Here is a 57,671-nt window from a genome sequence, read left to right as displayed (position 1 = left end):
CGCAACTTCTGAAGCAGGAAAACCGATATTTCCTGAAAGAAGCCCAGATTTACCACCGTTATTAAGTGTTTCAGCAATCATGGTTGTTGTCGTTGTTTTACCATTTGAACCAGTAATCCCAATGATTGGGGCAGCTGAAATCATGTAAGCTAGCTCAACTTCTGTGATAACTGGAATATTTTTTTCGATAGCACGTGCTACCATTGGATTATCGTATCGAATACCTGGGTTTTTAACCATTAATTCAAAATTTTCATCCAAAAGTTCCAACGGGTGGCTACCACAGATAACTTTGATTCCTTCTTCAAGCAGTGACTGTGCAGCAGGATTTTCATCAAATGTTTTACCATCATTGACAGTAACGATAGCGCCCAATTTTTCAAGAAGTCGTGCTGCGGCTTCACCAGATTTTGCCAAACCAAGTACCAAAACTTTTTTATTTTCAAATGTTTTAATTGTTTTCATCATACATCCATTCTAACATTGCAAGTATAATAATATTCTACATTTATTTAAGGTGTTTTTCAATATTTTACGACATTTCCCACCACAAAGCTGACCAAGATACGAAAAAAGCTGAGTACCCTCAGCTTTTCTTGCTATAATGCTTTTTTTCATCTTTCTTAGACGGTAAGCGATAGACATCTCTTATGGCGAAGAATCCTAATGCAACCATAGCAAGTCCAAGAAAGATTTCTGGTGGTGATTGCATAATTTTGACAAAACTCATAGCTGCCAAAACGAGCAATAAAGCTACTGCTCCCACCATACCAATCATATTTAAAGTGCTGCGAATTGTTTTTGGAGCCATGAAAAAATAATACGAAACAATCAAAATAGCAACGATTAAATAAAACATTCATAACTCCTTTCCTTTACAACTCAATTTATCAGTTTTAAGCTGTTTTTACCAGTCGCTTTGTTCTCTCATTTTTAAGCGAAACTTTGATTTAACCTAACAGCTTCCTCGCCTTTTTTATTTTTAGGATCAGACCTAAAACAGTCCTCTGAACTTCTTCGCTCACTTATTTTTAGGCGAAGACTTGATTTAATCTAACAGATTTCCTCGCTTTTTTATTTTTAGGCTCAGACCTAAAACAGTCCTCTGGACTGTTTTACTCCTCTGCAGATTTTTTCTTCTTAGCTGCTTTAGCGCGCAAGTTTTTATCAAGGATTTGTTTACGCAAGCGGATTGATTCTGGTGTTACTTCCATGTATTCGTCATCATTCAAGAATTCAAGTGATTCTTCAAGCGTCAAGATACGTGGTGTTTTGATAACAGCAGTTTGGTCTTTCGTAGCTGAACGGACGTTAGTCATTTGTTTAGCTTTAGTGATATTAACTGTCAAGTCGTTTTCACGTGAGTTTTCACCGATAATCATTCCTTCGTAAACTTCAGTACCTGGGTTAACGAAGATTGTACCGCGTTCTTCAACAGACATGATTGAGTATGTTGTTGCTTTACCAGTATCAATAGATACAAGAGCACCACGACGACGTCCACCAATTTCTGCATTGATAACTGGCAAGTATTGGTCGAATGTGTGGTTCATGATACCGTAACCGTGAGTCATTGAAAGGAATTCAGTTGGGTATCCGATAAGTCCACGTGCTGGTGCCAAAAATACAAGACGTGTTTGACCATTACCAGTTGATTGCATATCAAGCATTTCACCTTTACGTTCTGATAATGATTGGATAACTGAACCTTGATATTCTTCTGGTGTATCGATTTGAACACGTTCGAATGGTTCGCATTTCACGCCGTCAATCTCTTTGATAATAACTTCTGGACGTGATACTTGAAGTTCATATCCTTCACGACGCATTGTTTCGATAAGGATAGACAAGTGCAATTCACCACGACCTGATACAGTCCATTTATCTGGTGAATCAGTTGCTTCAACACGAAGTGACACGTCAGTTTGTAATTCAGCAAGCAAGCGTTCTTCAACTTTACGAGATGTAACGAATTTACCTTCACGACCTGCAAATGGTGAGTTATTTGCCAAGAATGTCATTTGAAGTGTTGGTTCGTCAATGTGAAGAATTGGAAGTGGTTCAACGCAATCTGTTGGAGTAATTGTTTCACCAACAAAGATGTCTTCCATACCAGAGATAGCAATCAAATCACCAGCTTTTGCTTCTTGGATTTCACGACGTTCAAGTCCGAAGAAACCAAACAGTTTAGTAACACGGAAGTTTTTAGTTGTACCGTCAAGTTTTGAAAGAGTAACTTGGTCACCAACTTTAACAATACCGCGGAAAATACGTCCGATACCGATACGTCCAACGAAATCATTGTAATCAAGAAGTGACACTTGAAATTGAAGTGGTTCTTCTGAGTTATCAACTGGCGCTGGAATGTGGTCAATGATAGTGTCAAAGACTGGAGCCATTGTGTGTTCTTGGTCAGCTGGGTCATCTGAAAGTGATGATGTACCGTTGATAGCTGATGCATAAACAACTGGGAATTCTAATTGGTCATCGTCAGCACCAAGTTCGATGAAGAGTTCAAGAACTTCATCAACAACTTCTGCTGGGCGAGCTGATGGTTTATCAATTTTGTTAACAACAACGATTGGTGTTAAGTTTTGTTCAAGAGCTTTTTTCAACACGAAACGTGTTTGAGGCATAGTTCCTTCGTAAGCATCGACAACAAGCACAACACCGTCAACCATTTTCATGATACGTTCAACTTCTCCACCGAAGTCCGCGTGTCCTGGTGTGTCCATGATATTGATACGAACACCGTTGTAAGCAACTGCAGTATTTTTAGCAAGGATTGTAATACCACGTTCTTTTTCAAGATCGTTTGAGTCCATTGCACGTTCTTGCAATTCTTTACGTTCGTCAAGTGTGTGTGATTGTTTCAATAATTCATCAACAAGGGTTGTTTTCCCGTGGTCAACGTGGGCGATAATCGCCACGTTACGAATATCTTCTCTTAATTTAGTCATGATTCCTCGATTTTTTAAATTTATTCTAACTTTTGAATTATACCACAAATCCTATGAAAAAACAGCGATAAAACAAGTGTAAATGTTTTCAGACACGGATTTAGCTTCTATAGTATATAAAAAGATGGGAACTATGTCCCATCTTTTTATATACTATAGATATTTTAGCCTCATCTTATTCGACATAAGCAGTACTGACAACGCTCCAATTGGTCGATTCAAGTGTTCCTTGTTCAAGATAGCCGTCTGCATTAACACGATATAAGGCTAAACGTATTTTTGAATCGCTGTTTGTTCGGACACTAGCATAAACCAAATTGTCATCATATGCTTTGACATTTACAAAATAATCATCTTTATCTTCATCAGATAATTGATTTTGCGAAGCATAAATGGCAAGAACCCAAGACTCCACTTGCTCAGTTGTTAAATTTTTAGTATCAATGGTATCAGTAACAGCTGCTTGGTCGGTTGGTACTAATTTGAGATTAGTGTTTAGCGAATAAGTGAATTTGCTAGAGGTTGTTGTCCAGAATTGTGGATAAATATAGCCATTTTTAGCATAAATTCCCGAAGCAAATTTTGGTGTTGTTTGGTAACTACCACCGATACCACCAAAAATAAGTGCCCCGATGGCTTCACTATCACTTCCATCAGCAGGATAAAAACGATAAACACCTTGCGCCACTTCTTCATAACCAGAAACACGCTCTGTAACGATATAATTAGACTGATTTTTAGTCATTGTGCCATCTTCACTGATTGTCAGAATAACTCCGTCAAAATCAGCTGTTTTCCAATTTCCAACAAGCTCCGCAGGGACACCTTGTTTTATCGTTGAAGAGGTCTTGGTCTCGCTCGTGCTTGATGAACTTGAAGAACTAGATGTACTTGTTGACGTAGCCGTTGTAGATGGCGACCATTCCGCCTTATTATTGGCGGTTGTTTCTCGATTGAAAGCTGTGACGAGATACAAAATAATCAGAGTCAAGAAAACCAATGGACTGATTAAAAGGATCCTGATTAAACGACGTTTCTTGTTTTCTTGCAATTTTTCGATGTAAACATTGCGTAACGCTTCAAGTCTCTTTTTCTCATCTTCGTCTGTTACTTGACTTAATTCCAAATCCAATTGAAAAATCTGATTTTTGAGGTATTTCGATTTCAGGGCATCCTTACTCTCATCGTTTTTTCTCTTTAAATTTTCTTTTTCAAATTCCATATATTGGTAAATGATTAACTTTCTTTAACTTTTCCTGTCCAGTAGTCAAAGCCGTCTTTAAGAACATAAAGGTTAGTGTAGCCTGCTTTTTTAAGTGTTCTAATAACACGTGGAAGTGCTGAACTTCTACTACTATCGTATAAAAGAACAGGTTTATCTTTACGAATAGCAGACATTGAGAGTTGAATTTGACTAGCTGGAAGATTACGAGCTCCCATGATATGTTTTGTTTTGAAAGCACCAGCCTCACGCACATCAATCAATTGACTTGTGTGAATCATGCTTTCAAACTCAGCATTATCAATAAATTTTGCTGCACGGCGGAGACTAAAATAAGTCCAAGCCATCCAAGCAACGATAGCAACTAAAATAACTAAAACGATAATCCAGTTCATTTTGCGCCCCTTAATCTACAAATTGACTTGCAAGACTTGCTGCACCAATGATACCAGCATCATTTCCAAGTTCGGCAATTTTGATTTTTGTTGTTTTGCGCACTTGTGGGAAAGCGTAGCTGACAAAATATTTTTCAACGCGACTACGCAAGAATTCGCCTGCAGCTGAAACACCACCACCGATAACAACTGAATCTGGGTTTAAGATGTTTGCGATATTTGCTGTTGCTTGACCAAGATAGAAACCAACTTTTTCAACAACTGAATCGGCAAAATGGTCACCCGCTTCAGCAGCGACAAAGATGTCTTTACTTGTCACCGCATCACCATTATCAATGGCAGCTTTGATGCTTGAATCACCTTCATATTCTTCAGCCAAATGACGAGCCACACGCACAACACCTGTCGCTGAAGCAACTGTTTCTAGGCAACCCTTGTTACCACAAGTACATTCAAATCCATCAATTGGCTCAACATTCATGTGACCAATTTCTCCACCAGCACCAGCGACACCGTGGATAAGGTTACCGTCAGCGATAACACCGCCACCAACACCAGTTCCAAGTGTTACAAAAACAACATCTGGATTGTTTGCGCCAGCACCTGTCCAACGTTCACCAAGTGCAGCTACATTTGCATCGTTATCAATAGCAAATGGAATGCCAAGTTCACGTTCGATAACTGAACCGACTTCTTCAGTGTGTGCCCAGTTCAAGTTGAAAGCACCTGTAACTGTTTTTTTAGCGCGGTCAACAGCACCTGGAGACCCCATACCGATACCTACAAAATCATCTTTTGTCAAACCGTAAAGATTCAAACGGTGTTTGATTGATCCAACAATATCAGGGACAATGTGTTTACCATCTTCAAGGATATTAGTGTCAATTGCCCATTTTTCTTGTACTTCTCCCTCAAGTGTTAGGATACCGAATTTAATCGTTGTCCCACCAAGGTCAATCCCCAAAAGTTTTTTAGTCATTATTTTCTTTCTCCATTTCTAAACGGTGCTCACGTCGCAAAATCAATTCAGCCGTCAGGTAATCTGTCTTGTCAATCAACCCATTTTCATACAATTTTTCTAATTCTAGTTTCATGACTTCAATATCATAGAGACGCTTACCAATATAGACATAAATACCAAATCGTTTCAACAATTGTTGCACATCATATAATGTTTTCATATGAAGCATTTTATCAAAAAAAGCAAGCATTTTCAATAAGAATATGCAATCGGTTTCTCTGTTTCTCATATACTTTCAACATAAACTAAAAGCAGGTCATGCGACCTGCTTTCTTGTTTCTAGGCGAGTGAAAAAACGTCCACTGGACGTTTTTTTATCTATTTTGAAAATTATTTGATTCCTGGTGCTTGTCCGCGTTCGGCTTGAAGCATCCAGATTGTCTTTTCAGCGTCTGCTTGGGCAGCTGTGAAAATATCGTTAGAAGGTGCGTCACCTTCTTCGTCAGTAACATCAAGCCCAACTTGGTAAAGTGCTGACAAATAAGTATAAACGTCAACCAAACGTGCCAAATGTTCGTCCATTGTTTTGTCAAATGAACCAGTTGTTTCATCTAACTTAGAATTTTCATCAAATTCTTTCAATGTTGAATATGGAGCACCACCGATTGTAATCAAACGTTCGCTCATTTCGTCTAATGAAGCGTTAAGACCATCCATCAATTCGTCCATTTTTGGATGCAAATAATAGAAGCCTGCTCCACGCATGTACCAATGAACTTGGTGAACAATTGAGGCAGCTTTTGACAAATCAGCAACCGCTTGGTTAAGAACGGCTTTTGTTTTGGCATTTTTAGCAGTTGATTTTTGTGAAATATTATGTGTTACAGATGCGTAAATGTTTTCAGTGATTGTTTGAGTCATAGTAAACCTCCTCGTCAAATGACATTTTAGGATTTCTTATCCTTTACGTTACAATCCTATTTTAGAATAATTCTAAATAAAGAGCAAATAATATGCTCACTTTTTTAATTATTTTTCGAATAAACTAGTATGGACATTTTATTATTCTTTTTTCTAGGGGCTTCTATTGCTTCTTTTCTCAGTTTAATCGTTGATCGATTTCCTGAAAAATCAATCATTTTTCCTGCCAGTCACTGTGATTCTTGTGGAAAACAACTTGCCATTCGTGATTTGATTCCTATTTTTTCTCAACTGATAAATCATTCACGTTGTCGTTTTTGCCACACCAAAATTCCTTTCTGGTATGGACTGTTAGAACTTTATTTTGGGGTCATTGTCGTACTTTACTATTGCGCACTTCTCTCACTCGACCAAGTTTTTATCTTGTTTTTTAGCACAACGCTTAGTCTTTATGACTTGAAACGTCAAGAGTTTCCATTGTTGGTTTGGCTCCTTCCAAGTATTTTTTTGCTTTTTGTCACGCCGATTAATGCGCTAGCTATTATTCTTTTGGCTTTTGGGATAATGGCAGAGCTGATTGATTTGAAAATCGGTAGCGGTGATTTTTTCTACCTTGCCAGTTTGAGTCTGCTTCTTGACGTTCAAACCATTTTATGGATTATCGAACTTGGCTCTCTTTCAGGTATTATTTACTACTTTTTCCAGACAAATAAACGAATTCCCTTTGTGCCATTTTTGTTTTTAGGATACCTGATTTCATTCATTTTTAACCATGATTAATTTTTTAATTAAACATGATTTATTTTTTAAAATTTTCTGCTATAATAGGCATTAATAAGAGATTTAGAAAAGAGGTAGTGCCTTGGAAACTTCTACACATTACCAAAAATCACTCAGTGAAGTTAATCAAAGTATTGCTGTCCCAAAAAATGCCTCATTTTGGCGTACCCTTAGAGCTTTTATTGGACCAGGAGCTCTGGTGGCCGTTGGCTATATGGACCCTGGTAACTGGATTACCAGCGTTGTCGGCGGAGCAACTTATAAATACCTGCTTTTGTCTGTTATCCTTGTCTCATCTTTGATTGCGATGCAGTTACAGCAAATGGCCGGGAAATTAGGTATCGTGACCAGATTGGATTTGGCTCAGGCAACAGCTGCGCATTTGCCAAAGAAACTCCGTTACTTACTTTTTATTGTGATTGAATTAGCATTAATGGCGACAGATTTGGCTGAAGTCATTGGTTCTGGAATCGCTCTTCATTTACTTTTTGGTTGGTCTTTGTTATTCTCGATTTTCATCACGATTTTAGATGTCTTTATTCTCTTATCTTTGATGAAATTGGGATTCCGTAAAATTGAGGCTATCGTATCGACCTTGATTGCAACGATTTTGATTATTTTCCTTTACTTGGTCATCTTATCAAAGCCAAGTCTTTCAGGAATTTTGCATGGTTATCTCCCTAATGCGTCGATTTTAGATTTAAAACAAAGTGGCGTTAATAGTAAATTGACATTAGCTTTGGGGATTATTGGGGCGACGGTTATGCCACATAATCTTTATCTCCACTCTTCTATCTCACAAACTCGAAAAGTTAATTATAAGAGTCAAAATTCCATTAAACAAGCTGTGCGTTTCATGACTTGGGATTCCAATATTCAACTCTCGCTTGCTTTTGTGGTTAATTCCCTATTGCTCATTCTAGGAGCTTCGCTCTTTTATGGACATGCTAGTGAAATCGACGCATTTTCACAAATGTATGACGCTCTTCAAAATTCTGAAATTGCAGGTAGTGTTGCTAGTGCTGCTCTATCAACTTTATTTGCTATCGCTTTGCTTGCTAGTGGGCAAAATTCAACCATTACAGGCACACTAACTGGACAAATTGTCATGGAAGGCTTTTTGAAACTCCATTTACCACAATGGATTATCCGTTTGGTGACGCGTTTGGCTGCTCTTGCTCCCGTTATGATTGTGGCTGTGCTCTATGGTAGTCGCGAAAGCGTCCTTGACCAACTCATTGTTTACTCACAAGTTTTTCTATCGGTAGCTTTGCCATTTTCAATCTTTCCATTGGTTTATTTCACATCAAACCGCAAACTTATGGGAGAATTTGTCAATGCCAAATGGAACACTATTCTCGGCTATCTCGTCGCTATTGTATTAACACTGCTCAATTTAAAACTCATCATTGATTTGTTCTAAATAAAATTAAATAAAAAACGAACAATCTTAGAATTCTAAGATTGTTCGTTTTTTTACTCAAAACTTAAGTTACAATGTATAAAATATATGGATTACAGAATCTTAAAAAATTCTAAAAAACCAACTCCTAAGTTACAAGTTATCTCTAGTCTGACGTCTCTTAATAAAACTATAACTAAGAATTAATAAGCTTAGCCCATAAACAAAGTAAAGTGTATAGTAGGTCTGAATACCTAATAATTGTATTACTAGCAATACCAACACACTTGAAACATTAATAAGACTTGTTATTTTTAAGACCCATTTTTCATCATCTAAGCTTTGTAAAGTCATTTTTGATGACTCATACAACGGAGTTGCCCCCATTATCATCATTGTATATAAAGTCATAGGTATGATATTTTGATATGATTATCGTACAAAATCCAACCCTAGCGCCTATGATGGAAACATCAGACTATGAGCCCAAGGCAGTAGAAAATGACAGTCAGGTGGACGCTGATACAGTTAGCGACACTACCGCATTTTTAGAAACGTTCTTTAAGTTATATCCAACCGCAACAGAGAAAGAACTTGCCTATTATGTGGGAGAAAATGTGATGGAACCGGTGCAGCGAGAATATCAAAGTGAACGTATCCGTGAAATATTTAGACAACCTGACAAAAGCAGAACAGATTTCACAATATGAATTGATACTTCATAAGGATAGTAACTGGAAGATTGTAGGTTAATCAAACCATTCATTTATTGACTTATTTTCTTTTGCGCGGTATATTTTTATCGTAATGTTGGAAATATACCGCATTTTGAGGTGGACAATGATTAAGAACAGAATTAAAGAATTTAGGGCAAGATATGATATGAAACAAGACGACTTAGCAAAAGCAGTCGGTGTTCGACGAGAAACGATTGGTAATCTTGAAAAAGGACGATACAATCCCTCTCTCGTATTGGCTTGGAATATTGCAAAGACGTTTCATGTAACGATTGAAGAAGTTTTCACAGTAATAGACGATTGAATTTAGAAGTGATACCATGTTAGCACTAAAAAACGAGATATTAAAAAAGCCTTGAAAGCAGGTGCAAAGGCTGGCGGTGTTTCATTGGCTGATGTACGATCTGATATTGAAGCGATGATTGATGAAGCTATGAATAGTACCGACCCAGAAGTGTAGGCAAATTTCAAAAAGTATTTTGGAAATAAACGCCCTACACCAGAAAAATATATTTATAAAATTACAAAAAGGACAAAAGTTTAATGTTGAAAAACTTTAACGAAAATTAAGCTATGATAAAATCTATGCAGAGAGGAGTTATAACATGGGAAGTGTTTTGATTATAGACGATGATAAAGAATTATGTGCGTTAATGAAAAAATGTATAGAGCAAGAAGAAATGTCAGCTTTGGTGGCAAATGGTGGTACAGAGGGTTTACGTTTGATAGATGAAAATAAAAATTTATTTTCTCTTGTTATTTTAGATGTAATGATGCCTGATATAGACGGGTTTCAAGTTTTAGAAAAAATTAGGGAAACAAGTAATATTCCCGTTCTAATGCTCACAGCAAAAAGCGGTGAGGACGATAAGGTTTTTGGACTGCGTCTAGGAGCAGACGATTATTTGACAAAGCCTTTTAGTATTAAGGAACTTATGGCTCGTGTCAATTCACTTATTCGACGTTACACGACTTTAAATCCTACATTTGCAGAAGAAGATTGTATAACTTTAAAAGGCATGAAAATTGATAAAGTGAACCGTACTGTTTTAGTTAATAATATTTCTGTTGAACTTACAAGCAAGGAATTTGATTTACTTACATTTCTTGCTTCTAACAAGGGACGAATATTTACAAAAAAGCAGATTTATACACAAGTATGGAAAGACGACTATGCTTTTGATGATAACAATATAATGTCTTTCATCAGCAAATTAAGGAAAAAGATTGAAGCAGACCCAGAACACCCCTTTTATATTTTGACGATACGAGGGGTTGGCTACCGCTTTAACAAGGAGGCTTAATTATGAATACTTATCTGCTTATTGCCTTTGTTTTAGCACTTGTAATAATCGCTTGTCTTGTTTATAAACTTTATCATATTAACGAGCAAATTTCTTTTATCAAAGAAGTGCTTGTTGACATAAAATCTGGTAACCTTAACAGACGTATTCTAGTACAAGAAAACGATATGACTAAACAGATTTGTTATGATATAAATCAAATAGCAATCAATAATCAATCACAGCTCATTCATCAAAAGCAATCGGAACAAGCGTACAAACGACTAATGACAAGCCTTTCACATGATGTGAAAACTCCACTTGCTTCTTTAGTCGGTTATTTAGAAGCGGTTGAAAGTCAAATTGTAATCGGCAAAGAAAAAGACGAATATATTCATGTTGCGTCTGAAAAGGCACAACATCTTAAACATTTTGTAGAACACTTATTTGAATGGGTAAAATTAGACTCTGGGGAGCAGATTTTTCATTTTGAAATTTTAGATTTGAATGAATTGACTCGTAATATTATGACTGATTGGATTTTAATATTGGAAAATAGTCATTTTGAATATGAGGTTGAGATACCAGAAGAAGAATATCAAGTGCGAATTGATATAAACGCATACACTCGTATTATCAACAATCTTTTACAAAATATAATTGTTCATAGTGAGGGAAACAAAATGATGTTGCGAGTTCTGAAAGATCAGCAACGAATTAAAGTTATTATAACAGATAATGGAAAAGGAATTGCTTCTGATAAATTGCCACATATATTTGAAAGGTTGTATCAATGCGATAATTCTCGCTCTACCAAAGGAAATGGTCTAGGATTGGCAATTACAAAGGAACTTGTCAACGCACATAAAGGGACAATTACTGCAAATAGTATTCTAAATCATGGAACAGAATTTATCCTATCATTTCCAAAAGCTCTGTAAAAATGCAGAGCTTTCTTTTTGTGAAAGCAAGATAAAAACAAGGTTACGGCAAGGTTTTGGCAAGGTTCATATACTATAATTTAGGTGTAAGTGGTAATTCTAATAAATTGCCACTTAGATAGAACAGTAAATAGAAAGTGAGGAAATTTGTATGAGTGATACTGTGATAAAGACAAAGCAATTAACCAAAAAGTACGGAAAACAAACCGTAGTAAATAAGGTTAATCTTAATGTAAAGAAAGGTAGGATTTATGGCTTGCTGGGACGTAACGGAGCTGGGAAAACAACCATAATGAAAATGATATTAGGATTGACAACAACTACTTCTGGAAATGTAGAAGTTTTTGGAAAAAATATAGACGGAAATGAGAAAAGGATATATTCCCGAATTGGTGCAATTATAGAAACACCGGGGTTTTATCCCAATTTGACTGGAACAGAAAATTTAGAAATCTTTGCTAAGTTACGAGGAACAGCTTCGCCTAATGCTGTTAAACACGCATTAGAAGTTGTAGGTCTGCCCTATAAAGACAAAAAGACATTTGCAAAATACTCTCTTGGTATGAAACAACGTTTAGGTATTGCAAATGCGATATTACATGACCCTGAATTGTTAATTTTGGACGAGCCAACAAATGGGCTTGACCCTATTGGGATTGCAGAAGTACGTGATTTCATAAAGAAGCTCAGTGTAGAACACGGAAAAACAATTTTAATTTCTTCTCATATTCTTTCTGAAATAGCAGTACTTGCAGATGACATAGGAATTATTGATAAAGGTGTTCTCTTAGAAGAAAGCAGTATGAGTGAGTTAGAAAAGCGAAATAGGAAATATATTTCGTTGCAAGTTTCGGACATTCCAAAAACAATACTGATATTAGAACGTCAATTTCATGTGAAAGATTATTCAGTTCAAGATGAACAGACGGTGCAAATTTATGACACGACATTGAATATGGGAGAAGTTAATAAAGCTCTTGTTATGGAAGATATAACAGTTATCAGTTCTGGACTTTGTAATGATACCTTAGAAGATTATTTCAAAAAGATTACAGGGGGTGAGGGTATTGCTTAAGCTGGTTAAACTTGAATTTTGTAAATTGCGTCGTAAAGAACTTATTTGGTTGATGTTACTATCTGCTTTTGTCATGCCATTCTTTGCATTTTTATATTTTGGTTATTTGGGACAGACAAATATTGATCCTAGACTATTTTATAAGTGGTCTGCATTTGGATGTACATTATTCATTATACTGCCATTTATATTAGGCTTATTTAGCACAATGCTTATGCATGATGAAAATAGGTATGATATGCTAAAACAACTTTGGATTGTGCCAGTAAGTAAAATGGGATATTTTTTCAGTAAATTTTTCGTTGTATTGATTTATTCCGTTTGTTTTATGCTTATTACAGCATTTGCTTCTGTACTGTTTAGTGTCATTCCGAACTATGTAGTATTTGAATGGAGCAGTGTTTTGTTTTTGTTGGAAAGGTGTCTGGAAATTGCTGTTTTGACATCATTTGCAATACTACCCATTTTAGCAATATCTTCTTCACAAAAAGGATATATTTTCCCTCTTTGCATTACATTGATTTATGTATTTGCTGGATTTTTAATCACACCGATAAATTCTTGTCTACACCCACTGTCTTGTATCAGCGTTATTATTGCAAGAAATGAAGCAATTTTAGGATTGTCACTTCCACAAAATAATGTGCCATTAGCACTTTTAAGCATTTGTGTATGGGGAATTGCTTCTACTTTACTTGCTAAAATCAAATTAAGTACGAGAAAGTAAGGTGGAAAAATGAGAATACTTTTATGGGCAGAATTTCAAAAACTCCGCCGTTCCAATATTATTATGTTTACTATCTTTTCAACAATCTTAATCGCTGTAATTGTTTTGATAAGCGGGGTGACAACAGTATCTGAAGAACAGTTAACAACAGCTATGGCTGGCTGGTATATGACAATTACACAAGTCTGGGCGACTATGTTCGTTCTTCCAGCCGTAATTGCTCTTTTGGGGAGTTATATGATTTGTCGTGAGGAACAAGACGATACATTAAAATCTTTACGTTTGATTCCAGTAAATGAAACAAAATTGACAACTGCAAAAATGATTGTTGCATTGGTATTCAGTATGCTGGTGTATTTGTTACTTTTTATGATTACATTTGTAACAGAAGCTATTTTGCATTTCTCTGATTTATCTATGGCAATGTTTAGTGAATTTTTAAAAATGTACTTATTAGAAGGCATTGGTGTATTTTTTGCCGTTTCCCCTATTATTGCAATCGTGCCATATCTAAAGAAAAGTTATTGGTTGGCTCTACTTTTAGCAGAAATCTATTCATTTGCTGGATTATTTATGAGTATGTCGAATACCCTGAAAACTTTTTACCCTATCACAGCAATATTTGGTATTTCGGGGTATTACGAAACAACTATTCAGGATTATTTTTGTAGTTTGGGAATATTGATTTTATGCGGTTGTATCTCAGCTATCTTATTAAAAAATTTAAACCATAGACAAAGGAAAACGGCTAATGAATAAACTATGTAGAATAAGAAAAGGGAAAATCTTTTTTGGGGTTTGTGGTGGTTTAGCAAAGTGTTTTAATGTAGACGCTAAAATAGTAAGATTACTATTTACTGTAACGGTTTTTATTTTTCCAAAAATCATTATTGCATATATCATTCTTATGATTGTTATACCTAAGGAGGTTAAAATACGTTAAATTTGCAATATATATTAAGAGTGTTTCATTAAAATTTAAATTTCACATTATTTTACAAGGAGCAATTATCATGGAAACACAAGACATAATCTATAAAAAGTTTGGCGCTTGTGTTTGCAAATCTTTAACGACCTTACCAAGCGCTTGACGTGTCGCATCATTGTCACGATGACTGTAAATATTATCTTCAACCACGTAAACTTTTTCTGTCTTATGGTCAAAAATCAAATAAGACTCGTAAACAAAGAAATGCATATCTGGCGTTCCAATAGTATCTTCAGGAATGTCTCCGATATTTTCATAAAGGCTAATCATGTCATAACCGACAAAGCCAATCGCACCGCCACCAAAAGGCAGATCAGTAGCTTCTCCTTTGACCGTTACGTGATTAAGATAATCAAGTGGGTCACCAGTAATGACTTGACCATTTTCGGTTAACTCGCCATCTTCATATTTGATTTCAAAAACGGGATTGTAAGCCACGATTGAAAAACGCGCATTTTCTTTTTCTCGTGGAATTGATTCAAGAATAACCTTATGCTCACCTTGAACTCGCATATAAGCAAGAATAGGGGTTAAAGTATCAGCAGTTAAAATTTTTCGCATAAAAAACTCTTTTCTATTTTCTTGACTGACTATTTACTTCTGTCTCTAACGCTATAAACGCTCCAATCATCGTTCGCCAGATAGCTTCTGCAACGCGAGGAGATAAATCGGCTGATCATGCACGCTCGCAACAATTTCTAATGACTTCTTCAACACGTTATTGTGCATTTACCGCTTGAAGGTCATTTTTAGGGTTTAAGATCTCTGCTTCCTCAAGCAAACGCTGTCGTTTAGCTAAACATGTGATTAAGTGCTCGTCTATCTCATCTATTTCTTGACGAGCTGCTGCTAAATCTCTCATTACTTCTCCTCCATTTTTAAACAAAAAACTCACACAGAAAAAACTTCTGTGTGAGGACGTCTAATCTATTAGCGCGGTACCACCTCAATTTAACGGAAAGATCATACTCCGTCATCTCTATCTCCTCTAGCAAGGAGCTGCACGATAAGGGGGGCTCACCTGAACACTATTTATTATCTTCAACAATATACCATCAGCCCCAATTTCACAACCACCTGCTACCCGTTCACAGCAACCACGAGCTCCCTGTAAACAACTCCTTGTTACTTTCTGATTGATTAACATTATACCCACCGTTTTTTATTATCAAGAATTTTCTGAATTTTTACCAAAAAATACAACATTTCTCACTAAAATGCATGTTTTTTGCCACTAAAAGAGCTTTAATGTGAAAAAAATATCTCCAAGCCACTAGTCATCCGTATTTTCAGACTAAAAGCTTAGAGATAATGTTAAAAAGATTAAAATGATTCAAGCGTAACAGTCATGATTTTCTTTTCTGGGACAAGTAGGCGTTCTAAATGATTGATGAGCCTAATCAACCACGTAAATGCTAACAAGAAAGCACTCATTTCAAATGCTGTTAAGGACAAATAATGAACAACTTCAAAAGCTACTTGTAGCCCAACCAACATGCCGCCAATCACATAAGACATTACCAGAAAATCTCGGGTCACATTTGGCAAAAGCCATTTGACACTGATAATCAAGGCAATGATAATAAAAACCAAGTAACCAGCCACACGAGTATGCAAAAGATGTGAGCTGGCATTATTTGGAAAATAGCCAACAGCACCCAAATCAACCCCTAGCACAGTTAGCATCACGCGCATCAGTCGTAATTTCCAATTTCTGCCATATTTTTCACCGAGAGCAACAAATAGGTAATCAACTAAGGCAACTAAAATCAACGCCGACAATATTAAGGTCAAATTGAATTGCCAACTGTCTTTAGCTTCTTTTGTTCCTAAAAAGCTAAGATTAAAGTGCCACCATTGCAATGAGCTATTGGTTGCCATGGAGATAAAGACACCACTAATCATAATAACCGTAAATACTGTCGTCAACCAACTCGCTCTAATCTGCTCTGCTATTTGCCCCCAAAGCGCACTTACAGCATAAATCGAAACACCTAAAATCAAGGTAGCTGTTAGTTTATCAAAAGACGCTCCTGTAAAAATTTGCTCCAGCAGCCAGCCAAAGCCTAGTAAAGCTAGCAACAAAATAACCGTAAAGGACAGGATAATGACAGGAAGCATGCGCCAGAAAACACGCGCTTTCAGCCCACCCAGAAACAGATGACGGTTAAGAATGAAGGTAATGGTGAAAATCGCCATTCCAAGCACCCCACCGAAGCCAATCAAAAAGGTGATAATTGAGTAATCGCCAACCAATAAAATCTGGTTCCTATTTTGCATAGAACTAATGGCAAAAAAGATCACGCTCAACAAAACAGTCGCAATAATTAATACCCAACTCGAAAGGGTACGCCGTTCAGGCTCTTCTTCCCTTTGCAACACTAATTTATCAGCGTATAACTCGGCTTCCAGCTCCTGTCCACTAGCAAGATTCAACTGGTCAATAATGTCTTTGTTTAAAACAATATGTAATCTTTCTTTATTCATATCATCATTATATCATCTAACATGTTTTTTCAAAACAACTTATTTTTTATTCTCCAGACCAAAGAAAATATCTTTTATTGATGCCTTCCACGATAATTGGTTTGAGTGACATAAACAAAGAGGCTGCGCATTTTTGCCTCAACCTCCTCTAAAATAATTTCACTTTATAACAACACTTATCATAGCTAAAATCCATAAATGCAAAGAATAAAAAAATAGAAAAAACACTTTTGATAAAGTCTTGATTGCCCTTTTTCACCATTCCATTATAGAGGTGCATAACAGAAATCACTAAAAATCTCATCCGGTCCGAATTCACACAAAACAATTCAAAGCCTTATTTTATGACTAAACTCAAGCCACCATAAAGCGTAAAGAAATAGATCACCGCTTGTTTTGCCTTTTGGTGATAAAAACAAATGGAATAATGGGTAAATCATCTTCACTTATTACCATGCCCCCAACAGCAAGTGCTACCGCCCACCACATTTAGCAAAGTTTTTTTAATTTCCTTTGGCTTTCTTAACTGTATCAGTCAGGTATATCACGCTGAATGACATCGCTAAGGTCAAAAAGGTACTTCAGAAATCTCTTTTTCTTTCAATAAAGCCAGTGAAATAAGTCACAAATCTACATCAAGCTATCCACAACCTTTTGTAATATTCTTTTCGAGAGTAGGTACGAAAAAATCCCTCAGCCAAAGTAAAAGAGCAACAAATCGAGTTAATAAATGAATAATACTTGGCAAACCAGCAAAACGAAGATAAATATTATCAAAGACAATAAAATAGTTGCAAGAACTTTTAACTGATTTCGATTCAACTTGAATTTTTCCAAATACCTCTACATTAGTAAAGTCACTTATATTATCAAATACGAGAGAACGTATGAAAAGCTAGCATACCACTAGCAATTCTACCACCATAACAAACTCATTTGCGGTAAAATGAGGATAGGTCATCTATGCCATTTCTTTCAGACAAATGTGGTGGTTTTTCTGATCCTAACATAGATGGCTTTTTATGTCTAACTTAATGTTAGAATTTGAGCTCTATCAATCACCTTAGTTCTTTATGGGAAAACTAAAACTCTTTTTTCTTATAAAGAAATGCTGATAATAAATAGGAACATACAAAACTAAGACAGGTAATAATTAAAATCACTATTAAACTTATATAGTACGTTGTATCAGATACATCTCCATGAAGCCATATATTTATGAGCAGGCTTATTCCAACGATAATAGCAACGGAAATAACCAAACTTATGATTGCTGTAATTTCAATTTTTTCCACGCCTAAAAAATAATAAAGTGGATAAAAAATAGATCCGACAAAAAGTGCTAAAATACCACCGCCCAAAATAAGTGTAATCGCATCTCGAAAGCCATAATAAAAATATTGATTGCCGTGAATAATAACAGTAAGAAGCATAAAGACTGTTACGATTGCCATACCTCCTATACACCAAGACAAATGACTAATATAGTAACTTTGAACAATCTTATTCCGTTTTACTGGCAATGAAATCTTGTATTTATACCATTTCGATAAAGTTTCTTTCCTTAAACATAACACGGCTAATATTGACAGTATCGGGGTAACAGATAGAGAATAAATACTTAACAAAGAAGCATCACCTGTAACTGAAACAATACTACCTAAGATAATCAAAAGCGGAAATAAAACTTTTATATTTTCCGTTAATCCCATAAAATTATTTTTTAAAAGTCCTTTCATCACTTTCCCCCCTTTACTAATAGCAACATGATTTCATCAATCGTTGTATGGTCAATAATAATTTTAGGATATTTTCTTCTGGCCTCTTCAATATCAGAAACTAAAACATCTATCTGATAATCTCTTCTACGGTAAGCCACTATATCTTCCTTATCCAAAGATGAAAAATTCTTGTCAGAACATCTTAAAATTGCATAACGATAAATCAGATTATCTTTTGTCTCTGTTAGAATAATCTTGCCCTTGTGGATAAAAGTAATATAATCAGCTATTCGTTCTAAGTCGCTGGTAATGTGAGAAGATAAAAGTATTGAATGCTTTTCATTTTCTACAAAGTCCAAAAAAATGTCTAACATTTCTTCACGCATTACAGGGTCTAATCCACTCGTTGCTTCGTCAAGAATAAGCAAGTCGGGGTGGTGGGATAATGCAACAGCAATTGCCAGTTTCATTGTCATACCCTTAGAATATTTTAAAATTTTTTGGTTACTTTTTAAAGAGAATTTTTCTAAATATTCATTAAACAAGGCCATATCCCATTGTTTATAAATACCTGCCATAATATTTGAGAGTTGTTTTGCTGACAGATAATCAGGAAAATTATCGCCATCATACACGACACCTATTTTTTCCCGTATATGTGTATCATCATCTTGCATTTCTTTTCCGAAAATCTCTATCGACCCCTTATCTTTTTTGAGCGTATTCAGAATGCAGCCGATTGTTGTTGTTTTCCCCGCACCGTTTTCCCCTACAAAGCCCATAACTGTACCAACTGGTAAGGCAAATGTAACTTTATCTAAAGCAAAGTCTGAACCATTATATTGCTTACATACTTTTTGTAATTTTAAAGCATAATCCATATTATTCGTCCTCCGTATAAAAAAGTGTAAGTAGTTCTTGTAGTTTAGAAAGTGAAATGTTGTTTGTACGCCCTATTTCTGCGGCAATTTGTAAATGTTCTTCTGCAATACGTTGCTGCTCTTCTTGATAAAATTCTTTATTTTGAGCAGATACAAAACTTCCCCTTCCTATTGTGGTTTCAATAAAACCGTCACGCTGTAAGTCTTCATAAGCCTTTTGCACTGTGATAACACTCACATGAAGTGATTTTGCCAAAGCTCTCATGGAAGGAAGATTATCCCCTGCTTTCAGTTCTTCACTCATAATCATTGCTTTAATTTGGAATGTTATCTGTTCATATATGGGCTTGTTAGCATTATTACTGATAATAATTTCCATATTCTCACCTCAAATCAAAATGTACTTGGTGTATAAGTACATTTTAAACAATTTTAACATTTTGTCAAGTGAAGTTTATTCTCTGGTATTACTAAAATTCCAGATAATTTTCATATGCTGTTTTTCTGACAGTCTATGTAAAGCTGTACCGAGTGTTTCATCAGATACATAAATCGTAAAGTGCAGGACTTTAAATGATACACAATCATAAAAATAGGTATCATTCATTCCACGTTCAACTTGTTTTGTTTCGGTTATTTCACAAAACAATACTTCACGTTTAGAACGTCTTGCAAGCTGTCTGTACCGGCTTTTTAATTTGTTCTTAATGATAATCAGCATTAAGGAATTAAACTGTAATTTGACGATGTGCTCGAAAGAAGATGTCCTCATAATCTGACCACCTTTCTGACAATGCTGAAATATATAAACGGAAATACTGAAAAGATAGCAAGAAAAAAGCCCACACAAAACATATTGTTTGTGCGAGCTTTAAATACTGTAATATTACTTTTTATCTTATAACGCTATTTTTTGTTAGATTTCAAATTCCCTTGTCCTGCTATATCTACTACAATTTTTCCTAATATACCACGTTGTTCAGCCCGTTTATGTGCCTTGACAATTTCGTCAATCGGATAAACAGAATCAATGTTGGTAACAATATCTCCGTTATCTACTAATCGTGCAAGATGTGTAAGATTTTCACGATTAGGAAAAGCGATAACTAAACGAATTCTATGTTTCCCAAAACGTACAGAAAAAATAAGTTTTACTAATTCATGAGGTTGAAAAGCGATTGTAAGTAAACGTCCATTTGGGGTAAGATGTTTTCTTAGTATATTATGGTTTGTTCCCACAGAATCAAAAATCAAATCAAATTTCCCTAAATCTTCTAAAGAAGTTTTATGATAATCAAAAACTTCATCTGCACCATAGTTTTTTATTTGTTCTGTTACTGTTTTTGAACCCAGTACAGTAACATGAGCTCCTATAGATTTTGCAATTTGCACAGCAAAAAAACCAACACCGCCTGCTCCCCTTATTAAAACTCTTTCGCCCGATTTAAGTTTGCCTTTATATCAAAGCTACTAAAGCAGTATCTCCAGCACATGGGATAGAAGCAGCTTCTAATGGAGAAATAGTTGTAGGCATAAAAGATAAGCAGAAGATATTATTTCAATTGACAATCTCCCAATTGCTATCCTTATGTAACATCTGTTCGTATTACGATACTTGTGTTACTTTTGTCTGATTTACCACAAATCGGATTTTATTCTTTTCTTCCTCTTGATTACCCATAACAGAAAAGAAAAAGCCTTGTCAAGAGCTTGCCACCATTGGTGGTGCTTTGCACTCTTTACTGGGCTTTTTGTTTGCTGTATCTTCCATGCAAAAGGAAAAAGGTTACTCGTCATTATCATCAAATTTACCCGTTACCCACGGTAATTTCGATAACAGTTCCATATCCTCTTTCGAGTTCGGATTCATCATTTCACGACTTGATAAGGTGTCCTATATTTATGTCCTTCTATGCTTTCCCAAAACATATCCATACTGTATAAATCATCATAGCAGTCTAACAGTTTTTGAAACTTCAAATGTTGGATAAATTCTTTGATTGGGTAAAGGTCGGACACTACAATACTTTTCTCGTTAATATCGTCTGTAATATATTCTCGTAACTTTTCTAACTCATATTCCAACCATTCTTTCTCGCTGTCAAAGAAGTTATCATAGTGTCAGCGCTTCAATTCTGTATTTAGACGTTCCTCTGTTCTTAAAAACTGACAGACTTCTTTTTCAGCCTGATTGAGATATTTCCATTCTCCCGATGACAGTTCAAGTAAAAATGTCCGTATATCCTATAAAATAAAGCTTTTCGGACATTTAAGAGGATATAAAAAGATAGTCAAAAAGACATATATAATTTGAGATGAATTTTCTAACACCTCATCTCAGAAACAAAAAGTACACACGGTGTCAACTTTTTTAAGAATGCGTTTTTATTAACAAATATTACATTGCCAAGCAGTTGCTTTCAGCTAGAAAAAAATTTCCCCTTACACCCATCCGTGTTCTTCGGCGATTCTTGCGGCTTCTACGCGGTTGTTGGCGGATAATTTGTTAAGGATAGATGAGATGTAATTTCGGACAGTTCCGTTTGAGAGGTAAAGGGTATCAGCGATTTCTTGGTTTGTTTTGCCAAGTGATATTAATTGTAATATGCGTTTTTCTTGTTGGCTAAGTGGGTTATCTTGGGTCATCATGGTTTCCATGAGCTCTGGTGAGTATTCCTTTTTCCCTGCAAGCACCGTGTGAATGGTCGTCATGAGTTCTGATGTTGAGCGATCTTTTAGGACATAAGCGTCAACACCTGCCTTAACGGCTCGTTCAAAATAGCCCACGCGCTTAAACGTGGTCACAATAATCACTTTCATTTCCTTGTGTTTTCGAATCCATTCCAAAACATCCAGACCAGATTTTTTCGGCATTTCCACATCAAGGATAGCCACATCAACATTTTCCACTTGCAATATGCCAATAGCTTGCGCGCCATCTCCTGCTTGCAAAATCTCATCGACATCATCTTCCATAAGAAGCAATTGGCACAGCGCGTCTCGCAACATGGATTGGTCCTCGGCAACTAACAATTTCATCTTAATTCTCCTTTGAACTGATACTAACTTGAATCATGGTTGGTTTAGCTTGGGATAAAATCTCCACATCTCCCTTGACCAACAGCAAACGGTCACGAATGGATTTTAATTCATTTCCTGTTAAGTCGTCAAAACCAACTCCATCATCTGTAATTGTCATCACTAATTTTTCTTGGTTTTCAAAAAGGTGAATACGGCAAGTTTGCGCTTGGCTGTGCTTGATGACGTTATTGCTTAATTCACGCAAAATCATACCGATACTCGACTGCATCAAGGGTGCCATGGCTTCCACATTCAAATCATTTTGCAGCTGATAATCAATATCTGTCATGGCAAAAAACTCATTCAAATGCTCAATTTCTTCGCTCACCGTTCTGAATTTGAGATTATTGATAATGTTTCTGACATCATGCATGGAAGAACGACTGGTTTGATTCAATTCTTCCAACTCTTTTTTGACAAGGTCATATTTTTCTTTTTCTAATTGCTTGAGTGCTAATTCTGTTTTTAAGGTCATTGCCGCAAAAACGTGCCCCAAAGTATCATGCAAATCACGCCCAATACGGTTTCGCTCATTTTCAGCCAATAAAAGATTAATGGTGCGATTCTTTTCCATGATTGCTTTTCGTTGAATTTCATTTTTTCGATCATCCATCCAATAAACTAAAATGCCATAATTAACAACAGGAACCAAAAAAATCATTACTTGTGACGATAAGTCATCTGCCAAACTGACACCAGAAATAATCATAAACAGCATTGCTAAATCATAGGCGAGAAATCGAAAGGAAGTGTAATTATCTTGAAATCGAAAAACTAGCAAACTATTAAAATAAAAGGTAAACCACATCATGCCACCATCTACATAAATTGTCATATAAACAACATAAAGTAGCATAAAAATCCAGCAAAGGTTTGTTAGGATATTTTCTTCAAAATGTGTGAGAAATAAATAGCTTAGTAAAAACAGAAAAGTTATCCCAAGTGTCCAAGTTGGGTAATCAAAAAAGAATGCCCCTAAAACGGGGAATGCTAGAAATGCTAATGGCATATAAAATAACGGATGAATGCCCCTAATTCTTTTCAACATCATTTAACCTCAGTTTTATTCTTAATCATAAGCGCTAATGCTGCTATCATTATGACATAGCCGAGTATGATAATCAAGGACTTGCCGTTTACCTGCCCCTTTTGAGCAAACTGTGTCACCAATTGATTCACATGATAAACTGGTGTTACTTTAGAAATCTTTTGCATCCAGTCTGGGAAATTCTCAATCGGCATCCATGAACCACCGATAATGGCTAAACCAATGAAAGAAATATCTCCGACAATCGTCATTAATTGTTGTGATTTAATTTGTGAAATCAATAGCCCAAATGCTAAGAAAAGGAAACTTGATACCAACAACAAAGCACCTGCTCCAAACCAACGACTAAGTGGCATGCTCACCCCGCGGAAAATAGCTCCAACTAAAAAGGTCGCCACGATAGAAAGTAAGAAACAAAACAAGACACGAATCACTTTTACCAAATAATACTGCCAAACAGGGATAGAAGAATGCTCAATGTAAGTCAACCAATAGCTTGTTTTATCCTCAACAAGCATAGCTGGAAATGAGAAAAATCCAAAACTTGACATAGAAAAAGCTGTCATTGTCAGCATGTAAGCTGTCACAAGCACTTTTTGTTCTTCAGAATTCGACGACAGTTCCATACCTGAGAAAAACAAGAAAAAGAAAACAGGCATACCAATCGACAAAACAAAGGTCATCCAAAAACGCCATGTTTTAATCCATTCAATTTTCAATAAAGCAATCATTTTTCATCCTCCTGTGTTTGGTCAAACAATGTGTTTAATAACGTTTTATTTTGAATTTCAATATCGGCAATCTGACAACCTTGCTCTTGCAATTTCTGCCAGACACTATCAATCTCTTTAGTCATGAATGTCACCGTGTCGTTTTTCAGCTCAATATTATCAATGTGTGGTAATTTTTCCACTATCGGCAAAAAGTTTTTTGGTAAAGTCAACTGTTTTTCATGTTCAGCTTCTCGCATGGCAAACGGTGTCGTATCACGCAGCAATTTTCCATGATGCAAGACCAAAATGCGTTCTGCCGTATGTTCCACTTCTTCAATATAATGGCTCGAATAAAAAATCGTTACGCCCTTTGCTTTCAGACTTTGGATAATCTGCCAAAAATGCTGACGTGTTGAGGTATCCATTGCTGCCGTTGGTTCGTCTAAGAAAAGAATTTTAGGTTGGCTAATAAGGCATAAGACAAATGCTAATAAGCGTTTTTGTCCACCAGACAATTTCTCTGTCAATTGGGCTTTTTGTTCCTCACTAAATTGCAAAATCTTATCAATTTCTTGGTCAGCTAAAGGTGTCTTGGCAATGGACTTGAAAAAGTCAATGAGTTCAGACACTCTTAACTTTTGCGGCAAACGATTTTCCTGTGGTAACACGGCGACGATTTCTTTTAATTGCTGACTTTTCGGTGCTAAAGCATTGATGACTATCTTTCCTTTGCTGATTTTCAAATCACCTAACAAGCATGACATCAAGGTTGTTTTACCAGCGCCATTAGGACCAATCAATGCCACACAATCTCCAGCAACTACTTCAAAGGAAATGTCTTGCAAAATCGGCTTTCCTTTAATTGTTTTAGATAAATTCTCAACTGTTATCATTTCATTATCTCCAATTTTCTCATCTGTGATAAATTTATTTTATGAAAAAATAGCCAAGCTTTTTAGCTCATAATGTCATAACATCACATGACTTTTGTCATGTTTTAGAGACTAAAAAAGAAGCTGGGACAAAAAGTGCTCAGCTTCTTTGTTTACATAGTTATCATTTACAAGACGCAGTAGTTTGGACTTCAACAATCTGGGGATAGACCGTTTTAGGTCAGCAACAAGAAATTAAGATTTGCTGAGAAATCAAGTTTCTGCGAAACTACTGATTCGCCTTTTAACTTTTAGGCTCATGAATAAAGTCTCTACTGGAGACTTATTTGTCTCACTCCCTTAGTTTTCCATCATGCCTGCTTGTAATTGATACATGCGATAGTAAGTGCCTTTTTGGCTAAGGAGTTCGTCGTGGCTGCCAGATTCGATAATCTTGCCTTTGTCCAGCACGTAAATGCAATTAGCATCTTGAATCGTTGACAAACGGTGTGCAATAGCAATCGTTGTCCGACCTTGGCGCATTTTTTTCAATGATTCTTGAACAATGGTTTCAGTTTCAGAATCAATATTGGCTGTCGCTTCATCAAGGATAAGAATTTTAGGCTGACTAGCCACGGTTCTTGCAAAGGCTAATAATTGACGTTGCCCTGTTGAAAAACTCGAACCACGTTCGGTGACTTTTGTCTCGTATTTTTCAGGTAATTTTTGAATGAATTGGTCAGCATCTACAAATGCCGCAGCGGCTTGAACAGCTTCATCTGAAATATCCTGATACATCTTGATATTGGACTTAATTGTACCATGATATAAGAAAGGGTCTTGCAAAACGAGACCGATATTACGGCGCAACTCTTCTTTAGGATACTCACGAATATCAACACCGTCAAGCAAAACTTCTCCAGACTGAAATTCATAAAAGCGCATGAAAACATTGATAATCGATGATTTTCCAGAGCCTGTCGAGCCAACAAAGGCAATCGTTTCGCCTTGATTTACCTTAAATGAGATATTATCTAAAATTTGGCGTTCACCGTCATAAGAAAAGCTGACATTTTTAAATTCAATATTCCCAGCTTGCACGGTTGCTTCGCCATTTTTCTGTTCAGGTTCGTACTGCCGTTCATCAATCAAATCAAACACACGACCAGCTGAAACCATTGACGTTTGTAGCGTTGAAAAATTCTGCGTCACTTCAATCAAAGGGTCAAATAATCGATTAATATACTGAATGAAAGCGTACATTAACCCTGCTGAAATCCCAATTTTCATGCCACGAAAACCAAAATAAACCATTAAAATAGCATAAGCAAGGAGTTTTAACAGCGACATAGCTGGACGAAGAAAAAGACTATCTAACGCCATGGAACGATTGGCATAGAGCACATGCTCCTCATTAATCGCTTCAAATTCATCTTTCAAACGGTCCTCTTGACTAAAAGATTGAATGATACGTATTCCTTCAATACTCTCAGAAAGTTTACTGTTAATATCCGACAACAAAGCACGTGTCTTTTCAATGACTGCAACCGACTTCTTACGATAAAGATTAACCAAAATAAAAATAAAGGGGAGAAAAATGGCAACCCAGCCAGTCAAAACAGCGTTCAATCTTAACATGGTCAATAACGTTACCGTGAAAATGAAAATCGCTGAAATAAAACTAGACAAAATCCCTGAAAACATATCACTGACAGCTTCCGTATCATTGGTCAAACGCGACACAATCGAACCTGCTGGCGTCTGATCAAAATAAGCCATTCCCAATTTTTCCATATTGGCAAAAGCATCTCGACGAATGTCTCTGACAACGCTGTATGACACATGCGCAAAATAGAAATTCCCTAAATATTGGATAATCGTCTGCAAGACATACATGAGATAATAACCAACCAAAATCAACATGGCTGTCTGATTCATATCAGTCAAAAAATGGTCGATAAAGTAAGAAGCAATCAAAGGAATGACACTTCTTACCACCGTCGTCAACAATAGCAAAGCTAAAGCCACGGCTGTCAAAAATTTATATGGCTTGAGATAGCTCATGAGACGCTTAAAAACCCGCCATTGATTTGCATTATTCTTCATCAGCATCTCCTTCCATTTCTAATTGTTGAGCTTCATAGGTATCAGCGTACCAACCACCTTGTTCAATAAGTTCCTCATGACGACCATGCTCAATAATATGCCCGTCTTGCAGCACCAAAATCAAATCAGCATGAACCACTGCACTTAAACGATGCGCCGTGATAATCGTTGATTTATTCTGCCGTGTTTCTTTAAGATTTTCAATAATCGCATGCTCGGTCTTGGCATCAACCGCTGAAAGAGAATCGTCTAAAATTAAAATATCAGACTCAAGAATCATGGCACGACTCATGGCAATACGTTGCTTTTGCCCACCAGACAGACTGACACCCTTTTCACCAATCACTGTCTCAAAACCGTCAGGCATTGCTACAATATCGTCATAAACCCTTGCTAATTTAGCCGCTGCTTCAACCTGCGCCAAAGAGCTTTTCGGATTTCCAAAACGAATATTTTCTAAAATACTCGTCGCAAATAAAAATTGGTCTTGGGGAACATAGCCAATCAAGCGACGTAAATCAGCCAATCGATATTCTCTAATATCATGCCCGTCAAGCGTGATTTGTCCCTCTTGCAAATCATATTCCCGCAGTAGCAAGCGAATTAAAGTTGTCTTTCCAGAACCTGTTTGCCCAACTAAGCCCAAAGTCTGACCTTGTTCAAGCGCAAAATGAATATCCGCAAGCGTTTCTTCATTTTCATAGTGAAAAGCATCGATATCGTAAACCAAACGCCCATTTTTAATCGTTGGAAGTGGATTTTCGGCTTCTTTAACATCTGATTTTTGTTGCAATAGCTGACTAATTCGCTCATAGGAAACCGATCCACGTTGCACCATATTGAATAAAAAACCAATCGCCATCAAAGGCCAGACAAGCATATCTAAGTAAGTAATAAACGTTACCAGACTACCGACCGTCACATGACCGGCCGCAACCATGATTGCTCCCATAAATAACGTTAACACATAGCTTGCTCCGATAAATAAGAGCACCAAAGGGTCAAACATGACATCATACTTCATGGTCGTCATATTTTTCTTGAAAGTCATTTCATTGGTCTCTTGGAAAGACTGTAACTCATCATCTTGGTAACCAAAGGATTTAGTCACCTTGATACCAGAAACCGACTCTTGAACCTTGTTGTTAAGCTCTGAAAAAGCCGCTTGAGATTGACTAAACGCCTTGTGCGTTTGACGTCCTAAACGACTGGTTGCATAAGCCATGAACGGCAACGGAATAATGGCAACCAAGGTCATTTGCCAAGAAATCGTAAAAAACATGGTAACTAAGGTTACCATGGCTGTAATCGTGGCATCAACTGCTGACATCACACCACCACCAGCTAAACGTGTCAAGGCATTAATATCATTCGTTGCATGCGCCATCAAATCACCTGTTCGGTATTTTTGATAAAAACTCGGCGACATTTTTGTGAAATGGTCAAAAAGCCTAAAGCGCATAATTTGCCCCAAACGATAAGACGTTCCAAAAATGTACATGCGCCAAATGTAACGCAAAAAATACATGGCAACTGCTGATAAGACTAGCCACAATAAATTTAATAGTAATTCAGAGTGTGTTAAATCGCCCGCCGTCACACGGTCGATAACCGTTCCCATAACTTTAGGTGGAATAAGATTTAAAACCGCCACCAAACTCAGAGAAATAATCCCAATAAGATAGCGCCTTTTCTCCTGACAAAAAAACCACCAGAGATCTTTTATAATTTTCATAAAACCTGCTTTCTAGCTGCTATTATACACCTTGGAGTGAACTCTAAGTCAAGTTATATTTCCTCATCAACTCATCTTAGCATTATTTCACACCACGCAAACTAAAACACGACTTCAATAATAAAAGAGTGAGATGACTATCCATTGGAAAATAGTCATCTCACTCTTTATAACCTAATTTTCTCTTTGATATTTCTGATATCGTTTGACAAACCACTGATAAGCTAAAAAGGCTAGCAAACCACCCAAGGTATTTGTCCAAAGGTCATCAATTTCAAAAACACGATTAGCATTGTACAGCAAATCCACCACAATCTGCGTAGTTTCAATGCAAAGACTGATAATAAACGCCAATAACGTAGCTCTTTGCCACGTTCTCAATTTCGGACATAATGCTATCACGCCTAGCATTAAGGGAAAAAGCAGAAAAATATTCATCACATTTTGCGCAATTACCAAAAAAATCTCCAAAAATCCGTCTAATTGGCTAAACCCAACAAACGTGTTAAACGGCACAAGTAAGAGACGTAAACGACCGTAATAAATGATATTTGGTGTTTCAATGCCATCAATGGTCGTTTGTGGGCTAAAGCACATCAAACAAATGGCTATGGCGTATAAAACCACAAGCACCTTTATAATCCGACGTCCCAATGGCGTTAATTCAGCAGTCTTATTCAAAAATCTTGACATCATTACTTTGTTTTTTCAGTAACGGCTTTTTGACGGTCACGTTTCATAGTATTTGAGCGTAACTGTCCACAAGCTGCATCAATATCAGTTCCGTGTTCTTGACGAACGACACAGTTAACCCCATTTTTCTTGAGAACATCGTAAAAAGCAGCTACACGTTCTTTACTTGAACGGCTATATTGGTCATGCTCTGATACTGGATTGTACGGAATCAAGTTAATATAAGACAACTTGCGGATTTTCTTCGTCAAATCAGCCAATTCTTGCGCATTTTCTGGAAAATCATTGACTTCATTTAGCATGATATACTCAAATGTCACACGACGATTTGTTGTTTCAACGTAATATTCAATCGCTGCAAAAAGTTTTTCAAGTGGGAATGAACGGTTAACACGCATGATTTGTGAACGCAATTCGTTGTTTGGCGCATGAAGTGACACAGCAAGGTTCACTTGCAAGCTTTCGTGGGCAAAATCACGGATTTTATGTGCTAAACCTGATGTTGAAACCGTAATATGACGCGCACCAATTGCTAAGCCATTGTCATCATTAATCGTACGTAGGAAGCGCAAAACATTGTTGTAATTGTCAAATGGTTCACCAATTCCCATAACAACCACGTGACTCACGCGCTCATCTTGACCACGTTCATCAAAATATTTTTGCACCATCATGATTTGTGATGTGATTTCACCACTTGTCAAATCACGTTGCTTTTTAAGCAATCCACTAGCGCAGAATGAGCAACCTATGTTACAACCAACTTGTGATGTCACACAGACTGATAAACCATAATGCTGGCGCATCAATACTGTTTCAATCAACATACCATCAGGCAATTCAAACAAATATTTAACTGTTCCGTCAGAAGCTTCTTGAATCACACGTTGTTTCAAAGGATTCACGCAGAAGTTTTCATTCAAAACAGCAATAAAATCTTTTGAGATATTTGTCATTTCTTCAAAAGATTGGACGCGTTTACGGTAAAGCCAATCCCAAATTTGCGTCGCACGGAATTTCTTTTCCCCGTGTTCGATTGCCCATTCAATCAATTCATCACGTGTTAAAGCGTAAATCGAGGGCTTCATATCCTTAGTTTCTGTTTGCATTCTGTAAATACCAAATCCTTCCTATTTCTCTTTTCGGCGAATCACAAATTGTTTTTTTACCGATTGAATTTCTTTTTGTTGTTCTCGTTTTTGTTGACGTTCACTACGTACTTTTGTATCTTTACGTTTTTGACTCTTAAAATGTTTATTTGCCGAGCGGTCAGATTTTTTAGGTTCTGATTTCTTTTTCTGTGAGGAGCGCTTTTGTGATTTATGACGTTTCGTTGGTTTATCGTCGTCAGATTTAACACGACGAGGCTCTAAATTTTCAAGCACAAAATAAGCACAACCAAAATTACAATATTCCTTAATGTAATCGTCTAGACGTGAGATGCGATTTGTTTTCTTAACATCTCGGTCATCCTTGTAAAATCCCTTCAAACGTAACTGTTCATTTCCCCAATCACCGACAATATAATCGTATTTTAGTAAAATTTCTGAAAAACGTTGACTAAAAACAGTTGCATCAAAAGCATTCTTCTCATTTTCCAAAATTAACAATTCAATATCATCACTCTTGACACGGTCAGAAAACGCCACAAATTGCGGACCAGGAAATTTATTGTAATTGTACATTTCAGGAGAGATATCTTTTCTCATCGGTCTCCTCTCTTAATCGCTAAAATTCATATTATTTTTTAAGGTAGGTCTCTACCAGTTCACGTAGTAATTCAGGAAAAAGTAACTCTGCTTGGTGAGATTTTATGGTCTCAAAATAACGCGCAAAGTAATATTGATCAACCAAGACTAAACTGATAGTGTCCTTTTCATTCGTAACCTTTTCATTATACACTATTTTTCCATTTTTGTAATCAAAGCCGCTAGTCAAAACCCTACCAAATTCTTTTCCGCGAAAGCCCATGCCACGGATTTGTTGATTAGCTAACAATTCTGCTTGTGAAAAGACATCTTGGCAAATTGTCATTAATTCGTCAGTCGTCACTTCTAATCTTGCCAAGCGCATTTGATGTGGTAAGGAATGGTGTAGTGTATCCTTAGTGACATTTTTAGAAAATGGGGTCACCACTAAACCAGAATTTATCATGGCAATATCTGCATTAGCGTATTCTTTCATTGCTGCCATAACGATTTGACGTGACTCATCAAGGCTCAATTCATGGTCAAAAGATTTGACTACTTCTTGGCTTAACAGCTTGCGACCATTCACTTCAACTGTTTCTATCCATTCTTTATCACTAGGCTTACTTAGCATATGACTCGTTTCGTGGGCATGGATGGTGATATCGCTCAGTTCATGGTGCTCAAAGGTCAAGTTGATTTCACCAGCAAACTGACCATATTTTCCAGCGGCCGCTAAATAAGTGCCGTTAAGACAAGCACCGTCCTCAAAGACATGATGCGTGTGAGCACCAATAATCAAGTCAATTTCTGGCACTTCTGCGGTGATTTTTTCATCAAATGGCAAACCTAGATGACTCAATAAAATATGGAAATCTGCTGATTTGACCTCTGGAATTTCCAAATCACGATTTAAGCATGTGATTGGGTCCAGCACTTGCCAACCACCTGGATGATACGTTAGGTAATAAGGAAAAGTGTAGGCTAAAAAGACAATCTTTGTCCCAAGAGCTGTCTCATAAATCTTGTAAGGCTTAGCCCACGTTGGACGTCCAGCTTCATCCTCTAAATTTCCTAAAATCACATCAAAATTAGCATTTTCGTAGACTTGATTGAGCATCGTTTTAGCCAGTCCAATGCCTTCGTTATTCCCAATTGTCGCAAAATCAATACCTAGCTCATTCATCAATTGAACATTATATTTTCCTTGCGTTGCATCGGTCATCGGATGCCAACGATCAATATTGTCACCAACATCAATCTTGATAACCTCAGCATCTTGGTCAGCATAATCTTGGAAGAATCGTTTTAATTTTGGATAGGTTTCAAAATGCGAATGCCAATCATTTAAATGTAAAATCGTTAGCTTTTCTGTCATAATTTTATTATAGCATTTTCCGCGTAAATAGTGATATTCTAGCGTTTTTAAGCCATTTTTATCACAAAAAACCAGAAACTATACCAATACTGTAAGCAAAAATCACAATCGTTAAAACAAATGCTAATGCAATCGACGTATAGCCAACAACACTATCTGCTCCGCCACCCAAGACAGCTGCTCCTGTCCCAAGAAAAACAAATGTCCCAATTAGTTCTGCAAAGAATTTTTAAAATATTATTTTTATTAAACTAAGCATAAAAAATGAATCAGATTCTGTAAATCCAACTCATTATCTCATATTAAATCACATGCCTATCTTCTTGTTTTCTTACTTGTTTAATATGTTTAAAAAACATATACCCCACACCCTGACACGTCCAAACAAAAGCATAACAGAGAATCCACATTGAGAACGTTAGCCATTTCATTTGCATTGTCTGATAAACACCATGACTATTAATCGACCGAATAAATATCAACAAAGTCACATCTAAAAAAATAAATAAAATGGCAAGATTAAACCAAATCACAAATCGCTTTTGCCAGTTCGTCATAACTCCCTCCTATCTATTGTTACTAATCTACTGCCATATTTTAAGGGAATTTTACCCAATGAAACTTAAGAAAAAATTAATTTAAAGTGAACAAAAAACATCTCCGTATTCACAGAGATGTTTTCTTTTTAATCATTATTTCGCAGATAGTCAATTGCTTCTTGAACAGTTGTGACTGGAACGATTTTCATATCGGTATCGAGGTCTTTAGCAGCTGCGACAGCTTCTTCATAGTTCGTTTTCGCATCTGGGTCTTTTTTCAATGTTTCCTCATCCACAGGGTTATTTGGAACAAAGAAAATATCTGCACCAGCTTTAGCAGCAGCAACAACTTTAAGTGCTGCGCCACCAATATCCCCGACTGAACCATCTGATTCAATCGTACCTGTACCAGCAATTTTACGACCTTTACGCAAATCTTCACTATTTAATTGGTCATAAATATCAAGCGTAAACATCAAACCAGCACTTGGACCACCAACACCACTCGTATCAAAATTAACATCAACATCTGATGACACCGACGTATGATCTACCAAACCGATTCCGATACCATTTTTTCCATTTGACAATTCAATAATTTTTCCTGTGGCTTCTTTTGCTTCGCCGTCTGATGTATATTGAACAGTTACTTCAGACCCTAAATCCAAATCAGCCACATAGGCCATTAATTCTGCCGAGCTGTTAAATGTCTGACCGTTAACCCCAGTTACCGTATCAGAGATATTCAAAATCCCTTTAAACGTCGAATTATCACTAACATTTAAAACATAAACCCCTTGATAATCAAGCGTTGCTTCCTTTCCTGCCAATGTTAAGGCTTGATAAGTCGCTGTATTCTGAGAGGTTTCCATGTAATACTCATTGATACGAAGATAATCAGCATTACTATAACCACCAGTCACATCTGCGGCTGTCGAAATTTCTGTGTAGGGAGTTAACCAAGCATAAACCAATTGTGCCAAGGTCGCCTGACTAACCGTGACAGCCACAAAATTATAAGAGCCATCTTCGTCATCTTCCTTATTATCAACCGTTAAAACGCTACGAATATCATAAGCACCACCAGGCATTTCAATATAGTAATCAAGCGGATACAACAAGCTAAATAGTAAGAAAACAATGCCTACAACACCTAATATCCACCACTTAAAGCGATATAAAATACGACCCAACTTTTTCAAAATCTCTTTAAATCTTTTTAAGATTGCCATATTTTTCCTCCACTTTTTTGACAACACTTGTTGGTACAAAATCTGAAATATCTGAATAGAAATAAATCAATTCACGGATGCGACTTGATGAGACATGAACCAAATCAGGAGAGCTCAATAAAAAAACACTCTCAATCTCTGACGCCAGATAATGATTATAAAACGCTAAATCAGCCTCGTACTCTAAATCTTTCCCATTACGGAGACCACGCACGAGATAACCAACTTCTAAACGCTTGGCAATATCCACCACCAAAGAATCACGCGCTGTAATCACTTTTACGTTTGGAAATTCTTGCAGTGCTTCTTCTAACATCTGCCGTCTCTCTTCAACACTAAAGAAGCCATTCTTATCTTTATTGTAAAAAATGCCCACAAAAAGTGTATCAAACAACTTGCTTGCACGCGCTATGATATCAAGATGCCCATTTGTCACAGGGTCAAAAGACCCCGTAAATAAACCAATTTTAGCCATATTGCCTCCATTAGTGATAAAATCACTCAATTCTACCTAACATATACCGTAACCTTACTAATGCCATATGTTTTTTGTTTCCAGATACCAAAATTTGAAATTTCTTCTGGTAAATCAACAGTCTTATCCGTCTCACAAACCAGCATGACATCCTCAGACAAAAGCCCTGCTTCTTCTAATTCCGTAATATTTTTGACAATTTCTTCCTTAGCGTATGGTGGGTCTAAAAGTACCAAATCAAACTGTCCACTAACAACGCCAATTGCCTTATTAGCATCCATTTTTAACAAGTGAAATTGCTGCTCAGACTTTGTCATTTTGATATTTTCTAAAACAATAGCTTGCGCTTGACGGTTGCGTTCAACCAGCACAGCTTCATCCATTCCGCGTGAAATAGCTTCAATCGCTAGACTTCCACTACCAGAAAACAAGTCTAAAACACGTCCACCATCAAAAAATGGACCAATCATATTAAAAATAGCACCTTTAACCTTGTCTGTTGTCGGGCGCGTAATTTTTCCATCTAGCGTCTTTAAAGGACGCCCACCAAATTTTCCTGCTACAACTCTCATAACAACCATTATAGCAAAATTCAAATAAAATAACTTAAAAAATGATCAAGTCATCTTTACACTAAAAATGAGATTTGATATGATTGTTGTGATAATTTTAATTATCAAAGGTTTTTAGGATAAAGGAGTTATGATGAATTTTAAAACATTCTTTAAAGACAAGAAAAATCTTGCCATTACCATTTTATCGGTATTATTGATTGCTAGTTTTTCTAGTCAAGGTAACCAAAGTCAAGAATTATCCCAAGCAGAGGATAAGATTGAACAGCTTAGCCAAGATGTCAAACAAGCCAAATCAGACTTAAAAGATAGCCAAGATGAACTGGCTGATTTTAAAGAAAAAAATGCTGATTATATCGAAGTTGGCAAAAAAGAAGTTCAAAAGACTAAAGAGATTGAAAACAGTGCAGAAACTGCCGTAAAAAATCTCGAAAAAGACCAAACGCAGGCTAATCTTGATTTAGCAACAAGTAAAGTTGACGCTGTTACAGACGCTGACAAAAAAGAGAAATTTCAAAAGCGTATCGCAACTGTCAAAACAGCCATTGAAACTAAAAAAGAAAAAGAATTAGAAGATAAAGCAGAAACTGCGGTTAAAAACCTTGAAAATAACCAATCGCGTGATAACATTGATGACGCTAAAAATAAAGTTAATGCGGTAAATAATTCAACTAAAAAGGAAGCTTTCAACAACCGTATCAACGCTGTTGTTTCAGCTATCGAAGCCAAAGAAGCCGAAGCTGCTAAACAGGCACAGCAACAACAAAATCAAGCAGCTGCCCAACCAGGAGATACCACAACAGTTTACATTACAAGAACTGGTAGCCACTACCACCTCAACCCAAATTGCCGTGGCTTAAATCGCTCAAAAAGCACTACACCAGTTAGCTTATCAGAAGCACAAGACTTAGGTTTAACACTCTGTGGTTTTGAATAATAGATTATTTTACAAAAGTCGTTAGAGATTGCTCTAGCGGCTTTTTTATAGTATTTTTTACTTAATTTTTCCTTAAAAAGAGATTTACAGACTTATTTCAAAATGGTATTCTTTTAGTGTAAAAATTTCATCATTCAAAGTTTTTTCAGGAGGAATCAAACATGAAGAAGAAAATGAAACTCGCCATATTATTAATGGCAACTGCCCTCATCGGAGTCTCTCAAGACCAAGGACTTTTAACAACACCAGTCGAAAACAATCATGTTGTTTTAGCGGATACTAAGTCTAAAAGTAAAACCACCAAAAAAGACGATAAAGCTACTAAAGCAGCAAAAAAAGCTGTTAAACAACTTGAAAAGGACCAGACCCAAGAAAATCTTGATTTAGCTACCAAAAAAGTTAAAGCCGTAAAAAATAAGAAAGTCAAAAAACAGCTTAAAAAACGTATCGCAACTGTCAAGACTGCGATAGAAACACAAAAACAAGAAGAGACAGCTCAGGCAGCGGCTGAAACTGCTGTTGCAAACTTAGAAGCTAATCAAACTCGTGAAAATGTTGACGATGCTAAAAATAAAGTTGATGCGGTAACAGACACAGCTAAAAAAGGTGATTTTAACAATCGTATTAACGCCGTTGTTTCAGCTATTGAGACTAAAGAAGCCGAGGAAGCGGCTCAAGCTGAAGAAGCAAGAAAAGCCGAAGAGGCTAGACAGGCTCAAGAACAAGCTGCAGCCGAAGAAGCTGCACGCCAAGCACAAGAACAGGCAGCGGCTCAACAGGCACAACAACAAGCTGCTAGTGGATACTCTAGAGATGCTCGTGGCAGATGGCATCGTCCAAATGGACAATACGCTTCAAAAGCTGAAATTGCTGCAGCAGGTCTTCCTTGGTAAGCAATTTAATTTAAATAATTTTACAACAGTTGTTAGAAAATCGCTCTAACAACTTTTTCTATTCCCAAAATCAAAAAGCCGACTAGTTATCCTAGCCGACTTTTCTTAGTCCTTAAAATAAGATTTCTTCTACTTAAAGAATATTTTCGTAAGTGTCACGAACTTCTTTCGGCCAAACACTTGATTGAACTTCTCCGATATGTTTCTTACGGAGCAAGAACATTGCCATACGAGATTGACCGATACCACCACCGATAGTAAGTGGGAAGAGACCATTAAGAAGAGCTTTATGCCATTCTAGTTGCAAACGATCTTCGTCACCAGTGATTTTAACTTGACGTTTGAGAGCTTCCTCGTCAACACGAATACCCATTGATGATAATTCAAAAGCAGAATCCAAAGCTTCATTCCAAACAATGATATCACCATTAAGACCGTGGTAACCATTTTCTGATTCAGAAGTCCAGTCATCGTAGTCAGGTGCACGACCATCATGACGTTGACCATCTGGCAAAATACCACCAATACCGATAAGGAAAATTGCTCCAAATTCTTTAGCAGCAGCATTTTCACGTTCTTTCGGTGTCAAATCTGGGTAACGTTCTACCAATTCTTCTGTGTGAATGAATGTGATTTTCTTAGGCAAAACAGCTTCGATATCAAAACGAGCTTCAACAGCTAATTCTGTCAAACGAATAGCTTTGTAAACTTGTTCAACCGTTTCTTTTAAATACTCGATGTTACGACGACCATTTGGAATAACTTTTTCCCAATCCCATTGGTCAACATAAATAGAGTGAATTGGATCTAATTCTTCTTCGTCTGGTCGGAGAGCTTTCATGTGTACGAAAAGCCCTTCTCCTTCATTGAAGCCAAAACGTGCTAAGGTATGACGTTTCCACTTAGCAAGTGAATGAACAACTTCATATTCAGCATCAGGAATACGTTTTACGTGCACTGATACAGGATTTTCAATACCATTCAAATTATCTTGCATACCATCCCCGACCTGACTGAGAATAGGTCCTTGCACTTCAACGATGTCAAGTTTATCAATCAAATATTGAGTGAAAGTATTCTTGACAAAAGAAATCTCCTGCTGTTGATGAATAAAGCTTTTCTTCATATGCTCCTCCTTAAAAATTTTTTATTGAAATACCAAAATGATAAATAAGGATAGTGAGATAATTTTGTATTTCGTGACCGCTTTTACAACGATAGAGCTATTATACACCTAAGCTTTTAAAAAATAAATACTTTTTTGAAAATTTCTACAATATTTTTAAGTTTATGTCAGAAAACCTTACATACATTTGAAACAAGTCAATAATATCAAGGAATTTCAGTCATTTTTATCAAAAAAATATAAGAAAAAAGACCTGAAAAAGTTGTGTGTGCAATCTTCTTCAAAGTCTTTTTATATTGTTAAAATGATTCTTTTTTAATAACTGTTATAATTTTCAAAAGTTTTCTAAAAAATCGTTTTGCTGCCATCTGGTAGATATTTCGGTTTTTGAGGTAATTTTGCATAGATATAACAGCCTCTCAGAGCAAACATAAGAGTAACTAGCCCAACAAAGTAATACCAAGGATTATTACTAAGAGAGAAAAATTGCGGACTAATTAGTGCCCACATATTCCATGGATTGAAAGACATAATAGCCACCAAAACAAGGACAATATTCAACTGCCAGCTTGCTCCAATACGTGTTCCACGCTTTTCCCAAAACAGTCCTGGAACAGAGCAGATAATAACTTGCGTAAAAATCCAGAATTTAAACATCGAGGTATCATGCAACTCTACTCGCAGAAGATTAAGGCTGACAAAGAAAATTAAGACTTGTAAACAGCAATCAAAAATTGCTTTTTTAAGAGTCACTTTATCGCCCCAAATTTCTTTTCTTTCATAGGTAACCGCTCGCCAAAGACAGTAGAATTCAAAACCAACCCAAACAATCTCACCAATTACGCCTAATAGAAAGAACCAAAAATGGTGATAATTTTGATAGGCTGCTAAAAACACCCAGATTCCCATAAAATCTGCTGCACAATAAAAAGTGTGCATCCATAATGGATAAGGACCACTTTTTTCTCTATCCACCAACACGAAAGAATAAATATAGACTAAAAATCCCAACACAAACGTGATAAGAACAGTTGTTAAAGTCAATATAAAATTGGGCGCACCAGGCGTTAAAGCTGTCACAAAATCTTGTAACGTAACGTCACCTTGCGGATACGCATTAAATAATGTGTCAAAAACCATTTGAATTCTCCTTTTATCTCTTCTTGTTGAAGATTCTACATGTGAGTATTATAATGAATAGCAAATGGCAAAACAATGACAGCTTTTTAAAATCTGGGCATTGTTCCACAGAATGTGAAAAATTGGGGTATCAATATGAAACGAAGTGAACAAAAAGCGCGCACGAAGTATAACATTCGTCAGGCGTTTATCGACTTATTACAGAGAAAGGAAATGGACAATATCACCATAACAGAGTTAGCCAAATCAGCTAATATTGACCGTAAAACGTTTTATTTGCACTATGATACGACCTTTGATGTTTATCATGACATCATTGACGATGTCAGTAATCAGTTAGACGACATCCTCAAGCAACAGAATGATTTCGATTTTTTTATCTTTTTTAATGAGTTGAATCAAGTCATGCAAGCTAATTTCAAATTTTATCAAACCATTGCAAAGCAAAAATCTTACGCCTATCTCATCAAAGATTTTACAGATATTTTAGAAAATGGTTTAACCCACTACTACCTTTCTTCTAATCAAACAACATCAAATAAAATCAAAATCAGATACATTTCAAATGGCATCATGGGTGTCTATATCAACTGGCTGGCACAGCCAAATAACATTTCCCAAGACGAACTCGTTCACATCTTGAGTGACTTACTAGAAAATGATATTAAACATTTGAATAACTAAAAGGGAATGAGACAAATAGAGTCTCCAGTGGAGACTTTATTCATGAGCCTAGAAATTAAAAGGCGAATCGGTAATTTCAGAGAAATTCGATTTCTCAGCAAGTCTTAGTTTCTAGTTGCTGACCTAAAACGGTCTATTCCAAGACCGTTTTTGATACTTACTTCGTAAGCTTTATTTCCCGATTATAAAAGTTCCCCGAACCTTTATAACTCACCCCCGCATGGCTCGAAAGATCTGGGGAATCTTTCAAGGTGGGAAATAGAGTCAAGTGAAGCTTGACATCAAAAAGGTTTGGGGAACCTTTTGAGGGTAGTAACATCAAGAAAATGAGAGATAAGATGATTACTGCTAAACCAACGAATTGATAATTAAATTCGTAGTCTAGGCGCAATATGATTGTAAAAATAGCTGTTCCAAGAGATATAAAGAGCACCGCTATTGTAAAGACAATTCCCAAATCATCACTATCAACTTCTCTTTGAACAAGTGAAAAAGATGCTACAAAAAGCTGGTGATAGCACCAGAAAAACAACATTTGGAAAAATATGATACAAAATTGGTACTAAACCAAGAAATAAACCAGCAACTGCCAAGAAAGTCATTAACAAGTCAGTTGATAATTTTTTATTAACCCTACCGCTAATAAGAGCACCAATAAGCCCACCAACCGCTTCAGCTGTCAAAAATGTTCCGTAATATTCTCAGTAATTTTCGAGAACATTTGGTTGCTGTAAGGCAGTAATAGGTTATAAGCAGCCATAAAAAAATTCACAGAAGCCGATAGAGCAATCAAAACCGAAACTTGGCGTTTTTGTGCCAAATAACGAAAGCCACTGATTAAATCCTGAAAAATACTAGCCATTGAAAAATGACTGTTTTTTGTATTTTCTTCTAAAATCTGAGAAACAAAGGCTACAATGATGCTTGATAATATAAAGGAAACACCATCCAAAAGCAAAGCGATAAACGCCGACCACAACGATTGGAATCACAATCTTGACAACCATAGCCGCTGTTTGCAAGTAAGAATTTAGTAGAGCAATATTGTCTTTTTCCACCACTTCTTTCGTAAAAGCGTTATAAGCGGGTGTTGAAAAAGATGATAAAAATGCCAAAAACACATTGGCTGCAATAATCATATAAATTAGCCACGTATTATCACTGATAAATGACAAGGCTATACAAGCTAGACCACTTAAAAAATCGCTCAAAATGATGATTTTCTTTCGACGAAAACGGTCAGCAATCACACCACCAAAAAGATTAAAAAGGGCTCCAATAATGTTTTCAAGTGATTGATATCCCTCAACTAACACCATTGAATTCATATTCAAACTAGCTAAGAATGAATTGTTAACATAATCAAATAAAACATCTCCAACTTTTGAAATGGCGTTGATTGAAACAAGCAAACTAGCATTTTTCTGTTCTACTTTTTTCATATAATAAATCTCCCCCGTTTTTAAAAGTATACATCTTCAAAGTTTTTTTGCAATATTCTTTCAATTTTTTAAATAGAACACAAAAAATCTTGCACTTTCGCACAAGATTTTACGATTTTATATTCGAATCAATCAAGGTAATTAATTCTTTTGTCATACGGCGTGGTCCACGAATGTTAGTGACACCACATTCTTTCAGCACAGCGATTGGAAATTGGCTATCCCAAAAAGTTTGCAATAGCTCAATTTTTATTAGTTTTTTAATTGATTTTTCTTCTCGATAACCGCTATTTGGAATGTCGGATTCTAAGACACGGCAAAGGTAGCGAAGGGCGCGTGTTGGTGCCGTAATATAAATGGCAACATAATCACCCGCTTTAATACTGGCTTTTTGTGTCCAATTAATAATCGAATTTGCAGCAAATTCCGCATCGATATCGTAATATTTCAGATTGGCAGGGATAATCCAATAATCAGGTCCAGATAAGCTCCCAAGACTTTTCCCTGCGACTAAAGCTCTGCTATTTTCCACCAAAGAAAAAAGCAAATCATCCGAGACCGTCTCATCCAGCACTAGCGACACCCACGATTTCTTGCTCATATGGTAAGACGAGTAAATGCCGCTTATTTCAAGCAATCGAGGCAAGTCTTTTGGGTTAACTTTGATATTGATAATCTCGATTTTCTGTTCCAATGCCTCTTTTGACCACGTTTCATCGCCCAAATCCAACTTTCCACGCGCAACCGTCATAATCAACGCATACCACTTATGATTCTGCGGATAACGGTAAGACGAAAACTCAGGATATTTTTCAAAGGGATAGTCATACATATCGCCATATGTCGCTTGCAAATAGTGTGCGAGACGATTGGTTTGTGGATTGAGAAATGGCAGAGCTTCAAAGCAAGCTGCCGCCACACGTTCAAGCACCGCAAGATAAGCTTCTCTGACTTGCCCAACAAAATTTCCCATTGCTTGCGCCACATGAATGGCAAGATATTCCTCGTTCAAATCAGTATCAATCACATGAGTTGACACCTCCCCATCTGCCACAACATGGACACGCACTTCAAAAGCGCCGTCCAAAATAGTTTCGCGGAACTCATAACCACCCTGTGATTTCTGAAAGCCAAACGGCACCAAGCGCTCAAACACTACTCGCTTCTTCCTAAAAATATCCGATTCAAATGACATAGGGACTCCTTTCATTTAGCATAAGTATAGCAAAAAAAGACTAGAATAACATTTTCCAGCTCTTTCTTTTCAAAATCTAATAGTTGTTTTTAACAATAATATTTGTCCAAGTTTTTGGGAACAATACAATGATCCTCCTTATCGTCTTTCTGTATTATACTACAAAACTTATTTAACCTAATAATACATAGAATCAAACTAATTTTTTATCTTTTTTCTATATTAAACTATAGTATAATAACATACGTATCATATAATTATAATAAATATAAAAAGGAGGATTATGGAAAAACAAACTTACACGGATGAAGAGTTCAATTCTCTTGTAACTGACTTAGTCCAAGCTATTAGAAAGCAAAAACTAGTTATCTTTGTTGGTGCAGGTGTTTCAATTTCACAAGGATATCCCAATTGGAATGATTATGTTACTCATCTCATTAAATATTGGCAATCCTATCTACTAAATATCGAGAATGTTAGCATAGGAAGAGAAAAATATTTAGTCTTTGACACCATATCAAAATCAAACTTAAACAATAAACGGAAAGTTGATTTAGTAAATCATTCATTAAAATCCATTTTAGGTGAAGAGGAATTTAAGAAAAATAGGCTCAACTTTGAAAAAAACTATTTTGAAAAATTAGTACCATACCAACCATCTAATGAAATACTCGAAGCACTAGTTAATATTGATGCAATATTCGTTACTTCAAATTATGATTTAGAAATAGAAAAGCATGCCCAAAGACTACGAAATAGTGTCAAAAGCATTAATGATCTCCAAGATTTTGTTATAAATAATGATAGTAAACTCGAGTGGGGAGATATTCTCCATATCCATGGAACCCCACATTGTGACCCGAACTTCTTTGTTAGTTCCTCAGCTGACTACTCTAAAACATATCACAAAGAAAAACATAATTTTGAACAATTAAAAAAGTGGTTCTCAACTAAAAATTTAACTGTATTATTTGTTGGCGTTAGCCTTGAAGAAGATGAAATTTTATCTCTACTAGCACCCAAAAACAAACATTACGCTTTAATGAAAGCTGACAAAACCAATGACCCTAAGATTGATAAAGAGTATCGTAATCTTTATTCTACTTTTTTTAAAAATGAAAATCATACTTCAATAATCTGGTATGGTAGCTCATTTGATGATCTTCCTATGTTTATAAAAAAATTAACCGATAAAATTAATGAAGAAACTGGATTATCACCACAGAATCGAGAATGGCAACTATTACTAAATCCAATCTCCACTGAAGACGAAGTCATCAATGCTTTAAATAATAACGCAGATAATGGAACATTTTTAAATGCTCTATATAAAAAAATATTAACACTTAATGACAAAGAAATTCCCGAACTTATTCTTCACTCAACATTTAAGAGTAACGTGGTAAAAAATACCGTCATCAATAATTTTGACTCTTTTTGGAATTTCGTAGATCAAAATAAAGAATCACTATCGCTTGAAGAGTGGAAAATCCTAAAAGTGTTATTTTCTAAAGGTAATCAAAATTATTATATTAATTCTTTATACAATTTGTACAAATATGGTATTGATTATCAAAAAATTTCAATTGATGAATTAGTTAATATTAGATCTGCAATCGGTACAACAGCTAGTATTCCGTTTACAAAATTTATTAAGGATTGTGATTTAATGGGATATTGGTTTATTAATCAATTTACACCAAAAGATTCAAAAGACACTTATAGTAAATCAATATACTTAACTAACGATGTTAAAGAAAAGCTAAAACTAAATTTAAATTCCTCTCAAATTATTGAACTTATTAATACTGTTGAACTTAGCCAAGAAATAATTCCTTATTCAATTGAAGAATTAATTTCAGAAGGTGGGATTTTAGAAATATTATATATACTATTAAGCAAGAATCATATTTTTATCAATGAAGAATCCCTTCTAGAAAAAATTCCTGAAGAATTAATTTCTAGAAAAGTCATACAAAAAATATTAGTAAAATTAGATAATGATATATCATTAGAAAGTAATTTAGTCGAAAAATTAATTAACAATATTAATTTTAATGACCAAACTTTTGGCTCTGAACTTAATAGTTTTGTACAAAGACATTCTTCAGAACTTGAAAAACAACAAATACTCCCTCTCGATAATTATCACGAATTAATTACTGGAGGAGCATCCTTTATTGTTCGAAATAATTCATTTATAACCGTAGAACAGATTTTAAATTTATCAGAGCAAGAACTCCTTAATATTTTGTTAACTTCTCAAGAAAATCAATTTAATCCTAAAAAACCTTGGGAAGAGAACACTGTTAATGCTACAATCGATTTCTGTATTGAATTATTGACAAATAATTCAAATAAAGAATTGCAAGAAAAATTTTGGACTTTCTTGAGCAATAATAGTAAAAAGTTATTCAACAGATACTCTTCTCTATTTTATAAACTTGCAATTATTGAAGAGTTGCCAAAAAATATTATAAATTTTTCGATAAGTACCTGCTTAGAAAATATGAATGATAATCACTTTTCACATGATAAGGAAAAGTTTTTCACATACTTCGTTCAACAAAATAATTTAAATACACAAATAATCAATAAACTTTTTAGTATATCTCCTAACAATTTGGATAGTTCCTTATCAGATAATAAAACTTTTGATATAAGTCTATTTATCAATTCTGAATTGGGAAAATATTTAATTACTTTAATAGAATTAGCGATTAAACACAAGAAATATATAACAGATATAAAAGAAAAAATTGACAACCTCTCACATGGTCCTTACAAACAATTTATGAAAGGCGTATTCTTATATGAGTACGACATAAGTACTGAAATAGTTAATTATGAAACATTTCTAGGATACATTTATTATCATATCGGAATGCCGGATAATATTAGAAAGCTTTTCGAAAAGCTAGTTTCTAACTTACTCAAAACAAAAATTAATGATAACAATGCTTTGAGTTATGCACTACTAATAGCACTTGATTATATAGAACCCAGAGAAATAATGTTTCAGCATAACAACTTCAACTATATGGTTAATTTAATTTTCTTAAGTCAAGAAAAATTCAGATACGAAAACGATTGGTTAAAACAACTTATATTACAAAAAAATAAAAGTTATAATATTCTTTCATCACTTGCATATATTATTCAAGAAGATAAACTTAACAGCGATAAATACTTAAGTTTCTTAGATACTCTTAAAAATACTATAACAGAATGTACAGCTAATATTGAGTTATATTCTCTGACTTATTACTTAAGCGAAGAAAAACTTAATAATGAAAAAAACAACCTACTAATTAAATACATATGGATTCTTTTAGAAAATAGAAAAATTAGAAAAAGTTTTCAGGATTTAGAATCATTATTTGTACTATTACCGTATCTTGATGATACACAGCTCATAAGTTTAAAAGAGTCTCAGTATATTCAAGAATTACTATCTCCCCCTGAATGGGAAGAACTCAAAAGAAAAATTGGAAATTATACCAAATAGATTAGAAATATTATCTAATTTTCATGCTTGGATTCCAAAAAGCACCCCACTTCAACTTACAGTTGAGGTGGGGTGCTTTTTGATTGTGATACTCTTTGAAAAGTAGTTATCTGTGAAAAAGAAAGTTAACTAGGATTTTTTATAGTATAGATTTCCTTACTTAAGGCAATCTTAACGAATCCTTGTAGAAAGCTTAATTTATTTCACCAATTTTTTCATGTCTTCGATACGAGCGACTGTTGCGTCGTATTTGGCTTGGTAATCGACTTGTTTGTCGCGTTCTTTTTGGACAACTTCTGGTTTCGCGTTAGCGACGAATTTTTCGTTGCCGAGTTTGCGTGCGACCATGTCCAATTCTTTTTGCCATTTAGCAAGTTCTTTGTCAAGACGTGCCAATTCTTCTTCAACGTTAAGAAGGTCAGCAAGTGGTAAGAAGATTTCAGCGCCTGTGATCACGCTAGACATTGCCAATTCTGGTGCTTCAATGGTAGAAGAAATTTCTAGTTTTTCAGGATTTGTGAAGCGCTTGATATAGTTCACATTGCTGTTAAAGAAGTCTTCCAATTCTTTATCACTTGTTTTCACGAGAAGTGTAATTGGTTTACTTGGAGCAACATTCACTTCGCTACGTGCGTTACGGACAGCACGGATAAGGTCTTTAAGACTTTCAACACCTTTATGCGCAGCTTCATTTTCAAATGCTGGATTAACTGTTGGGTATTCAGCTGTTACGATTGAACCTTCAGAAATTTGTTCAAAGATTTCTTCAGTAACAAATGGCATGATTGGGTGAAGCAAACGAAGAATCTTATCAAGGGTGTAAAGAAGAACTGAACGAGTGATAACTTTTTCGTCTTCGTTGTCGCTATAAAGCACTTCTTTTGTCAATTCAACGTACCAGTCAGCAAATTCATCCCAGATGAAGTTGTAAAGGATATGACCAGCCACACCAAATTCAAATTTATCAAAGTTTTCAGTAACTTTGGCAATTGTTTCATTCAAGTTGTGAAGAATCCAGCGGTCAGTTACGTTACCAGCCGTACCAGCAACAACTTTGTCAACATTTGCGCTAGCTTGGTCAAGCGTAAGGTCTTCATTGTTCATCAAAATGTAACGAGAAATGTTCCAGATTTTGTTAATGAAGTTCCAAGCAGCGTCCATTTTTTCGTAAGAGAAACGAACGTCTTGACCTGGTGCAGAACCATTTGATAAGAACCAACGAAGCGCGTCAGCACCGTATTTCTCGATAACATCCATTGGATCAATACCGTTACCAAGTGATTTAGACATTTTACGTCCTTGCTCGTCACGAATAAGACCGTGGATAAGCACGTTTTCAAATGGACGGCGTCCTGTGAATTCCAATGATTGGAAAATCATACGTGACACCCAGAAGAAGATGATATCATAACCAGTTACCAATGTAGATGTTGGGAAGTAACGTTTGAAGTCCTCTGCTTCTGTGTCAGGCCAACCCATTGTTGAGAATGGCCATAAGGCTGAACTAAACCAAGTATCAAGAACGTCTTCGTCTTGAGTCCATCCATCACCTTCTGGAGCTTCTTCACCAACGTACATTTCACCTTCAGCATTGTACCATGCAGGGATTTGGTGACCCCACCATAATTGACGAGAAATAACCCAGTCGTGAACGTTTTCCATCCATTGAAGGAAAGTATCGTTGAAACGTGGTGGGTAGAATTTTACTTCGTCATCAGTGTCTTGGTTAGCAATAGCATTTTTAGCCAATTGATCCATTTTAACGAACCATTGTGTTGACAAACGTGGCTCAACTGGCACACCAGTACGTTCTGAGTGACCAACGCTATGAACCATTTTTTCGATTTCAACAAGCGCACCGATTTCTTCCAATTTTTTAACGACAGCTTTTCGAGCTTCAAAGCGGTCCATACCAGCAAATTCACCAGCAAGTTCGTTCATTGTACCGTCATCATTCATGACATTGATTTGTGGCAAGTTATGACGCTGACCAACTAAGAAGTCATTAGGGTCATGTGCTGGAGTGATTTTAACTACACCAGTACCAAATTCTGGGGCAGCGTGTTCATCACCGACGATTGGAATAGCTTTGTTAACGATTGGAAGGATAACATTTTTACCAATCAAATCTTTGTAACGGTCATCATTTGGGTTAACCGCAACGGCAACGTCACCAAACATTGTTTCAGGACGAGTTGTGGCAACTTCAAGGCTACGTGAACCATCTTCCAACATGTAGTTCATGTGGTAGAAAGCACCTTCGACATCTTTGTGGATAACTTCGATATCAGAAAGGGCTGTACGAGCTTTTGGATCCCAGTTGATGATAAATTCACCACGATAAATCCAACCTTTTTTATAAAGTTCAACAAAGACTTTACGAACCGCTTTTGACAATCCTTCATCAAGAGTGAAACGTTCACGTGAGTAGTCAACAGAGATACCCATTTTACCCCATTGTTGTTTGATTGTTGATGCATATTCATCTTTCCATTCCCAGACTTTATCAAGGAATTTTTCACGACCAAGGTCGTAACGTGAGATACCATCTTCAGCAAGACGTGCCTCAACTTTTGCCTGTGTTGCAATCCCCGCATGGTCCATACCAGGAAGCCATAAAGTATCAAAACCTTGCATACGTTTTTGACGGATAATAATATCTTGCAAAGTAGTATCCCAAGCGTGACCAAGGTGAAGTTTACCAGTTACGTTTGGTGGTGGAATAACGATAGAATACGGATGAGCTTTCTTATCGCCAGAAGGCTTGAAAACATCCTCATCTAACCATTTTTGATAACGCCCAGCCTCAACCTCAGCTGGGTTATATTTTGGTGAAAGTTCTTTTGACATAATGTGTCCTTTCTACATTTTTTCAATATCATTTGAATCATTAAAATCAATCACAACAGTAAAAATAAGAGGTTTATTGCTCTGAGCAAAAGCTTCAAAAAAATTCATTCTAATTTTCCGAATGAGTTCAGTTGAGATAGACCCATATTCCATAAAACGCCTAACAAAATCAATGCTATCATGATTATGAAACAAAGTCATATTGGTCATCTTTTCAATTTCTTGACCAATCGTCATCTTACCTGAAGCTTGTGCACCAATAATAACAAGATTCATCATCTCCCCTCCCACTCACTTTTCAACAATCCATAGCGCAACAGGTCACAACGTTTTCCTTGTGCGTCTTTGCGGTCGCGGATTTGAGCTTCGAGGGTGAAACCTAGTTTTTCAGCAATACGTTGGCTTGCTTTGTTGTAACCATAACATTCAATTTCAATTTTGTGGAGATTGAGTAGGGTAAATCCAACTTTCAACAGCGCACGCGCAGCTTCTGGCACGAGCCCTTGACCCCAATAATCTGGATGAAGCAGATAGCCCATTTCAAGAACATCATCAGCATGGCGCTTATTAAAATCAACCGAACCAATGACTTTATTTGTCCCTTTTAAGCAAATACCATAACCAGACGGCATCTTCTGCTCAAGCCAGCACTTTGGCATAATGTTTTCAAGATAATATGCCTCTGCTTCCACACTTTCTGCAGGTGGAAAACCAGCTGGCCAAGTCACTTCTGGCAAGCTCGCATAAGCAAAAATATCATCAGCATCTGAAATCAGACGTTGACGCAAATATAGCCGTTCTGTCTCAATATCAGGAAGTTTACTGTCCTTAATCTGACCCCAAATTTTAATCATAAGTTCTCTACCATTTTGGTGGTAAAAAATCGCCCCTGTCTTTCGACAGGGACGAACTTTTTATAAATCCGCGGTACCACCCACATTCGAGTGACTAGCACTCGCAACTTGATTATTCAGTTACAACGTTCAGCAACCAGTCTTAATATTTGTACGGATTTCTCAACCACACCGCTCTCTGTAACAAATGTTTTTTAAGACACCTCTGAATGTTTTTATTTTAACAGATTTAGTCAGCTAACGCAAATAGATTAAGCTTTGAAAGCTACACCATTTTCTTTCAATTTATTAACAGTTGCTGGACCAACTCCTTTAAAGGCCAAAACGTCTTTTTCAGTAAAGTTTTTGAAATCGGAAACTGATTTAATCCCTTCATTATAAAGTGTTTCAATAAGTTTTGGTCGAATGCCCTCTACGGCAGAAATCGCTGAAAATTCTTCCAAACTAAGAGTCGCTTTTGAAACAACATTAGTAGCTACTTTAGCAGCTGCTTTGATAATGCCTGCGCGTTTCAATTTCAATAAGTACTCTTTTTTTCGATTCTTTTTCTTTGCCATTTTAGTAATTTCTCTCCCCTAAAAGATTATCTGGTAATTCGTGGAAACCTTTTCCGGCTTTATAATTAGCAAATTTGCCTTGGATAAATTTGTAAGCATCTAACTTACTTTCATAACGGATGTAGGCATCAGCTGCGCGTTCATCCTTGTCTTCTTCCACAATCTTACGACTAGCTTCCATCGCCATTTCGTTGATTGCGATTTGTGAATCTACCCAAGCTTCAAATTCTTTTAAAAATTCTTGTTCGTAAGTCATAAACACCTCTCGTCTGATTTCCTAGGTCATATTATAACACAAACATAGGCAAAAAGAGAAGTTTGTAAAGGATTTGTAACATGATTTCCACGAATCATTTCTTTTTACAGGGAAATTTTCTGAAAAAACTATTTTTTAGTGAATCATCTTGTTTTTTCCAGAGTTTTTAAGTAAAATATTAAAAATCTTTTGAAATTCAAGGAGGATGTGTTGGCATGATTTTATCACAATTTGACCATCAGCAAACGGCGATTATTAACCCAGAAGATGTCATCCAAGCTTTGCCAGATTTTCCCAAAACCGCTGTAACCTGTTTTGCAAGAGGAACTTTCGCACGAATCTTAGCTGAATTTCCTCACCGTGAAATCGCAAAAACAAGTGTCGCAAATTTGGAAATTCCAATCTATGAGCTAAATTTTCAGGGTCAAAAAATTGCTTTTTTCAACTCCTATGTTGGGGCAAGTGGCTGTGTTGCTATTTTAGAGGATATTATTGCTATGGGTGCTGAAAATATCCTTGTTTTTGGCACGTGTGGTGTCCTAGATAGCAATATCAAAGAAACCTCAATCATCATTCCTACAAGCGCTATTCGCGACGAAGGCACAAGCTATCACTACGCTCCGTCAGCAAGTGAAATTGCGCTCAATCACACCTATCGCCAACAGTTTAAACAGTTTCTTGACGCGCAAAATATCTCCTATACAGAAGGAAAAGTTTGGACAACTGACGGCATTTACCGTGAAACCCATCAAAAGACGGCAAATCGAAAGACACAAGGTGCTATCGCCGTTGATATGGAATGCTCTGCGATTGCCGCATTTGCCAACTTCCGCAAGATTAATCATTTTCAATTCTTTTATTCGGCTGACAATCTAGATGCCGAAGCTTGGGAACCTCGAACTTTGGCTAACGATGCTGACCTTGAAACCAAAGACCGTATTGCAAACATTGCTTTAAGTTTTGCCGTTGAATTATTCCGTTAACATCATTATAATAGTGATAATTTTTTTCAAAAAGAGAAGAAACATGGACATTAAATTTAAATCATTTACTGATGAAGATACCGCTCAAGCCATTGCGATTTAGAATCAAGTCGTGACCGACGGAATAGCCTTTCCACAAACTGAACCCTGAATCCTTAACCCTTGAAACAGGAAAAGACTTTTTCAAAGCCCAAACTTACACAGGTGTTGCTTACCAAGCGGATATTAGACAAATTGTCGGTCTGTATATTCTTCACTTAAATAATGTGGGACGTTGTGGACATATTTGCAACACCAGCTACGCTGTTGATAGTCATTTTCGTGGACAACATATCGGTGAAAAACTCGTCCGACGTTCTATGACGACTGCCAAAAAATTAAGATTTAGAATTCTTCAGTTCAATGCCGTTGTCAAATCAAACCATGTTGCACTTACCCTCTATCCAAAATTAGTCTTCCACCAACTTGGAACAATTCCAACAGGATTTCTCAATAAAAAGCATCCTGATATTACCTTTATGGTAACCTAGCAGGAGGCTTTTTGTTATTTTGTTCAAGCTATCCGTTCAAATAAAAGTAACCAGTATAGTACAAAAATAATAATTTTCAAGTCTTGCAAAACACAAAATATAGTGCTAAGATTTTATACAGAGTACAAGATATTGTGTTTAATATGCAGTTTCAACAAGAATGATTTCTTGCCACTACCCACTACATAGATAATACTTAGAGGAAGGAGGCTATCTTCTTATTTCCACAATACCGTAACTCCCACCAAACATTTACTACCATTTTCTAAATAGATGCTCAAATCTATTTCCATAACTATTCTCACTTACATTAGCATATTGGAGGTGCATTACTATCGTGATTATTCTAGCAGGAATGATAGGAGTTGGAAAAACTACCTACACTTCTCTTTTAGCCAAAGAATTAGGCACAACAGCTTTCTTCGAACCTGTTGATAACAACCCTATTTTAGATAAATATTATGAAGACCCTGAAAAATACGGCTTTGCTTTGCAGATTTATTTTCTAAATAAACGCTTTAAAGCCATTAAAAAAGCTTATGATACTGATAATAATGTCTTAGACCGTTCCATCTACGAAGACGCTCTCTTTACGTATATCAATACCCTTCAAGGCAGTATCAGCGAACAAGAATATAAGATTTACCTAGAATTGTTAGATAACATGATGGAGGAGATTGACGGACTTCCTAAAAAATCCCCTGATTTGCTCATTTACCTCGAAGGCAGTTTTGACCACATCATGAACAACATCAAAAAACGTGGACGTGATTTTGAACAGCCTGATAATGCTAACGGGCTCACTGATTACTACAAACTCCTTCACACACACTACAACAGCTGGTATGAAAACTACCAATACAGTCCTAAAATGAAAATCAACACCGACCATATCGATGTTACAAAATCGGAGGACTGGGCAAAAGTTTATCAAATGATCCGTCAAGAAATGAAATCAATTGGAATTGGAGATTAACATTTTTTGAAAAAATAATTATCACTTAAAAATTCTTTCAACCTTGCATGGAATCGTCTAAACACTAAAGAAAAACTGTTTGTCATTATCGCTTTTCTGGCATCACTTAGCTTTACCCTCTATGGCATGTTACCGACACTAGTCACAGGTGATTTTACCGCCTTAAATACTCTCTCAATTATCATGTCAATCTTTGGCTTTATCGGAACATGGACTTTGGCGCTCCAATGGTAGCCCACCTTTAAGGCAAATGGGATTCAAAACATCGCTGGGATTTTAGTTGCTAGGATGCAAGGCATTTACGGTGATATGTTTATAATTTTTTATTATCTCGTAACCGAATTTGTCAGGCATTACAGTTAGAAAAAACGCTGTAATGATAATGGTGAACTTGTTGTCGATAAAAAATTCGGAGCCAAAGACGTTTTTCTCGCTATCTTCTTTTGGACAATTGGACTTGGCTTTCTGTCTTACTGGATGGGTGGATAAAAAATTGTCCTCGATGCTTTGACAAACGGACTATCATTCACCGCCCAACAACGACAAGTAAAAGGGCACCTTGATGGCTACTACATTGGGCTTTTGGTTGACTTTCTTAGTTTTATGCTATTTATTTCCATTGGAAACCAAATCGTCGCTTTAAACTATCTCGGCATGTTTGCTCAAGGATTGGTTGAGATTATGATTTGGAAGAAAGGCAAAGGACAAGCTTAAATTTCCACTAAAAAAGCCTCAAGCGAGGCTTCCAAACTATCTTTGCCGCCACCGAGAATTGAACTCGGAACGGAGCATTACCATTGCTCTATTATACCATTTAACTATAGCGGCTACCTACTTATAGTAACATGAAATCACTTTCCTAGCAAGAAAAAGTTATCAAATTCATTCTTATCAAACTACTCCACTAAACCTGCATTTCATGTTTATAAATAAAAGTTTAACTCAGAATATGAGTTAAGCTTTTTGTATAACTTCATGAATTGATTTGACAGGTTTTACATGGTTATCGTGCTCACCTAACATTTTTTCCATCCAAATCATATCATACCAATGATTAAATTTATAGCCAGACTGGTGAAATTTTCCGACTAACTGGTAACCAAGGGCACGGTGGAATTTTTCACTGCCATTTGTCAAATAAGCATCTTCTGTCTCAGTTGAAGCAATGCAAGCATTGAGATTCAAAATTCCCATTTTTATCAAGTATTCTTCCAAAGCACGGTAAATTTGACGTCCTACACCTTTTCCACGCACAGCCTTGTCCAAATACACCGTTGCCTCAGCCGACCAAGCATAAGCAGCTCTTGGATGAAAAGATGACGCGTAAGCATAACCCAAAATCTGCCCTGCCTCTTCTGCTACCAAATACGGATAAAAAGCCATAATAGAGCGCATTCGTTTCTGAAATTCCTCTAAACTTGGCACCTCATACTCAAAAGTAATAGCCGTCTTTTCAACATAATAACGATAAATAGCAAGTAAATCTTTGGCATCCTCTAAACGAGCCAAACGAATGATAACTGTCATATTTCCCAAAATACCCTCTCGAACGTAATTTTTCACCAGTATATCGAGAAAATCCTTTACTGTCAAAAATAAAGCGACACCTTTCGTTAGCTATTTTCTACTCTTAAAACGTTATTTACTCTGTTCGAATAACCAATCACGCATCAACTTGTTATTGCTTCTGTCCATATTTGCTATATGTGAATTTATCCAATAGATATTTTCAATTTTTTGCCTAAAACAGAAATCACTTACGCACTAATTTCACTACCGCTTCTGTCCGTGCGGTATGCGGAAACATATCCACCGACTGAATGTAATGAACGTCGTAAACTTTACTCAACTTGACCAAATCTCGAGCTAACGTTGCGGTATTACATGACACATAAACCATTTTAGCAGGCTGATATTTCAAAATAGTATCCAAAAGCTTATCATCAAGTCCCGTACGTGGTGGGTCAACAATCAAAGCATCTGCACGATAACCTTCCTTGTACCACTTAGGAATAATATCCTCTGCGCGCCCAGCTTCGTAGTGAGTATTCTCAAAGCCCATACGTTGCGCATTTTTCTTGGCATCAGCAATCGCCTCTGGAATAATATCCATACCGCGAACGCTCTTCACCTTAGCTGCAAATGCAAAACCAATTGTCCCAACACCACAATAAGCATCAATAACATGGTCATTTTCTGAAACATCAAGCGCTGCAACAGCTTGGCCATACAACACTTCTGTTTGCTGTGGATTCAACTGGTAAAAAGCTCGTGGCGAAAGCAAAAATTGATAATCTAAAACTTCCTCGGAAATATCAGCATTTCCCCAGATAACTTCAGTTTTTTCACCATAAATTTCACTTGATTTAGAACGGTTAACATTAACAGCAATTCCTTTAATCATATCAAATTCAGCCGTTAATTGCTTAATGACAGGGGCTAAAAAAACATCTCGACTAGTGATAAAAATCAGCTGCACTTGATTAGTCGCAATAGCTTTACGAATCATAACCGTACGCACCCCAGCAATTTTACGTTCATCGTAAATTGGAATGCGGTGCTTTTCTAAAAGTTCAGTCACACGATTAATAATCGCTTGCGTCAATTCATCTTGCACCAAGCAATCTCTAATATCAACCAAACGATGACTACCTTCTTCAAAAAGACCAGATTTTACACTTCCTTTAAATGAACGTGTTTGAAATTGCAACTTGGCACGATAATGATATGGCACCTCCATACCAAGCGTATGGCGAATATCATAATTCTCGTAGCCAGCAGGCTTAAATTTTGTCAACGACTGAGCAATCACATCATCCTTAAACTCTAACTGCTTATCATAACGAAGATGCATGATTTGACAACCACCACATTTTCGATAAATCGGACACGCAGGCTCCACACGAAATTTCGATTTTTTATTAATGGTTATCAGTCTTGCTTGTGCAAAATTACGTTTAACCGCTGTAATCTGACAAAAAATATCCTCACCCTTCAAAGCACCTGGGACAAACACCAAGGTTTTCTTATAAAATCCAATCCCTTCACCATTGATTCCCATACGCTTAATTTTCAAAGGAATTTTTTGCTTTACTTTTAAATTCATTAGTGACTAAATATGACTCCTATATCTTTTAAATTTTCTATCGTAACTTTTCCAATTTTCGGCAAATCCAAAATCTCTTCTTCAGACCATACCTTGAAATCATTGATGCTATAAATACCATTTTCGTCAAAGACATCAAGCTGCGCTGTCGTCAAAAAATCAAGCTCATCCAACAGTATATCCATTACCATATCCAAACAATAACTGCTCAAATACCCCGAAAGATAACTTGCTGCTCTCTCCAGCAACGGCAAAACAAGACGAAACGCCGCATAAACAACCTCAATATCATTTCCAGCATACTCAAGTTTTAAACCAGAATTATCTTCTGCCAAGATCTTGCTCAATGACAAATCCGAACGTAAACAAAAGTCCTCAAATCCCTCAACTTCATCAAATAATCGTTTGAGCAATTCATGAGCAGTAAAATCATCATCCGCAAGAATCGCACCAATCAAAAGAAGCGTTTGTAGCAAATAATCATGTTCATAAGAAACACAATTCTCACAAAAAGCCTTAGCTGATGCATAATCCGACATCAAAATATAAAGTGACACAATTTCATAATGACAACCATGGTCACCATTTTCATCAAATTTATTTAACTCCTCAAACTGTGTTAAAGCCTTTTGATAAAGTCCATTTACCTTATAAAGTGATGCTAATCTCAATTTTTCACTAAAAAAAGCAAAAGACATTTGTTCAGAATTCCCAACCAAAGAATCGAGCATCTCTTCAAGAGCCTTGATATCAAAATACAAATCATCCGACAATCGAACACCTCTAGGCACAACTTGTTCATCTCTTTTGCCAGCAAAATCAAGCACATCATCGTCAAACATGAAATCATCCAAATCCCAAAAATCTTCCCCTGCTAACTCAGAAAGCTCTTTTTTCTGAAGAATTGTCTCCCAATCAATTATTTTATTCTTATCACCTTTCATCATCTCACCCTCCCATCTCTACACTTTAATTCTAATCCCTTCTATTTTAACATTTTTGTTATAATGAATATATGAAA

General features: G+C 36.2%; 59 protein-coding genes, 1 tRNA gene and 4 pseudogenes (2 of these 64 running past the window's edge). 19 read left to right on the top strand and 45 right to left on the bottom strand.

Annotation, left to right across the window (positions count from 1 at the left end; all coding sequences use genetic code 11):
• The 8 genes from murD to CCC20_RS08560 all read right to left on the bottom strand — a co-directional run.
• Positions 1 to 465 carry the start of a UDP-N-acetylmuramoyl-L-alanine--D-glutamate ligase gene (gene murD, locus CCC20_RS08595; protein WP_013851570.1) on the bottom strand. It extends 891 nt beyond the left edge of the window, so 465 of the gene's 1,356 nt are visible here — the first part of the coding sequence; the start codon lies at positions 463 to 465; its stop codon lies off the left edge, out of view.
• 121 nt (positions 466 to 586) lie between these two features.
• On the bottom strand, positions 587 to 859 hold the full coding sequence (locus CCC20_RS08590) for a DUF3165 family protein (RefSeq protein ID WP_003063692.1): 273 nt from the start codon (positions 857 to 859) through the stop codon (positions 587 to 589).
• A gap of 256 nt (positions 860 to 1,115) precedes the next feature.
• Positions 1,116 to 2,960, bottom strand: a complete 1,845-nt coding sequence (gene typA / locus CCC20_RS08585) for a translational GTPase TypA (RefSeq protein ID WP_003063690.1) — start codon at positions 2,958 to 2,960, stop codon at positions 1,116 to 1,118.
• A 175-nt stretch (positions 2,961 to 3,135) separates the two neighbouring features.
• Positions 3,136 to 4,182, bottom strand: coding sequence for a hypothetical protein (locus tag CCC20_RS08580; protein WP_013851569.1), 1,047 nt, complete (start codon positions 4,180 to 4,182; stop codon positions 3,136 to 3,138).
• Positions 4,183 to 4,196: 14 nt separating this feature from the next.
• Positions 4,197 to 4,577, bottom strand: a complete 381-nt coding sequence (locus CCC20_RS08575; protein WP_003063685.1) for a rhodanese-like domain-containing protein — start codon at positions 4,575 to 4,577, stop codon at positions 4,197 to 4,199.
• Between the two features lie 10 nt (positions 4,578 to 4,587).
• A complete protein-coding gene (locus tag CCC20_RS08570) occupies positions 4,588 to 5,556 on the bottom strand; it encodes an ROK family glucokinase (protein WP_003063681.1) in 969 nt (322 codons plus the stop codon).
• Complete coding sequence (locus tag CCC20_RS08565; RefSeq protein ID WP_012961615.1) at positions 5,549 to 5,758, bottom strand: YqgQ family protein; 210 nt, start codon at positions 5,756 to 5,758, stop codon at positions 5,549 to 5,551. The genes CCC20_RS08570 and CCC20_RS08565 overlap by 8 nt, the downstream gene beginning before the upstream one ends.
• Before the next feature lie 170 nt (positions 5,759 to 5,928).
• Positions 5,929 to 6,459: a Dps family protein gene (locus CCC20_RS08560; RefSeq protein ID WP_013851567.1), complete on the bottom strand. Its 531-nt coding sequence runs from the start codon at positions 6,457 to 6,459 to the stop codon at positions 5,929 to 5,931.
• A gap of 129 nt (positions 6,460 to 6,588) precedes the next feature.
• On the opposite strand from CCC20_RS08560, the gene CCC20_RS08555 reads away from it, so the two are divergent.
• Positions 6,589 to 7,239, top strand: coding sequence for a prepilin peptidase (locus CCC20_RS08555; RefSeq protein ID WP_058692777.1), 651 nt, complete (start codon positions 6,589 to 6,591; stop codon positions 7,237 to 7,239).
• An 82-nt stretch (positions 7,240 to 7,321) separates the two neighbouring features.
• Positions 7,322 to 8,662: an Nramp family divalent metal transporter gene (locus CCC20_RS08550; RefSeq protein WP_003063674.1), complete on the top strand. Its 1,341-nt coding sequence runs from the start codon at positions 7,322 to 7,324 to the stop codon at positions 8,660 to 8,662.
• A 132-nt stretch (positions 8,663 to 8,794) separates the two neighbouring features.
• On the opposite strand, the pseudogene CCC20_RS08545 reads toward CCC20_RS08550, so the two are convergent.
• A pseudogene (locus CCC20_RS08545) lies at positions 8,795 to 9,064 on the bottom strand (MATE family efflux transporter); the annotation flags it as partial.
• Between the two features lie 5 nt (positions 9,065 to 9,069).
• Between CCC20_RS08545 and CCC20_RS08540 the strand changes: the two are divergent.
• The 8 genes from CCC20_RS08540 (at position 9,070) to CCC20_RS08500 (ending at position 14,347) form a co-directional block, all read left to right on the top strand.
• Positions 9,070 to 9,351, top strand: coding sequence for a conjugal transfer protein (locus tag CCC20_RS08540; RefSeq protein ID WP_003063669.1), 282 nt, complete (start codon positions 9,070 to 9,072; stop codon positions 9,349 to 9,351).
• Between the two features lie 130 nt (positions 9,352 to 9,481).
• The gene (locus CCC20_RS08535) at positions 9,482 to 9,682 is read left to right on the top strand and encodes a helix-turn-helix transcriptional regulator (protein WP_003063668.1); all 201 of its coding nucleotides are present in this window, start codon (positions 9,482 to 9,484) and stop codon (positions 9,680 to 9,682) included.
• Between the two features lie 301 nt (positions 9,683 to 9,983).
• Positions 9,984 to 10,682, top strand: coding sequence for a response regulator transcription factor (locus tag CCC20_RS08525; protein WP_003063663.1), 699 nt, complete (start codon positions 9,984 to 9,986; stop codon positions 10,680 to 10,682).
• 2 nt (positions 10,683 to 10,684) lie between these two features.
• Positions 10,685 to 11,602: a sensor histidine kinase gene (locus CCC20_RS08520; protein ID WP_058692776.1), complete on the top strand. Its 918-nt coding sequence runs from the start codon at positions 10,685 to 10,687 to the stop codon at positions 11,600 to 11,602.
• Positions 11,603 to 11,753: 151 nt separating this feature from the next.
• A complete protein-coding gene (locus CCC20_RS08515) occupies positions 11,754 to 12,677 on the top strand; it encodes an ABC transporter ATP-binding protein (RefSeq protein ID WP_002347243.1) in 924 nt (307 codons plus the stop codon).
• Complete coding sequence (locus CCC20_RS08510) at positions 12,661 to 13,404, top strand: ABC transporter permease (RefSeq protein WP_270619628.1); 744 nt, start codon at positions 12,661 to 12,663, stop codon at positions 13,402 to 13,404. Before CCC20_RS08515 ends, CCC20_RS08510 begins: the two co-directional genes overlap by 17 nt.
• Before the next feature lie 9 nt (positions 13,405 to 13,413).
• Positions 13,414 to 14,163: an ABC transporter permease gene (locus CCC20_RS08505; protein WP_058692774.1), complete on the top strand. Its 750-nt coding sequence runs from the start codon at positions 13,414 to 13,416 to the stop codon at positions 14,161 to 14,163.
• Entirely contained in the window at positions 14,156 to 14,347 is a 192-nt protein-coding gene (locus CCC20_RS08500) for a PspC domain-containing protein (RefSeq protein WP_043910115.1), read from the top strand. Before CCC20_RS08505 ends, CCC20_RS08500 begins: the two co-directional genes overlap by 8 nt.
• Before the next feature lie 99 nt (positions 14,348 to 14,446).
• Here the strand turns inward: CCC20_RS08500 and CCC20_RS08495 are convergent.
• From CCC20_RS08495 to rsmD, 23 genes and pseudogenes are all read right to left on the bottom strand, one after another.
• Positions 14,447 to 14,953 (bottom strand): annotated as a pseudogene (locus CCC20_RS08495) (chorismate-binding protein); the annotation flags it as partial.
• A gap of 157 nt (positions 14,954 to 15,110) precedes the next feature.
• Positions 15,111 to 15,254 (bottom strand): hypothetical protein, encoded by a 144-nt coding sequence (locus tag CCC20_RS11505; protein WP_371267560.1) that lies wholly within the window; start codon positions 15,252 to 15,254, stop codon positions 15,111 to 15,113.
• Positions 15,255 to 15,715: 461 nt separating this feature from the next.
• The gene (locus tag CCC20_RS08485; protein WP_003063651.1) at positions 15,716 to 16,879 is read right to left on the bottom strand and encodes a DUF998 domain-containing protein; all 1,164 of its coding nucleotides are present in this window, start codon (positions 16,877 to 16,879) and stop codon (positions 15,716 to 15,718) included.
• A gap of 1,082 nt (positions 16,880 to 17,961) precedes the next feature.
• Positions 17,962 to 18,618: an ABC-2 transporter permease gene (locus CCC20_RS08480; RefSeq protein WP_058692773.1), complete on the bottom strand. Its 657-nt coding sequence runs from the start codon at positions 18,616 to 18,618 to the stop codon at positions 17,962 to 17,964.
• Positions 18,618 to 19,481, bottom strand: a complete 864-nt coding sequence (locus CCC20_RS08475) for an ABC transporter ATP-binding protein (RefSeq protein WP_058692772.1) — start codon at positions 19,479 to 19,481, stop codon at positions 18,618 to 18,620. The genes CCC20_RS08480 and CCC20_RS08475 overlap by 1 nt, the downstream gene beginning before the upstream one ends.
• A gap of 1 nt (position 19,482) precedes the next feature.
• Positions 19,483 to 19,860 carry a GntR family transcriptional regulator gene (locus CCC20_RS08470; RefSeq protein ID WP_003063646.1) on the bottom strand — a complete coding sequence of 126 codons (378 nt, stop codon included), beginning with the start codon at positions 19,858 to 19,860 and terminating at the stop codon, positions 19,483 to 19,485.
• A 75-nt stretch (positions 19,861 to 19,935) separates the two neighbouring features.
• Complete coding sequence (locus tag CCC20_RS08465; RefSeq protein ID WP_181964808.1) at positions 19,936 to 20,253, bottom strand: hypothetical protein; 318 nt, start codon at positions 20,251 to 20,253, stop codon at positions 19,936 to 19,938.
• Positions 20,254 to 20,387: 134 nt separating this feature from the next.
• Complete coding sequence (locus CCC20_RS08460; RefSeq protein ID WP_081048612.1) at positions 20,388 to 20,906, bottom strand: zinc-binding dehydrogenase; 519 nt, start codon at positions 20,904 to 20,906, stop codon at positions 20,388 to 20,390.
• A 444-nt stretch (positions 20,907 to 21,350) separates the two neighbouring features.
• Positions 21,351 to 21,566 (bottom strand): hypothetical protein, encoded by a 216-nt coding sequence (locus tag CCC20_RS11500; RefSeq protein ID WP_003063640.1) that lies wholly within the window; start codon positions 21,564 to 21,566, stop codon positions 21,351 to 21,353.
• 357 nt (positions 21,567 to 21,923) lie between these two features.
• A complete protein-coding gene (locus CCC20_RS08450; RefSeq protein WP_003063639.1) occupies positions 21,924 to 22,520 on the bottom strand; it encodes a response regulator transcription factor in 597 nt (198 codons plus the stop codon).
• 1 nt (position 22,521) lies between these two features.
• Positions 22,522 to 23,613 (bottom strand): sensor histidine kinase, encoded by a 1,092-nt coding sequence (locus CCC20_RS08445; RefSeq protein WP_003063638.1) that lies wholly within the window; start codon positions 23,611 to 23,613, stop codon positions 22,522 to 22,524.
• Positions 23,610 to 24,341: an ABC transporter permease gene (locus CCC20_RS08440; RefSeq protein WP_048791223.1), complete on the bottom strand. Its 732-nt coding sequence runs from the start codon at positions 24,339 to 24,341 to the stop codon at positions 23,610 to 23,612. The genes CCC20_RS08445 and CCC20_RS08440 overlap by 4 nt, the downstream gene beginning before the upstream one ends.
• Entirely contained in the window at positions 24,338 to 25,216 is an 879-nt protein-coding gene (locus CCC20_RS08435; RefSeq protein WP_058692770.1) for an ABC transporter ATP-binding protein, read from the bottom strand. Before CCC20_RS08435 ends, CCC20_RS08440 begins: the two co-directional genes overlap by 4 nt.
• Positions 25,217 to 25,555: 339 nt before the next feature.
• Positions 25,556 to 27,301, bottom strand: coding sequence for an ABC transporter ATP-binding protein (locus tag CCC20_RS08430; RefSeq protein ID WP_117508797.1), 1,746 nt, complete (start codon positions 27,299 to 27,301; stop codon positions 25,556 to 25,558).
• Entirely contained in the window at positions 27,291 to 29,036 is a 1,746-nt protein-coding gene (locus tag CCC20_RS08425; RefSeq protein WP_058692768.1) for an ABC transporter ATP-binding protein, read from the bottom strand. The genes CCC20_RS08430 and CCC20_RS08425 overlap by 11 nt, the downstream gene beginning before the upstream one ends.
• Positions 29,037 to 29,210: 174 nt before the next feature.
• Positions 29,211 to 29,732: a VanZ family protein gene (locus CCC20_RS08420; protein WP_058692767.1), complete on the bottom strand. Its 522-nt coding sequence runs from the start codon at positions 29,730 to 29,732 to the stop codon at positions 29,211 to 29,213.
• On the bottom strand, positions 29,732 to 30,838 hold the full coding sequence (rlmN, locus tag CCC20_RS08415) for a dual-specificity RNA methyltransferase RlmN (RefSeq protein ID WP_058692766.1): 1,107 nt from the start codon (positions 30,836 to 30,838) through the stop codon (positions 29,732 to 29,734). Before rlmN ends, CCC20_RS08420 begins: the two co-directional genes overlap by 1 nt.
• A 21-nt stretch (positions 30,839 to 30,859) precedes the next feature.
• Positions 30,860 to 31,438 carry a YutD family protein gene (locus CCC20_RS08410; RefSeq protein ID WP_003063631.1) on the bottom strand — a complete coding sequence of 193 codons (579 nt, stop codon included), beginning with the start codon at positions 31,436 to 31,438 and terminating at the stop codon, positions 30,860 to 30,862.
• Positions 31,439 to 31,469: 31 nt separating this feature from the next.
• Positions 31,470 to 32,795 carry a bifunctional metallophosphatase/5'-nucleotidase gene (locus CCC20_RS08405; protein ID WP_058692765.1) on the bottom strand — a complete coding sequence of 442 codons (1,326 nt, stop codon included), beginning with the start codon at positions 32,793 to 32,795 and terminating at the stop codon, positions 31,470 to 31,472.
• A 302-nt stretch (positions 32,796 to 33,097) separates the two neighbouring features.
• Positions 33,098 to 33,352 (bottom strand): DUF3923 family protein, encoded by a 255-nt coding sequence (locus CCC20_RS08395; protein ID WP_003063626.1) that lies wholly within the window; start codon positions 33,350 to 33,352, stop codon positions 33,098 to 33,100.
• A 128-nt stretch (positions 33,353 to 33,480) separates the two neighbouring features.
• Positions 33,481 to 34,566 carry a SepM family pheromone-processing serine protease gene (locus CCC20_RS08390; RefSeq protein WP_003063624.1) on the bottom strand — a complete coding sequence of 362 codons (1,086 nt, stop codon included), beginning with the start codon at positions 34,564 to 34,566 and terminating at the stop codon, positions 33,481 to 33,483.
• Positions 34,544 to 35,041 (bottom strand): pantetheine-phosphate adenylyltransferase, encoded by a 498-nt coding sequence (gene coaD / locus CCC20_RS08385; RefSeq protein ID WP_013851552.1) that lies wholly within the window; start codon positions 35,039 to 35,041, stop codon positions 34,544 to 34,546. The genes CCC20_RS08390 and coaD overlap by 23 nt, the downstream gene beginning before the upstream one ends.
• 32 nt (positions 35,042 to 35,073) lie before the next feature.
• Positions 35,074 to 35,613: a 16S rRNA (guanine(966)-N(2))-methyltransferase RsmD gene (gene rsmD / locus CCC20_RS08380; protein ID WP_041972944.1), complete on the bottom strand. Its 540-nt coding sequence runs from the start codon at positions 35,611 to 35,613 to the stop codon at positions 35,074 to 35,076.
• A gap of 133 nt (positions 35,614 to 35,746) precedes the next feature.
• On the opposite strand from rsmD, the gene CCC20_RS08375 reads away from it, so the two are divergent.
• Together CCC20_RS08375 and CCC20_RS08370 are read left to right on the top strand one after the other, a co-directional pair.
• Complete coding sequence (locus CCC20_RS08375; protein ID WP_069789008.1) at positions 35,747 to 36,550, top strand: V-type ATP synthase subunit I domain-containing protein; 804 nt, start codon at positions 35,747 to 35,749, stop codon at positions 36,548 to 36,550.
• Positions 36,551 to 36,711: 161 nt separating this feature from the next.
• Positions 36,712 to 37,443, top strand: a complete 732-nt coding sequence (locus tag CCC20_RS08370; RefSeq protein ID WP_003063617.1) for a hypothetical protein — start codon at positions 36,712 to 36,714, stop codon at positions 37,441 to 37,443.
• Positions 37,444 to 37,576: 133 nt separating this feature from the next.
• Here the strand turns inward: CCC20_RS08370 and asnA are convergent, their stop codons facing one another.
• Together asnA and CCC20_RS08360 are read right to left on the bottom strand one after the other, a co-directional pair.
• Positions 37,577 to 38,569, bottom strand: coding sequence for an aspartate--ammonia ligase (gene asnA, locus CCC20_RS08365; protein WP_009853597.1), 993 nt, complete (start codon positions 38,567 to 38,569; stop codon positions 37,577 to 37,579).
• 345 nt (positions 38,570 to 38,914) lie between these two features.
• Positions 38,915 to 39,709 (bottom strand): hypothetical protein, encoded by a 795-nt coding sequence (locus tag CCC20_RS08360; protein ID WP_003063611.1) that lies wholly within the window; start codon positions 39,707 to 39,709, stop codon positions 38,915 to 38,917.
• A gap of 135 nt (positions 39,710 to 39,844) precedes the next feature.
• Between CCC20_RS08360 and CCC20_RS08355 the strand changes: the two genes are divergently transcribed.
• Positions 39,845 to 40,393, top strand: coding sequence for a TetR/AcrR family transcriptional regulator (locus CCC20_RS08355; protein ID WP_058692764.1), 549 nt, complete (start codon positions 39,845 to 39,847; stop codon positions 40,391 to 40,393).
• A gap of 310 nt (positions 40,394 to 40,703) precedes the next feature.
• On the opposite strand, the pseudogene CCC20_RS08350 reads toward CCC20_RS08355, so the two are convergent.
• Positions 40,704 to 41,835, bottom strand: a pseudogene (locus CCC20_RS08350) (MFS transporter); the annotation flags it as partial.
• 109 nt (positions 41,836 to 41,944) lie between these two features.
• Positions 41,945 to 43,030 (bottom strand): MmcQ/YjbR family DNA-binding protein, encoded by a 1,086-nt coding sequence (locus CCC20_RS08345; RefSeq protein WP_058692763.1) that lies wholly within the window; start codon positions 43,028 to 43,030, stop codon positions 41,945 to 41,947.
• Positions 43,031 to 43,313: 283 nt separating this feature from the next.
• Here CCC20_RS08345 and CCC20_RS08340 point away from each other — a divergent pair, with 283 nt between their 5' ends.
• Positions 43,314 to 46,538 (top strand): SIR2 family protein, encoded by a 3,225-nt coding sequence (locus CCC20_RS08340; protein WP_238374717.1) that lies wholly within the window; start codon positions 43,314 to 43,316, stop codon positions 46,536 to 46,538.
• Positions 46,539 to 46,736: 198 nt separating this feature from the next.
• On the opposite strand, the gene CCC20_RS08335 is transcribed toward CCC20_RS08340, so the two are convergent.
• The 5 genes and pseudogenes from CCC20_RS08335 to CCC20_RS08315 form a co-directional block, all read right to left on the bottom strand.
• Positions 46,737 to 49,388: a valine--tRNA ligase gene (locus tag CCC20_RS08335; protein ID WP_003063593.1), complete on the bottom strand. Its 2,652-nt coding sequence runs from the start codon at positions 49,386 to 49,388 to the stop codon at positions 46,737 to 46,739.
• Between the two features lie 24 nt (positions 49,389 to 49,412).
• A pseudogene (locus CCC20_RS08330) lies at positions 49,413 to 49,664 on the bottom strand (shikimate kinase); the annotation flags it as partial.
• Positions 49,664 to 50,242 (bottom strand): GNAT family N-acetyltransferase, encoded by a 579-nt coding sequence (locus CCC20_RS08325; protein ID WP_048791327.1) that lies wholly within the window; start codon positions 50,240 to 50,242, stop codon positions 49,664 to 49,666. The pseudogene CCC20_RS08330 and the gene CCC20_RS08325, both read right to left, overlap by 1 nt.
• A gap of 251 nt (positions 50,243 to 50,493) precedes the next feature.
• Complete coding sequence (locus CCC20_RS08320) at positions 50,494 to 50,799, bottom strand: helix-hairpin-helix domain-containing protein (protein ID WP_003063588.1); 306 nt, start codon at positions 50,797 to 50,799, stop codon at positions 50,494 to 50,496.
• A 1-nt stretch (position 50,800) separates the two neighbouring features.
• Positions 50,801 to 51,055: a DUF1912 family protein gene (locus tag CCC20_RS08315; RefSeq protein ID WP_003063586.1), complete on the bottom strand. Its 255-nt coding sequence runs from the start codon at positions 51,053 to 51,055 to the stop codon at positions 50,801 to 50,803.
• 215 nt (positions 51,056 to 51,270) lie between these two features.
• Here CCC20_RS08315 and CCC20_RS08310 point away from each other — a divergent pair, with 215 nt between their 5' ends.
• The 4 genes from CCC20_RS08310 to CCC20_RS08295 all read left to right on the top strand — a co-directional run bounded on the left by CCC20_RS08310 (position 51,271) and on the right by CCC20_RS08295 (position 54,258).
• Positions 51,271 to 52,038 carry a nucleoside phosphorylase gene (locus CCC20_RS08310; protein ID WP_048791328.1) on the top strand — a complete coding sequence of 256 codons (768 nt, stop codon included), beginning with the start codon at positions 51,271 to 51,273 and terminating at the stop codon, positions 52,036 to 52,038.
• Positions 52,039 to 52,178: 140 nt separating this feature from the next.
• Positions 52,179 to 52,568 carry a GNAT family N-acetyltransferase gene (locus CCC20_RS08305; protein WP_230321734.1) on the top strand — a complete coding sequence of 130 codons (390 nt, stop codon included), beginning with the start codon at positions 52,179 to 52,181 and terminating at the stop codon, positions 52,566 to 52,568.
• A gap of 337 nt (positions 52,569 to 52,905) precedes the next feature.
• A complete protein-coding gene (locus CCC20_RS08300; protein WP_003063578.1) occupies positions 52,906 to 53,544 on the top strand; it encodes a deoxynucleoside kinase in 639 nt (212 codons plus the stop codon).
• A 507-nt stretch (positions 53,545 to 54,051) separates the two neighbouring features.
• A complete protein-coding gene (locus CCC20_RS08295) occupies positions 54,052 to 54,258 on the top strand; it encodes a hypothetical protein (protein ID WP_230321732.1) in 207 nt (68 codons plus the stop codon).
• A 43-nt stretch (positions 54,259 to 54,301) separates the two neighbouring features.
• Here the strand turns inward: CCC20_RS08295 and CCC20_RS08290 are convergent.
• From CCC20_RS08290 to CCC20_RS08275, 4 genes are all read right to left on the bottom strand, one after another.
• Positions 54,302 to 54,372: transfer RNA gene (locus CCC20_RS08290), tRNA-Thr, on the bottom strand.
• 126 nt (positions 54,373 to 54,498) lie between these two features.
• Positions 54,499 to 55,071, bottom strand: coding sequence for a GNAT family N-acetyltransferase (locus tag CCC20_RS08285; RefSeq protein ID WP_058692887.1), 573 nt, complete (start codon positions 55,069 to 55,071; stop codon positions 54,499 to 54,501).
• 226 nt (positions 55,072 to 55,297) lie between these two features.
• Positions 55,298 to 56,650: a 23S rRNA (uracil(1939)-C(5))-methyltransferase RlmD gene (gene rlmD / locus CCC20_RS08280; protein ID WP_058692760.1), complete on the bottom strand. Its 1,353-nt coding sequence runs from the start codon at positions 56,648 to 56,650 to the stop codon at positions 55,298 to 55,300.
• Positions 56,650 to 57,594: a hypothetical protein gene (locus tag CCC20_RS08275; RefSeq protein WP_058692759.1), complete on the bottom strand. Its 945-nt coding sequence runs from the start codon at positions 57,592 to 57,594 to the stop codon at positions 56,650 to 56,652. The genes rlmD and CCC20_RS08275 overlap by 1 nt, the downstream gene beginning before the upstream one ends.
• Positions 57,595 to 57,665: 71 nt before the next feature.
• Here CCC20_RS08275 and recX point away from each other — a divergent pair, with 71 nt between their 5' ends.
• On the top strand, positions 57,666 to 57,671 hold the 5' portion of the coding sequence (gene recX / locus CCC20_RS08270) for a recombination regulator RecX (RefSeq protein ID WP_003063567.1). It continues 771 nt past the right edge of the window; only the first 6 of its 777 coding nucleotides appear in the window; it begins with the start codon at positions 57,666 to 57,668; its stop codon lies off the right edge, out of view.

The sequence above is a fragment of the Streptococcus sp. LMAG:39 genome (assembly GCF_008680485.1).
Taxonomy (GTDB): domain Bacteria; phylum Bacillota; class Bacilli; order Lactobacillales; family Streptococcaceae; genus Streptococcus; species Streptococcus pasteurianus.
This window is presented reverse-complemented; position numbering and strand designations above follow the sequence as displayed.

Coding starts and splice junctions, on each gene's coding strand:
- CCC20_RS08515 (WP_002347243.1), top strand. CDS start 11,754: ATGAGTGATACTGTGATAAAGACAAAGCAATTAACCAAAAAGTACGGA.
- rsmD (WP_041972944.1), bottom strand. CDS start 35,613: ATGAGAGTTGTAGCAGGAAAATTTGGTGGGCGTCCTTTAAAGACGCTA.
- CCC20_RS08565 (WP_012961615.1), bottom strand. CDS start 5,758: ATGAAAACATTATATGATGTGCAACAATTGTTGAAACGATTTGGTATT.
- CCC20_RS08525 (WP_003063663.1), top strand. CDS start 9,984: ATGGGAAGTGTTTTGATTATAGACGATGATAAAGAATTATGTGCGTTA.
- CCC20_RS08580 (WP_013851569.1), bottom strand. CDS start 4,182: ATGGAATTTGAAAAAGAAAATTTAAAGAGAAAAAACGATGAGAGTAAG.
- CCC20_RS08430 (WP_117508797.1), bottom strand. CDS start 27,301: ATGAAGAATAATGCAAATCAATGGCGGGTTTTTAAGCGTCTCATGAGC.
- CCC20_RS08475 (WP_058692772.1), bottom strand. CDS start 19,481: ATGGATTATGCTTTAAAATTACAAAAAGTATGTAAGCAATATAATGGT.
- CCC20_RS08520 (WP_058692776.1), top strand. CDS start 10,685: ATGAATACTTATCTGCTTATTGCCTTTGTTTTAGCACTTGTAATAATC.
- CCC20_RS08435 (WP_058692770.1), bottom strand. CDS start 25,216: ATGATAACAGTTGAGAATTTATCTAAAACAATTAAAGGAAAGCCGATT.
- CCC20_RS08335 (WP_003063593.1), bottom strand. CDS start 49,388: ATGTCAAAAGAACTTTCACCAAAATATAACCCAGCTGAGGTTGAGGCT.
- CCC20_RS08440 (WP_048791223.1), bottom strand. CDS start 24,341: ATGATTGCTTTATTGAAAATTGAATGGATTAAAACATGGCGTTTTTGG.
- CCC20_RS08535 (WP_003063668.1), top strand. CDS start 9,482: ATGATTAAGAACAGAATTAAAGAATTTAGGGCAAGATATGATATGAAA.
- CCC20_RS08470 (WP_003063646.1), bottom strand. CDS start 19,860: ATGGAAATTATTATCAGTAATAATGCTAACAAGCCCATATATGAACAG.
- CCC20_RS08485 (WP_003063651.1), bottom strand. CDS start 16,879: ATGAATAAAGAAAGATTACATATTGTTTTAAACAAAGACATTATTGAC.
- CCC20_RS08560 (WP_013851567.1), bottom strand. CDS start 6,459: ATGACTCAAACAATCACTGAAAACATTTACGCATCTGTAACACATAAT.
- CCC20_RS08320 (WP_003063588.1), bottom strand. CDS start 50,799: ATGGCAAAGAAAAAGAATCGAAAAAAAGAGTACTTATTGAAATTGAAA.
- CCC20_RS08390 (WP_003063624.1), bottom strand. CDS start 34,566: ATGGCAATCTTAAAAAGATTTAAAGAGATTTTGAAAAAGTTGGGTCGT.
- CCC20_RS08500 (WP_043910115.1), top strand. CDS start 14,156: ATGAATAAACTATGTAGAATAAGAAAAGGGAAAATCTTTTTTGGGGTT.
- typA (WP_003063690.1), bottom strand. CDS start 2,960: ATGACTAAATTAAGAGAAGATATTCGTAACGTGGCGATTATCGCCCAC.
- CCC20_RS08405 (WP_058692765.1), bottom strand. CDS start 32,795: ATGACAGAAAAGCTAACGATTTTACATTTAAATGATTGGCATTCGCAT.
- asnA (WP_009853597.1), bottom strand. CDS start 38,569: ATGAAGAAAAGCTTTATTCATCAACAGCAGGAGATTTCTTTTGTCAAG.
- CCC20_RS08450 (WP_003063639.1), bottom strand. CDS start 22,520: ATGAAATTGTTAGTTGCCGAGGACCAATCCATGTTGCGAGACGCGCTG.
- CCC20_RS08590 (WP_003063692.1), bottom strand. CDS start 859: ATGTTTTATTTAATCGTTGCTATTTTGATTGTTTCGTATTATTTTTTC.
- CCC20_RS08315 (WP_003063586.1), bottom strand. CDS start 51,055: ATGACTTACGAACAAGAATTTTTAAAAGAATTTGAAGCTTGGGTAGAT.
- CCC20_RS08370 (WP_003063617.1), top strand. CDS start 36,712: ATGAAGAAGAAAATGAAACTCGCCATATTATTAATGGCAACTGCCCTC.
- rlmD (WP_058692760.1), bottom strand. CDS start 56,650: ATGAATTTAAAAGTAAAGCAAAAAATTCCTTTGAAAATTAAGCGTATG.
- CCC20_RS08355 (WP_058692764.1), top strand. CDS start 39,845: ATGAAACGAAGTGAACAAAAAGCGCGCACGAAGTATAACATTCGTCAG.
- CCC20_RS08540 (WP_003063669.1), top strand. CDS start 9,070: ATGATTATCGTACAAAATCCAACCCTAGCGCCTATGATGGAAACATCA.
- coaD (WP_013851552.1), bottom strand. CDS start 35,041: ATGGCTAAAATTGGTTTATTTACGGGGTCTTTTGACCCTGTGACAAAT.
- CCC20_RS08310 (WP_048791328.1), top strand. CDS start 51,271: ATGATTTTATCACAATTTGACCATCAGCAAACGGCGATTATTAACCCA.
- CCC20_RS08480 (WP_058692773.1), bottom strand. CDS start 18,618: ATGAAAGGACTTTTAAAAAATAATTTTATGGGATTAACGGAAAATATA.
- CCC20_RS08285 (WP_058692887.1), bottom strand. CDS start 55,071: ATGACAGTTATCATTCGTTTGGCTCGTTTAGAGGATGCCAAAGATTTA.
- CCC20_RS08275 (WP_058692759.1), bottom strand. CDS start 57,594: ATGAAAGGTGATAAGAATAAAATAATTGATTGGGAGACAATTCTTCAG.
- CCC20_RS08425 (WP_058692768.1), bottom strand. CDS start 29,036: ATGAAAATTATAAAAGATCTCTGGTGGTTTTTTTGTCAGGAGAAAAGG.
- CCC20_RS08410 (WP_003063631.1), bottom strand. CDS start 31,438: ATGAGAAAAGATATCTCTCCTGAAATGTACAATTACAATAAATTTCCT.
- CCC20_RS08465 (WP_181964808.1), bottom strand. CDS start 20,253: ATGAGGACATCTTCTTTCGAGCACATCGTCAAATTACAGTTTAATTCC.
- CCC20_RS08570 (WP_003063681.1), bottom strand. CDS start 5,556: ATGACTAAAAAACTTTTGGGGATTGACCTTGGTGGGACAACGATTAAA.
- CCC20_RS08555 (WP_058692777.1), top strand. CDS start 6,589: ATGGACATTTTATTATTCTTTTTTCTAGGGGCTTCTATTGCTTCTTTT.
- CCC20_RS08340 (WP_238374717.1), top strand. CDS start 43,314: ATGGAAAAACAAACTTACACGGATGAAGAGTTCAATTCTCTTGTAACT.
- CCC20_RS08325 (WP_048791327.1), bottom strand. CDS start 50,242: ATGATTAAAATTTGGGGTCAGATTAAGGACAGTAAACTTCCTGATATT.
- CCC20_RS08395 (WP_003063626.1), bottom strand. CDS start 33,352: ATGACGAACTGGCAAAAGCGATTTGTGATTTGGTTTAATCTTGCCATT.
- rlmN (WP_058692766.1), bottom strand. CDS start 30,838: ATGCAAACAGAAACTAAGGATATGAAGCCCTCGATTTACGCTTTAACA.
- CCC20_RS08420 (WP_058692767.1), bottom strand. CDS start 29,732: ATGATGTCAAGATTTTTGAATAAGACTGCTGAATTAACGCCATTGGGA.
- CCC20_RS08375 (WP_069789008.1), top strand. CDS start 35,747: ATGAATTTTAAAACATTCTTTAAAGACAAGAAAAATCTTGCCATTACC.
- CCC20_RS08360 (WP_003063611.1), bottom strand. CDS start 39,709: ATGGTTTTTGACACATTATTTAATGCGTATCCGCAAGGTGACGTTACG.
- CCC20_RS08345 (WP_058692763.1), bottom strand. CDS start 43,030: ATGTCATTTGAATCGGATATTTTTAGGAAGAAGCGAGTAGTGTTTGAG.
- CCC20_RS08505 (WP_058692774.1), top strand. CDS start 13,414: ATGAGAATACTTTTATGGGCAGAATTTCAAAAACTCCGCCGTTCCAAT.
- CCC20_RS11505 (WP_371267560.1), bottom strand. CDS start 15,254: ATGAGAGATTTAGCAGCAGCTCGTCAAGAAATAGATGAGATAGACGAG.
- CCC20_RS08575 (WP_003063685.1), bottom strand. CDS start 4,577: ATGAACTGGATTATCGTTTTAGTTATTTTAGTTGCTATCGTTGCTTGG.
- CCC20_RS08445 (WP_003063638.1), bottom strand. CDS start 23,613: ATGATGTTGAAAAGAATTAGGGGCATTCATCCGTTATTTTATATGCCA.